The organism is Polaribacter sp. (genome assembly GCF_039939415.1).
Taxonomy (GTDB): domain Bacteria; phylum Bacteroidota; class Bacteroidia; order Flavobacteriales; family Flavobacteriaceae; genus Polaribacter.
Window position 1 is genome coordinate 57,672 of record NZ_JBDVJE010000011.1, and the last position, 57,671, is coordinate 115,342.

Here is a 57,671-nt window from a genome sequence, read left to right on the forward strand (position 1 = left end):
AAGTACATCAATTGCGTTTGGTTTTAGAAAGAATTACAGGTAAAGATTTAAACTGGTTTTTTAATCAATGGTATTTTAATGCTGGTCATCCTAAAATTGAAGTTACTTATGATTATAATACCATTCAAAAAACAGTAACAGTTAATTTATTACAATTAAATGATAACGAGTTTAAGTTTCCTTTTGCAATAGATATTTTCGAAAACGGAAATAAAACAAGACACCATGTATTTGTAAATGGTAAAGACGCATCTTTTAAGATTCCGTATACAAAACAACCAACATTAATTCAGGTTAATGCAGATGGAGTATTATTATGTGAAATAGTAGAAAATAAAGTGTTAAGTGATTATATTTTTCAATTAAAAAATGCAGACAATTTTGCACATAGAAGAGAAGCCTTAATAGAAGTAGCAAAAAAACAAGAAGAAAAAACAGCTTTTAATGCTATTGCAAATGCAATGAGCGATGCTTCTTATAAGATTAGAATTTTAGCTTTAGAAAAGATAGATTTAATAAATAAATTTTCTAAAAAAGCAGCCATTCAAAAAATAATGAAAATTGCCAATAATGATGACAAAACATTAGTGCAAGCAGTAGCAATTGAAACTTTAGGGAAATTAACAGACCCAGAATTAAAAGGAATTTTTGAAAAAGCTTTAGAAAGTAAATCAAATGCTGTTTTAGGTAAAGCTTTAGTAGCTATGTATTATGTAGATAAGCAATTAGCAGTAGAAAAATCTAGTCAATTACCAGATGAGGTTAGAAAAATATTAGCAACACCTTTAACTAGAATTTTTATTGAAGAAAAAAACGAAAAAGAATTGCCTTTTATAGCTAAAAGTGTGTTGTCTGGAATGTATTTAAATGGAGATGATGCTATAAAAGCGTTATATCAAAAAGCATTTACTCAAATTTCAGAAAGTAATAATACAGATGCAATTCAAAACTTAGTAGATGATATGGTTGTAAAAGGCAACCAATTTAAACAATACAATTTTGATAAAGTAATTATCAATTTAATGCGAAGAATGGTACAAGATCAAAAAACAAAAAACACTCCTAATAGAGTAAAAAACACAGCGATTATAAAAGAAGCAATGGCAAAATTATTGTAAGTTTAAAAGCTATTTAAAAGAATTTATGCTTTATATTATTGTAATTCTTCTTCTTCTTGTTGTTTTATATGTAGGTCTAAAATCAAAGAAAAATGCTAAAATAGTTCCTTTAGAAAATGTGGTTATTCCAGTATATTGGCATCAACTATTGTTAGATAATATTCTTTTTTATAGGAAGTTAACAAATAAAGAACAGCAATTGTTTTGTTCTAAAGTATTTTATTTCTTAAAAACAAAAAATATTGAAGCAGTTCATTTTAAGTTAGAAGAATTAGATAAGTTATTGGTAGCTGCAAGTGCTGTAATTCCTGTTTTTAGATTTCCTAGATGGAATTATTCTAATCTAACAACTGTTTTAATTTATCCAGATTATTTTGATGATGATTTGAAATTTGACTCTAAAGTAAAAGGGAGAACTATTGGGGGTTTGGTTGGTACAGGTAGATTCGAAAATCAAATGATTTTATCTAGAAAAGCATTACATCATGGTTTTAATAATAAAACTGATAAAGGAAATACTGCTATTCATGAATTTATTCATCTTATAGATAAAGCAGATGGTGTAATAGATGGTATACCAGCTGTTTTGTTAGATAAACAATATATAATTCCGTATTTACAATTAGTTCATAAAAAGATGGAAGCTATTAATAACGATACTTCAGATATAAGAAATTACGGAGGCACATCACAAATTGAATTTTTAGCGGTAGCAGGAGAATACTTTTTTGAAAGACCAAAGCTGTTAAAAAGAAAACATCCAGAATTGTATAAAATGCTAGATGCTTGTTTTATGAGGATTTAATTTTATAAATTTTTTAAAACTTCAATAATTTCTTCAGGTTCAGAGCGAGTTCTATAATCTATATTTACATAGTTCCATTTAACCAAACCATCTTGTCCTAATATAAAAGTAGCAGGAATAGGTAAAATGGTTCCATTTCCATTATTTATTTCTTCTAAATTAAGATCACGATCAACACGCATATGTTCTACTAGAAACTCAGGTGTTTTCCAAGCAACACCAAATTGTGTAGCTACTTTAGCATCTTGATCTGATAAAACAATAAAATCCATTTTGTTAATTTCACTTTCGGTCAACGAGCCATCAGGTACTTGTGGACTAATAGCAACTAATGTAGCTCCTAAAGCTTCTATTTCGGGTAATCTAGCTTGTAAAGCTCTTAATTGTAAATTGCAATACGGACACCAATCTCCACGATAAAATGTAATTACAATTGAGCCTTTTTCTAATAATGTATCTAAAGACAATAACTTTCCTTCAGGGTTTGGTAACGCAAAACTTGGCGCTTTCTGACCAACTTTAAGCGCATTTTCTCCTTCTTTAAAAGCTTTTGCTTTCTCTATAATTTCATCAACGCCTTTCATAAAGTCAGGATTTCCTTTTCGTCCTGCTGCAATTTTAGCATCTGTTTGTTCTCTTAAGTTTTTCATTGTTTTCTTATAATTTGTTTTTCAGAGAAATCAAATTTAAATATTTATAAACTAGCTATGTGTGAAATTAAACTTAAAGTTTTTATTTGAAATGAATCATCAATTTATTGCTTTCAATTATGTAAGATTTAAAAAATAGAAAACATATAAAATAGAGTAAAAATATACAGCAATTAAAGCAATATTAATAGAAAGTTTTCATGTTCTATTAATTTTTAGAGTGTTTATATTTATAATGATTAAATTTTTATAACTCAAAAAAAGGTTTTCTTTTATTAGAAAAGCTAGATAAAAATTACGTTTTTTAGTATTCCTAATTATTATTCCCAAATCACATAGTATCTTTGCGCTGCATGTCTGTAAACACACTTTTAATAACGCCACCTTTTACGCAATTAAACACTGCATATCCTGCAACTGCATATATAAAAGGTTTTTTAGAATCTAAAAACGTAAAAACAACGCAATTAGATTTAAGTATAGAGCTTTTTACAGCGGTTTTTACTTCAGAATTTATAGATGCTATTTTTAAGCAAGCAGAAATGCTTGGTAATAAAGAATTTCCATTAGTTTTAGAGCAAAAACAAGATTATATAGATAAAGTAGAAACTGTAATGGATTTTTTGCGTGTGCAAGAAGTTACAGCTGCATACCAAATTGTGCATCAAGAGTTTTTACCTTATGGACACAGGCGTATAAAATTAGATAAAGATTTAAGTGCAGAATTTGGAAAATTAGGAATCTTAGACAAAGCAAAACACATTGCAACCTTGTTTGTAGAAGAATTAGGCGATTTTATCAACGCAAATGTAGATGAGTTTTTCTCTTTTACACGTTATGCAGAACAAATTGGTAGAGCAGCTTCTAGTTTTGATGAGTTGGATGAGTGTTTACAGTTCGAAACAACTTTGATAGAAGATGAAATGCTGTATTTGTTAAACGAACAATTACAACAAGATACTTATGATTTAATTTGTTTCACAATTCCATTTCCAGGAAACTTGTTTTCAACATTAAGATGTGCGCAGTTTATCAAACAAGAATACCCAACCATTAAAATTGGTTTTGGCGGTGGTTATTGCAATACAGAATTAAGACGCTTATCAGATCCAAGAATTTTCGATTTTGTAGATTTTATCACTTTAGATGATGGTGAAGGTCCGTTATTAAAAATTACAGATTTTTTAAGCGGAAAAATAGGAGAGGAGCAATTAGAGAGAACCTATATCTGTAAAAATGATAATGTTGTTTATGTAAATAAAAAGCCAAACACCATTTATCATCATACAAGTTTACCAGCACCAAGTTATGTTGGTTTGCCTACAAAAAAATATTTGTCATTTCTAGATGTGATGAATCCAATGCACAGAATGTGGTCTGATGGAAAATGGAATAAACTCACAATTTCTAAAGGTTGTTATTGGAAAAAATGTTCCTTTTGTGATGTTACATTAGATTATATCAGCAATTACGAAAATACAACTGCAGATAATTTAGTTGATAAAATTGAAAAAATAATATCAGAAACCGGCATTACAGGTTTTCATTTTGTAGATGAAGCTGCTCCACCAAAAATGCTAAGAGCTTTAGCAAATAAGTTGCTAGAACGTAAAGTGTTTATTACTTGGTGGACAAACATTCGTTTCGAAAAAACATTTACAACAGAATTGTGTACTTTATTATCTAAATCTGGTTGTATTGCTGTAACTGGAGGTTTAGAAGTTGCTTCAGACAGGTTGTTGGATAAAATGAAAAAAGGAGTAGATATTGGTCAGGTTGCAAGAGTTACCAAAGCTTTTTCCAATCAAAATATTATGACGCACGCGTATTTAATGTTTGGTTTTCCTACAGAAACAGCACAAGAAACCATAGATTCTTTAGAAGTTGTACGTCAGTTGTTTCAGAACAATTGTATTCAGTCTGCTTTTTGGCATCAATTTGCATGTACAAGTCACAGTCCTGTAGGTAAAAATCCAGAAGAATTCGATATTAAAATTATTGGACCAGAATTTAAGGGTTTTGCTGAGAATGATTTGTATCATGAAGATCCCACAGGTGCAGAACATCATTTGTATAGTCAAGGTTTAAATATTGCATTAAACAATTATTTAAATCACAAAGGTTTTGAGATTCCTTTAGAAAAATATTTCGATTTTAAAGTACCAAAAATTACGTTAGAAAGTAATTTGATAGCAAATTATTTAAAATAGAAAAATTATTATCAGAAGCTATTTCCAGCTTTCACTACTCGCTTTTTTTAGTTTGTTCTCGATACAAATTTTTCATACTTCAAAATTCACTCGAACTAACACTAAAAAAGAGCTCAAACAATAGCCTGTCTTGAGCTTGACGAAAGGTTCAATCTGGGCTAAACTTGTTTGCTGGCTTTTATATTAATAAAATTTAGATGTTTAATCTAAAGGGTTTTTCCAATTAAATTCTTTAAAAAGTGCAATCCAATCTTTTGGGTATGTAGCTTTTAAAACCAATTCTTCATTGGTAAATGGGTGTTTAAATTCAAGTTTCCCTGCATGTAAAAACATATTTTTCCAACCAAAATTTTCATTAAACATGATATCATGATTTTTATCACCATATTTAGTATCACCAATTAAAGGATGACTTATTTTATTGGTATGCACTCTTAACTGATGCATTCTACCTGTTTTTGGAGATAGTTCAACTAAACTATACCTTGAAGAATCATAGGGTTTTACAGGGATATCAAGTGTAATTTGTTCTAAAGTTTTTAAATGAGTTAGTGCTTCTTTATGCACATTTGCATCTCGTCCTTTTACAGGAGAATCTATAATTTTGGTTTCAGGAGAAAATCCACGTACAACACCATAATATGTTTTTTGAATTTTGTTGTTTATAAATAAATCTTGAAACTTAGAAACATGTTGAGTTTCTTTTGCAAGTAAAATAATACCAGATGTTTTTCTATCTAATCTATGAATTGGGTATACCTTTAAACCTTTTTCTTCTTCAATTAATTGCAAAAGAGAAACCTCTTCTACAACATTTCTAGAATGACGTGCATGATGTACCAACATATTATTTGGTTTATGTACACAGATTAAGTAATCATCTTCAAAAACGATTTGTAAATTCATTATGTTTAAAAGTTTAAGATTATGTTTTCTATTTTTTGGTGGTTTTTAAATATCCTAATAAAAGTAAAGCAATAGTTCCGCATATAAAAAAACCGATAAACAGAGGTAGAGCAGTAGTGGTTAAAAAACCACCAATATAAGTGGCAATAGGTACTGCCATTATTGTAGAGATAAAACCATTAATTGCTGCACCAATTCCTGCAATATGTCCTATTGGCTCCATTGCTAATGCTCTTGTGTTTCCAAAAAGAAAACCAATTGCGAAGAATTGTAGCCCAAAAAAAGTAAGTAATAGGTAAATACTTGGATTGTTCTCTCCGTAAAATAATGAAATATAAATAATAGGAATTAAAGTAAATAGAATCGTAAAAATTGTTACCAATTTATACATTCCTAATTTTACTACAAGTTTTCCATTTAAAAAAGTAGCAAAACCTACGCTAATTGCTAAACCAGCAAATATATATGGAAACTCTTCTTTAAGTTGATATTGCTCTTCAAATATTTGTTGGCTAGCACTTAAGTATACCATAAAAGAACCCGTAATAAAACCAGAAAACAGCGTAAAAATAACAGCATATTTATGCTTTAAAAATTCTCTAGTTCCATGTATAAAAAGAGTGAATTTAAACTTTTTTCGGTTTTCTAATTTTAATGTTTCTGGTTGTCTTTTCCAAACCCAAAGCATTGTAAACACACCAAATATTAATTGACTGTAAAAAATAGATTTCCAACCATATGCATCTAGCATAAGTTTGCCAATTGCAGGTGCAACAACAGGAACTAAAATAAAAATGACAACAATAAAAGACATTACTCTTGCCATGTAATTTCCGCTAAAACGATCTCTAACCATTGCAATACTTATGGTTCTTGGAGCAGAAAGCCCCATTCCTTGTAATATTCTACCAAGAATCATCATTTCTAAACTAGTAGAAAAAACACATATTAAGCTTGCAAAAACAAAAACAATAAAACCTACATAGATAACAGGTTTTCTACCTAAACTATCAGATATTGGACCAGAAATAAGTTGTCCAAAACCTAATCCTAAGAAAATCATAGTAATTAGTAATTGATTATCTTTTGGATCTGATATATGAATAGTTTTACTAATATCTGCAATTGCAGGTAATAAGGCATCTATGGCTAATGCAACTAATGACATTAAAGATGCCATTACAATTATAAATTCTGATTCTGATTTTTGTCTAATATTCACAAGGTATAATACTATTATTAGGTTGCAGTTGTTTGTCTAATATCTTAATTAAAATAAAAAAGGTTGCTAAAATAGCAACCTTTTATGTTATTTTATATTTTATTATTTTACTCTCTTCCAATTTCATTAATTGTTGAATCATTTCCAATTCCTTTAGGGTTTTCTCCCCATTTATTAGGTCTGTTTTCTCCTTCCATACAGAACCAAATAAGTAACCAGATCCAACCAACAATTATAAAGAAAATTAATAAAATCCACCAACCACTTTTACCATAATCATGTAATCTTCTTGCGTACAAAGCCAATGTTGGTATAAATACTAATAATGAGTAGATAGTACTTAAAATTCCATTTTCTTCTGTAGCTCCATAATTCAATCCTAAAACATTATCTAAAAGACCAAGTACAAAAGCAATTATAAAATTAATAAGCATAAACATCCAAAACTCTTGTCTCCTTGCTCTTCCTGTGAAGTCAAAATAATGTTCTTTTAATACTTTTAAATACCAATTCATATTTTTAATTTTTAATTTAACACCAAATATAAAGAAAACCTTAAAAAAGACCTCTAGATTTTAGTTCTAAATATTTATTAATTGTATCTCCAGTTAAGTTTTCTGGTTTTGTTAAAACAGATTGAATTCCGTATTTTTTTAATTCTTTTACAATGCTTTTCTTCTCGTACATAAATTTTTCTGCAATAATACTATCGTAAACTCCTAACACATCTTCTTTTTTAGAAGTTGTTAGTGCTTCTAGTTCTGTATTTTCGAAGAAAACAATTAATACCAAATGATTTTTAGCCAAAGCTCTTAAGTAGGGTAGTTGTCTATTTAAACCATCCATAGTTTCAAAGTTTGTATACAAAATCAATAAACTTCTATGGGTTATTTTTCTTTTAACAACTGCATATAATGTACTAAAATCAGATTCTGAAAAATTTGTTTTTATATTATGTAAAGCTTCCGAAATTAAACTCATTTGAGAGTTTCTTTTTTCCGCAACAACCCAATCTTCTAGTTTGGTAGAAAATGTTAGCATTCCTGCTTTATCTTGTTTTCTTAAGATAACATTGCTAATAGCTAAAGTAGCATTGACAGCGTAATCTAATAAACTTAAATTGTTAAAATGCATTTGCATTGCACGTCCTTTGTCAATTATAGAATACACTGGTTGCGATTTTTCTTCTACATATTGATTGATCATTAACTGATTTCTCTTAGCAGTTGCTTTCCAGTTTAAAGAACGAATATCATCACCAGAAACATATTCTTTAATTTGTTCAAATTCAAGAGAATGCCCAATTCTTCGTACTTTTTTTGTACCATAAGAAACAGCATCATTATTAAAGGCTCTAAAGTCGAAATCTCTTAATTTTAAAAAGGAAGGATAACATTTAACTTCTTTTTCATTTCCTAAAACATATTTTTTTGTTGCTAATTGTAATGGAGAACTTGCGTAAATATTAATGTTCCCAAATAAGTAAACACCTCTTTCTGTTGGAGTTAAATCGTAATGAATTGTTTTTTCTTCTTTGTTAGAAAGTATTAGGTTAAAAATAAAATCTCTCTTTTGAAATTGATATGGAATTTCTTCAATAATTGATACATGTGCATTAAAATTATATAAATTTTTTAATTGTATGGAAATTTTATTGATGTCTCCATTAGATAAACGTTCTGGTAAATAGCGATTTACAGTGATTGCATTTTTTGTTTTGTATAAAATAAAAATATCTATTAATGCTAAAACAACTAATATAAAAAGTAACACTTTAGAAATCTCAAAAAAGATTGGTATGAAAAAACCGAACACAAATAGCAATGCAATTCCTCCTAAAAAGTAGAAAAATCGGTTGTTTAAAAATAAAGTGTTGTAAAAGTGTTTCAATTGCATTGGTTTTTGGTTTGTAGTTTTTGGTTGTTGGTTAAACTAAAAACCAATAACCATCAACTAAGAACTACCTAGGTATTTCTACTGCTTCAATAATTTGTTCAATAATTTGTTTACTCGTTAAACCTTCCATTTCTCTTTCTGGGGTTACAATTACTCTGTGTTCTAAAACAGGAATTGTAGCTCTTTTAATGTCTTCTGGAGTAACAAAGTCTCTGCCTTCAATGGCTGCAAATGCTCTAGAAGCACCCAAAATTGCAATACTTGCTCTTGGTGAAGCTCCTAAATATAAAAAAGAATTAGAACGTGTATTTACTACAATATTGGCGATATATTTTAATAGATTTTCTTCAATTTTTATTTGATTCACAAGGTTCCTGAACTCAATAATTTTCTTACCAGTAATTACGGTTTCAACTTTACTTGCTTTAGAAGTATTTTCTAAAGCCTGCTCTTTCATGATGATTTCTAATTCTTCATCTGCATTTGGGTACTCTACGTTAATCTTAAACAGAAAACGATCTAATTGTGCTTCTGGTAATCTGTAAGTTCCTTCTTGTTCTATAGGGTTTTGAGTTGCTAAAACTACAAAAGGTTCGTCCATTTTATAGGTTTTACCATCTATAGTAATTTGTTTTTCTTCCATTACTTCAAACAATGCAGCTTGCGTTTTTGCAGGAGCTCTATTGATTTCATCAATTAAAATCATACTTGAAAAAATAGGTCCTTTTTTAAATTCAAATTCAGATGTTTTTACATTAAAAACCGAAGTTCCTAGTATATCTGAAGGCATTAAATCTGGTGTAAATTGAATTCTACTAAAACCAACATCTATCGTTTGTGCTAATAATTTTGCTGTAATTGTTTTGGCAACTCCAGGAACTCCTTCTATTAAAGCATGACCATCTGAAAGAAGAGAAATAATTAGTAAATCCATCATTTCTTTCTGACCAACAATTACTTTTTGTAATTCCTTTTTTATCTTAAAAATGTTCTCTTGCAACTCTGATAAATTGATTCTATTTTCGAACGCTAAGTTTTCTTTATTTCCTTCGTTGTTTGGTGTTTCCATGTCTTAATTATTTAAGAATTTTTCAATCATTTTATGTAATACAACTAATTCTTCTTCAGAGCATTCTGCTCTTTTATTTAAAGTAATTATTGTATTGATTAAATATTTTGTTCTTTGGATTTCATTTCCAGATTTAGCAGCTAATTTTTCAATAAAATCAGCATTTAAATTGGTGGTGTTTAATAAGTATTTAGAACGTACTTTTTCTAAGAAATAGGCAATCTTTTTATCAACTAAATTCTTATGATCTTGCTCTTTTAAATACAAGTTTGCAATGGTTTGTGTAAAAGCTATTGTAGAGTTTTTTAAAGGTTCAATTATAGGAATTGGACGTTGTTTTCTTCTTGCATTAAATAGCATAAACAATAATAAACCTATTAAAGAAACAAACAAAAACCAGGTTAGGGTTTGATGTTCTAAAAAGAATTTAAAGATGTTATTATTATCTTCTGGTTTCTCTGAATATTTACTCGATTTAATGTGTGGATCCCAAAGAACATCATTGCTAGGAAGAAATGAAAATACATTTTCTACATACGCTTCATTATCATTTAATAAATAATAATTGGTAAAAGCAATAGGTTGTATATGTAAATAAAATGCGCCTTTACCATGTTGAATTTTAATAAAATTAGGCACTTTTTCTCCATCAACTTCAATGGTTCCAATAACACTTGTGTTTTTTTCATCAAACTCTAAAAAGTAATTTCTACGGATATTTCTATCAAAAGTAAAAGACGTTTTAGAAAACTGATTATTATTTAACTGAAAAGTACTTTTTAGTTTTCTTAATTTATTGATTGAATTTGCATTTTTATCTAAATTATTGGTTGTAAAATTTAGAGATGATTGCAAGGTGTCTTTAAAATGATTGAAAGCTAAAAAGGCATTGTTCCCTTTAGAAACAAAGGACATTAATTCTGAAACACCTTCATTACTAAGTTTAAAACCACTGTGTTTTATACAAATATAATTCTGATGTTTTGTACTATCTAAATCAGAATCAAAAAGTAAAAAATCATAAATATTTTCTTTTAATAAAGTAACTTCATTGTCTCTAAATAATTCTGATGCTTCATTGTAAACAATGTAATTTCCAAACGGACTTTTCTCTTTCTCTTTAAAGTTCTCATTCCAATCTGTTTTATTACAGCTTATTAAAACAAATAAGAGTAGAAGAGGAGTGTAGTTTTTTAACAGTTTACATATCATTTTTTTAAAGAGTTTTTAAAAGATTGATATTTTTTTTCTGCCAATTTAAAATTAGTTTCATCTATAGGAAAATCTCCATACCATACATAAGAATATACGTAAGACAGATAAGAGAAATTAGCTCTCGTTTTTTCGTTTTCTATTTCAAAAAGATATTCAGAGTTGGTTTTATCCTTATGATAATCAATTAGTTTACTATTGGATAATGTTTTTAAAACAGATAAGTAATAATAACGAATAGCTAATCTGTATTCTTTATTATTGATAGCTTGTAGCAATAATCCATCAATATCTGTTTCATGGATGTCTTCATCTTCATAAATGAGTTTTTCTGCTATTTTTTTCTTACTCGATTTTTTAAATTTCCAGAAATTGTTTTCTGTCCCTAAAAAAGTCTTTAGAATGATAAAAATGATAATTCCACCCAATAAAAACGGAAATATTTTACTAATAAAGAATAGAATTGCCTGTGCAAAAGCAGGATTTACAGGGTTAGACGCTTTTTCTTCTTTAATTTCTTCTTCTGTATAAATAAAATCTTTATCTGTATATTTCTTTTTTAAATCTTCTTTAAATGATCTTTGTTCAATAACATCTACGTTTTCATTATAATGAATTGTGTTTTCTTCTATTACAAGATGTTTTTCTTGCATAAACTGACCAAAACCAATGGTAGTAGAAAAAAGTATAAAAAGAAACACTACTTTTTTCATGAAGGTAAATTGTATTTATTAGCAACCTTAAATGGTAAAATGAGATAATAATAACTAATAGAAACCAAGCTAAAACCAATAATAGTAAAACTAAGTATAGAGGGCATACTATTAGAATATCTTGTAATATATCCTTCTAAAAAGGCAGCAATCAATGTAAATGGTATGGTACTAATAAAGATGTAAAAAGCAGCTTTCATTCCTCTTTTAAATGATTCTAAGCGCTTAAAAGCACCAGGAAATAAAATACTTGCTCCAATAATATAACCAGCAGCAGCCTGAATAATGATGCCAAAAATTTCATACGTTCCATGAATCCAAATTCCTCTTAAACTATCAAATAAACTATTGTTTTGATAAAAAAAGGCTTGAAAAACGGCAACCATTATTGCATTATAAGCAATATAAAAACCGGTTCCAATACCTAAAAACAATCCAGAAAGAAACATGTTTAAACCCACTCTTTGGTTGTTATCGTAAATACCAATAAATGTCCCCCAATTGCTTCCTCCTTTATAAATAGCCATGGCATCTCCACTTTCTATATTTTCTAAAGTTTCATTTACATAATTGTTTCCTAAAATTTGACGTGCAAAATTAGCATCGTTAAACGTGGATAGTAATCCTATTAGAAAAAACGCAAAAAATACGATAAAGGATAAATAAATATATTTTCTGTATTGGTATGCAAGTAGTGGTACTTTATCAAAAAAGAAATATAAAAACACATTTCTATTACGTCTTTTAGAATGATAAACCTTGTCGAAGCTAGATTTTGCAAGCTTATTTAAAAATTGAGTAACCTTACTTTTTGGGTAATAAGTTTGCGCATAAACAAGATCATTCATAATCTTTATGTGCAAGTTGGCTATGTCGTCAGGACTTTTTTTCTCTTTATTTGAATTTATTTGTTCAAATTCAAGCCATTTTTCTTTATTTTGCTTTATAAAAGCGACTTCTCTCATTCAGAGCGAATTTACATATTGCATGAAAAGACTCCAAATAAAAACAGCACAAAATGTAAACATCAATTTTACTCTAGCAAATGTTGGGCAAAGGCTCTTGGCTTTTGGTATAGACAACCTTTTAAAGTTTGCGTATTTGTATTTTGCATTTACTTTTTTAGATTTTAAAATGTTCGAATCTACTCTTGGTGGAGATTCTTGGTCTATACGTGCTATTGATGTTATGATTTTTTTACCAATTACATTTTATTCTTTGTACACAGAGTTGTTGTTAGGTGGGCAAACAGTAGGTAAGAAGCTTCTACAATTAAAGGTTATTAATATTGAAGGTTTTAAACCATCTACAACAGATTTTGTAATTCGTTGGTTTTTACGAGTGGTCGATTTTAATTTATTTATGTTGTTGTTTGTATATATTTCTTCTTTAGGATTAGATAACGAAATTGTTTTGTTGTGGATTTTATTTTTATTTGGAAAAATGATTGGTTTTTTTATGATTCTTTTTACTAAAAATAATCAGCGTTTTGGAGACTTTATAGCCAATACTGTGGTTATTTATTTAAAGGATGATGTAAAGTTTTCGGAAACTATTTTAGAAAATATTTCTAATAAATATGTGCCTACCTATCCAAATGTTATAAAATTGTCTGATAACGATGCTAGAATTATAAAAAACACATATCAAACTGCTATAAAATTTAATGATTATAAAACCTTAATTAAACTACGTTCTAAAATACAAGAAGTAACACAAATTAAGTCTGTTCATAAAAGTGATAAAGAGTTTATTGATATTGTTTTAAAAGATTACAACTTTTATACACAGAACATGTAAAAACTTTGTTAAATTACCTCTATTATATTTATAATTAACTAAAAAACTAACAAAAATCATATTTTTCATAATTTATAGTCTTTAAATTTATAGGGAAATCTTATAAATCTACGAGTATGAAAGTATATGATGATAAACACATTAAAAATGTGGTTTTTGTTGGTGCCCATAATAGTGGAAAAACCACATTAGCAGAAACGATGTTATATGAGGCAGGTATAATTAAAAGGAGGGGGGCTATAGCAACTAAAAACACAGTTTCTGATTATCATGAAATAGAACATGAAAGACAAGCTTCTGTTTTTGCTACACCTTTGCATACTGAGTGGAGAAATTACAAAATAAATATTATTGACACACCTGGTTTAGATGATTTTATTGGAGAAATTATCTCATCAATAAGAGTTTCAGATACTATTGCCACTGTAATTAATGCAAAACATGGTGTAGAAATTGGTACTGAAATTATTTGGAATTATATAGACAAATATCACAAGCCAACACTTTTTGTTGTGAATCAAATAGATCATAAAGATGCTAATTTTGAAAACAGTTTTAACAGCATAAAAGAATTAGTTGGTAACAGTGCAATAAAAATTCAATACCCTTTAATGTTTGATAACAGCCAATGTATTATTGATGTTCTAAAAATGATAATGTACAAATTTAGTTCTGAAGGAGGAAAGCCTGAAAAATTGGAAATTCCACAAGATCAAATTGAGTTGGCAAATCAACTACATAATGAACTTGTGGAAAAAGCCGCAGAAAACGATGAAGAGTTAATGGAACTTTTCTTTGATAAAGGAACATTAAATGAAGATGAAATGAGAACAGGAATTAAAGCAGGAATGTTAAATCATGATGTTTTTCCTGTTTTTTGTGTTTCTGCACTTAATGATATGGGAACAGGACGTTTGATGGGTTTTATAGATAATGTTGCACCTGCAGCTGCAGATTTAAAACTAGAACAAAGTGTTGAAGGAAATGAAATTGTTCGAAATAAAGAAGCAGATGCTGTATTGTTTGTTTTTAAATCTATTTATCAACCTAATTTAGGACAAATTACGTTTTTTAAAGTAAAATCTGGAGAGGTAAATGTAAATGACAAATTAGTTAATTGCAGCAATGGAAAAACAGAAACCATTAATCAATTGTACATTATGGATGGTAAAAATAAAGAAGCTGTTACTAAATTATCTACAGGAGATCTTGGTGCAACTACCAAATTGAAATTTACAGAAACCAATGATACTTTAGCTTCTAAAGAAATGGGGTATACAATAAAACCAATTCAATATCCAGATGCAAGAGTTACCAAAGCTGTATTTGTAGAAAATATAAAAGAAGAAGAAAAATTAAGTGAAGCATTAAAACGTTTACAAATTCAAGATCCAACAATTGTGGTTTCTTATTCTAATGAAACAAAAGAAACGTTATTAGGTTGCCAAGGAGAATTGCATTTAGCAACTATACATTGGAATTTAGAAAATATTTACGGAGTAAAAGCAGGCTTTAAAAAACCTAAAATTCAATATAGAGAAACCATACAACGTTCTGCTTCTGCAAATTACAGACATAAAAAACAATCTGGAGGTTCTGGTCAGTTTGCGCAAGTACATCTTAAAATAGAACCTTGGTATAGAGATATGGCAGAACCAGAAGGTTTTAATATTAGGGGCAAAGAAGAAATAGATTTAGATTGGGGAGGAAAATTAGTATTCTATAATTGTATAGTAGGAGGAGCAATAGACACACGTTATTTACCATCTGTTGTAAAAGGAATTTTAGAAGTTATGGAATCTGGCCCGTTAACCAATTCTTTTGCTATAGATATAAGAGTTATGTTATATGATGGTAAAATGCATTCTGTAGATTCTAATGATATCTCTTTTAAAATAGCAACTGCACATGCTTTTAAAGAAGCATTTTTAAACGCAAATCCAAAATTATTAGAACCAACTAGAGAAATTTCTGTAAAAGTACCTGAACAAATGGTGGGTAATGTTATAACAGAAGTGCAAGCTCGTAGATCTATGATTTTAGGGATAGAAACACAAGATAATTATCAGGTATTAAAATGTATTACACCTGCAGCAGAATTATTTGGTTTTTCTACAGTATTAAGGTCTATAACACAAGGAAAAGCAACATTTAGTTCAAAATTTTCTACCTACCAAACTGTACCTAACAATGTTCAGAAAGAATTAGTATTATAAATAAATGTTTAATTTAAAAAAAAGAATATGCAAACCAAAGTATCACATTTAAGCGATTTAAAGTTTAATTTAGAAACATGGAAAAGAGAATTACGTTTTCATTTTGATGAAATGGATACGTTTGAAGATAAACTAGAAGAAATTGCAGCAAGAGAGTATAATAAAGATGCATCTATGCAACTAGAACAATTTCAAAATAGAATTCTTATAGAAAAGGATGCTATTTCTAAGTTGAAACATCGTTGTAAAAATAAAATTTCAAATCTTAATAAAGTAACATTTGAAACGCAGTTAGATATGAAATATCATAGCGAACATAGTCCTTTAATGGAAGATATGCGCACTTATATAAAAATGCATTATGAATTGAAAGAGGAAATGATGACTTTCTTTTTAAATTGGTTAGAGTAAGCAATTATTTACAAAAACTACATTCATTCAAAAGAGTGTAGTTTTTTGCAAATTCTATTTAACATAATATAAATTATAGTACAAATATACAGTAATTTCTGTACAGCCGTATTTCAGGCTATTTACACATAATTGTAGATATAGTGCCTTTAGGTCTATATTGTTAACAATTATGTTAAAAGAAATTACGGCTAATTAACTTGTTGTAGGATTATTTGATAGCTATAACTCTCTATTTGTTAAATATCCCATAAAGTCTTGAACATACAATAAACATTGTTATTGGGGTATTTTAAAATTCGTCAACAAGAATCAATAACAATTTCGTAGAATCTCGTATTTAGAAATCCTATAAAAACAACCCCAAATAGTGTCTAACTTTTTAAGGCACTCTAATTTCTTCTGTAGTTCAAAATTTAAAAATTAAGCGTTTTCTTTTTTAATTAAGTTTAAAGCTGAACCTTCATTATACCATTCTATTTGACCTTGATTATATGTATGGTTTGTAATAATGATATCTTTACTTCCATCTTTATGAACTGCTTCAATTTTTAAGGTTTTTCCAGGAGCAAATTCATTTAAATCTAAGAAATTGAAAGTATCATCTTCTTCAATTAAATCGTAATCTGTCTCATTTGCAAAGGTTAAACCTAACATTCCTTGTTTTTTTAAATTTGTTTCATGAATTCTTGCAAAAGATTTAACTAAAACTGCAACGACACCTAAATGTCTTGGTTGCATTGCAGCGTGTTCTCTAGAAGAGCCCTCTCCATAATTATGATCACCTACTACAATTGTTTTAATTCCAGCTTTTTTATATTCTCTTTGTGTTGCAGGAACATCGCCATACTCTCCTGTTAATTGATTTTTAACAAAATTTGTTTTTTTATTAAAAGCATTCACAGCACCTATTAAGGTGTTGTTAGCAATATTATCTAAATGTCCTCTATATCTCAACCAAGGCCCAGCCATAGAAATATGATCTGTAGTACATTTTCCAAATGCTTTAATTAATAATTTTGCTCCTATAATTGAGTTTCCTAAAGGTTTAAATGGTTCTAATAATTGTAATCTTTTAGAATCTTTTTTAACAGCAATCTGTACATTACTTCCATCTTTTTCTGGTGCTAAATAACCATCATCCTTTACTTCAAAACCTTTTGGTGGCAATTCCCAACCTGTTGGTTCATCCAACATTACTTCATCACCATTTTTATTAATTAAAGAATCCTTAATTGGATTAAAATCTAAACGTCCAGCTATAGTTACTGCTGCCACCATTTCTGGTGAAGCAACAAAAGCATGTGTGTTAGGATTTCCATCCGCTCGTTTTGCAAAATTTCTATTAAAGGAGTGTATTATAGAGTTTTTGGGTGCATTTGCAGGATCACTATAACGTGCCCATTGACCAATACATGGTCCACACGCATTTGTAAAAATTGTTGCATCTAAATTTTCAAAAATCCCTATAATGCCATCTCTATCTGCTGTATATCTTACTTTTTCTGAACCAGGGTTAATTCCAAACTCTGCTTTTATACCTAAATTTTTATCGATAGCTTGTTGCGCAATTGATGAAGCTCTAGATAAATCTTCATAAGAAGAGTTTGTACAAGAACCAATTAATCCCCATTCAACTTTTAATGGCCAACCATTATCATTCGCTGCTTTTGTCATATCAGCTCCAGCTTTTGTAGATAAATCTGGAGTAAAAGGCCCGTTTAATAAAGGGCTTAATTCTGATAAATCAATTTCAATTACTTGATCAAAATATTGTTCTGGGTTTTCATACACTTCAGGATCACCTGTTAAATAATCTTTTACTTCATTTGCAGCATCTGCAACATCACTTCTATCTGTAGCACGTAAATAACGTTCCATAGACTCATCATAACCAAAAGTTGATGTGGTAGCACCTATTTCTGCTCCCATGTTACAAATTGTACCTTTACCGGTACAAGACATAGAGATAGCTCCTTCTCCAAAATATTCTACAATTGCACCTGTTCCTCCTTTTGCAGAAACAATACCAGCAACTTTTAAAATAACATCTTTTGGAGCTGTCCAACCAGAAAGTTTTCCTGTTAACTTAACACCTATTAATTTGGGAAATTTTAATTCCCAAGGCATACCTGCCATTACATCTACAGCATCTGCACCACCAACACCAATAGCAACCATACCTAATCCTCCTGCATTTACTGTATGAGAATCTGTACCAATCATCATTCCACCAGGAAAAGCATAATTTTCTAAAACTACTTGATGAATAATTCCTGCTCCTGGTTTCCAAAAACCTAATCCGTATTTATTTGAAACAGATTCTAAGAAGTTAAACACCTCATTACTTGTATTTAAAGCAGATTGTAAATCTATACTTGCTCCATTTTTAGCTTGTATTAAATGATCACAATGAGTTGTAGTAGGTACTGCAACTTTAGTTTTGCCTGCTTGCATAAATTGCAACAATGCCATTTGTGCAGTTGCATCTTGTAAAGCAATTCTATCTGGTGCAAAATCAACATAATCTTTTCCTCTCACAAAAGCTTTAGAAGGAATTTTATTCCATAAATGAGAATACAAAATTTTCTCAGCTAATGTTAATGGTTTATTAGTAATATTACGAGCTGCATCCACATGTTTAATAACATTAGAATACACTTTTTTTATCATATCAATATCAAAAGCCATATTATTATATTTTAAGGATTCATTAATAATCTCAATATACAAAATATATAAATAGTCTGAAAATGGTTTTTTATGATGATATTATAAGAATAATTTATAGAACAAATATTATATAATATAAAAAAAACTCTAACCATTAGATTAGAGTTTTAAAATTATAAAAATGTATGATTTTTTTTAACTAACCAATTGTTTTTGTGATGGTTTAAATTTAGTTAAAACAATACCTTCAACTGCAGCTTGATATTCTTCTATTGTAGGAGTTCTCCCTAAAATAGTTGATAAAACAACTACTGGTGTAGATGATAATAATGATTCTCCTTTTTTCTCACCTGTGTCCTTTACAACTCTTCCTTGAAATAAACGTGTAGAAGTAGCCATTACAGTATCTCCTGGTTCTGCTTTTTCTTGGTTACCCATACATAAATTACAACCTGGACGCTCTAAATATAACATATTCTCATATTTAGTACGAGCTGATCCTTTAGGATCACTATCATCAAACTCAAATCCTGAATATTTTTGTAATACATCCCAGTCTCCTTCTGCTTTTAACTCGTCTACAATGTTATATGTTGGTGGAGCAACTACTAAAGGTGCTTTAAACTCAACCTTACCTTGTTGTGCTTCAATGTTCTTTAACATTTGAGCTAAAATTTGCATATCTCCTTTATGAATCATACATGATCCAATAAACCCTAAATCTACTTGTTTAGTTCCACCGTAATATGATAATGGACGAATGTTATCATGGGTATAACGCTTAGATACATCTTCATTATTTACATCTGGATCAGCAATCATTGGTTCTACAATCTTATCTAAATCAATAACAACTTCTGCATAGTATTTAGCATCTGAGTCTGGCTTTAATGCAGATTTAGTTCCTGTTTTAATTTCTATTATTCTATCATTTGCCTTATCAACTAATCCTTTTAAATCTTGTTTAGGATTATCCATTCCTTTATCAATCATAATTTGAATACGATCTCTAGAAATTTCTAATGATTCGATTAAAGTATCATCTTCTGAAATACAGATAGATGCTTTTGCTTTCATCTCAGCAGTCCAATCTGTAAATGTAAATGCTTGATCTGAAGTTAAGGTACCAATATGTACTTCAATAATTTTTCCTTGGAAAACATTTTCTCCTTCAAACTGATTTAACATCTGCTCTTGAGTAGCATGCACCACATCACGGAAATCCATATAAGATTTCATTTCTCCTTTAAAAGTAACCTTTACCGATTCTGGAATTGGCATGGTAGCTTCACCTGTAGCTAATGCTAAAGCAACTGTTCCTGAATCCGCTCCAAAAGCTACACCTTTTGCCATACGTGTATGTGAATCTCCACCTATAATTACATCCCAATCATCAACTGCAATATCATTTAATACTTTATGAATTACATCTGTCATTGCATGATATTGACCTTTAGGATCACGAGCAGTAACTAATCCGAAATCATTCATAAACTTCATTAATCTTGGAATGTTAGCTTTAGATTTATCATCCCACACAGATGCTGTATGACATCCTGATTGGTAACCACAATCTACAATTGGAGAAATCACTGTAGCCGCCATCATTTCTAACTCTTGAGAAGTCATTAAACCTGTAGTATCTTGAGAACCTACAATATTTACTTCTACTCTAACATTAGAACCAGCATGTAAAGTTTTACCAGGTGTAGTTCCTACTGCATTTCTGTTAAAAATTTTCTCAACAGCAGTTAAACCTTGTCCTTCTATAGAAACTTCTTTAGAAGCAGCATATACTTGAGGAACATCGATACCTAAAATTTTACAAGCAAATGTTTGTAATTTTTTACCAAAAACAACAGCGTAAGAACCTCCTGCTTTAATAAATTCCATTTTTGGAGGTGTTAAAGCTGTAGAAATATCTTTTAACGCTGTAGTCCCGTTATATAATTTTTTCTCTTTTGTATTAATTGTAAGCACAGTACCTGTAGCTACAGAGTACTCTTCTTTTAAGATAGCTTCTCCATCTTCATCAACGATAGTATTTCCGTCAGCATCTTTTTGCTTTACCCAGTTTTTTAAATCGATACCAATACCACCAGTTACTCCAACCGTAGTTAAGAAAATTGGTGCGATACCATTAGTACCAGCAATAACTGGAGCTATATTAATAAATGGTACATAAGGACTTGAAGAAATACCTGTCCATAATGCAACGTTATTTACACCAGACATTCTTGATGATCCAACTCCCATAGTTCCTTTATCAGCAATTAACATCACACGTTTATCAGGGTGTTCTGCCTTTAACGCTAATAATTCTTTTTGCATTTGTTTATTATGTTCGAACATACATTGACCATGTAACTCACGATCTGATCTTGAATGTGCATCTGCTCCAGGAGATAATAAATCTGTAGAAATGTCTCCAATACCTGCAACAAAAGTTACAATTTCTATTTCTTCTTCAACGTCTGGTAATTTTGTGAAAAATTCTGCTTGAGCATAACTTTCAATTAATTCTTTAGATATTGGACATCCTTTTTTATATGCATCTTCTAATCTTTCTATATCTGCCTCATATAAGAATACTTGAGTTTTTAACACTTCTGCAGCTTGCTTAGCAATTTCAATGTCTTTACCTAGTAAAATTAAATCGAGTAATGCTTCAATAGAAGGTCCTCCTTTCATATGAGATAATTGCTCAAAAGCAAAAGCTGGACTAATTTCTTTTAATGTAAATTCTCCTAAAATTATTTCTTTTAAAAACTTAGCCTTAACACCTGCAGCACTAGTAGTACCTGGTAAAATATTATAAATAAAGAAATTAAGAGATGCATCTCTATATTCATTATTTACATCTTTAATTTGTTCGATTAAAGCACTTGTTAATTCAGCACCATCGATTGGTTGTGGATGAAGTCCTTGACCTTTTCGATCTTCTATCTGCTTAAGGTAATCTTTATAAATACTCATGAAAGAAATGTTTAATTACAGTAATAATTTTTAATTATTATAAATGTAAAAATCTATACTGTATATAGTTTTTGTTAATTTTAGTGAAGCAAAACTACATTTTTTATCTTAATCTTAAAAGATAAATAATAGATTGCTCTAATTAATGAATAAAAAAAAGTTATTTAAAAAAACATTGTCTTTTAATCAAGGAAATGAGTATTTTTTATAGTAATAATGAAAAATTCATAAAAAAATAGAAAATGCAGATTAATAAGCCGAATTCTGTTCCTAATAAAGGTTCTTATCATTTATCTAGTTCTAAAATTACTCTTAGAATCTATCTGCCTACCCTTTAGAATTGAGCGAGTAGCTCTCAAGTTCTAATATACATGGCATTGCACCTCATAGAGTTTACCTGGTTTCACTACAGCCTAACTGTACTTGCTTTCTGTTGCACTTGTCCTCAACTCTCGTTGGACGGATGTTATCCGCTATGATACTCTTTGGTGTCCGGACTTTCCTACTTATAAAAATAAGTCGATAAGATAAATCTGCGTTTTCTATATTATACTTTTTATATCTTAAATCATAAAAAAAACCCACTCATAAATGAGTGGGAAAAATTGCTATGAAAAAGAAAAAGTGTTACTGATAAATCAGCAACGTTGCAAATATATATTAAAAAGCCTTATAAAAAAATAATTCTATAAAAAAATGATATTTTTTTAAAAAATATTAATATATCTTTAAGAGAACATGTCTTTTACCTTTTCAAAAAATGATTTATCTGATGTATTAGGACTAGGTTTAAAGTTATCGTTGTTAGACATTTTTTCAAAGAATTGTTTTTGTTCTTTATTTATTTCTTGAGGTGTCCAAACATTTATATGAATTAAGAAATCTCCTGTACCATAGCGTTCTATACTTGGCAAACCTTTTCCTTTTAGTCTTAAAATTTTACCAGATTGGGTGCCAGAATCTATTTTTATTTTTACTTTTCCTGTAACTGTTTCGACTTCTTTACTAGTTCCTAAAACTGCTTCAGAAAAATTAATATACAAATCATAATGAATATTAGTTCCTTCTCTTTTTAAAGTATCGTGTTGTATTTCTTCAATTAAAACTAATAAATCTCCAGCTATAGAATTCTTACCTGGAGCTTCATTTCCTTTTCCTCCTACTTTTAATTGAACTCCTTCTGTTACACCTGCAGGAATATTTATAGAAACAGTTTCTTCTTTAGTTATTAACCCTTGAGCATCTGCGCCATTTGGTTTACTACTAATAATTTCTCCTGCACCAGAACACGTTCCGCAAGTAGTAGCTGTTTGCATTCTACCAAGAATTGTGTTGGTTACTCGCATTTGTTGACCAGAGCCATTACATGTTGGACATGTTTTATACGTTACACCATCTGCTTGAACTTTTCTTCTAACTTTTACTTTTTTCTCAACACCTTTGGCAATTTCTTCTAAAGTAAGTTTTACACGAATTCGCATATTACTTCCTTTAACTCTAGCTTGACGTTGGCCTCCACCACCGCCAAATCCGCCAAAACCGCCACCGAAACCACCTCCTCCAAAGATGTCTCCAAACTGGCTGAATATGTCATCCATATTCATACCACCTCCACCAAAACCACCTCCACCTTGAGGTCCATCAAAAGCAGCATGACCATATTGATCATAACGTGCTTTTTTATTTTCATCACTTAAAACTTCATAAGCTTCTGCAGCTTTTTTAAAGTTTTCTTCTGCAGTTTTATCATTAGGATTTTTATCTGGGTGGTATTTAATAGCCATTTTTCTATATGCCTTCTTAATTTCTGATTGAGAAGCCGATTTAGAAATACCTAAAATTTCGTAAAAGTCTTGTTTTGCCATCTTTTATTTCAATTATCAATTATCATTAATTAATGGTAATTGTAGATTGTTGATTGTTATTATTTATTGTCCTATTACCACTTTTGGGTAACGAATTATTTTATCTCCTAATTTGTATCCTTTTTCTACACAATCTATAATTTTACCTTTTAAATCATCTGTTGGTGCAGGAATTTGTGTTATTGCTTCATGAATTTCAGCGTCAAAAGTATCTCCTTGTTTTGTTTCTATTTTAGACAATCCTTTTTGCTCTAAGGTGTTATAAAATTTGTTATAAATTAATAGTACTCCTTTTCTTAATTCTTCTGCTTCTTTGTCTTCTTCTATATGTGACAAAGCACGTTCAAAATCATCAATCACTGGCAGTAAAGATGTCATTACTTCTTGTCCTGCTGTTTTAAATAACTCTACTCTTTCTCTTGATGTTCTTTTTTTATAGTTTTCGAATTCTGCAAAAAGACGTAAAAACTTATCTTTTTCTGCTTGAATTAATTCTTCTGCTGTTGGTTCTTCTTTTGCAACCTCTGCTTCAACTTCCTGATTTTCTTCAACTTGAACAGTTTCTTGTTCGTTTATAATTTCTTCGTCTTTTATATTTTCTTTCTTACTCATTATCTTGTAATCGTTAAATTGTCTACAATTTATTGTCAAAAATGTTGCCAATAAAAAAATAGTGTCAGATTGACACTATTTTTTAAAATTTATATTTTAGCTAGTAAATAGGTTTAGCCCCGATTGAAACGGCATCCTTTTTTGAGGTACGAAAAAAAGATATAGTGAAAAGCGGGAAATAGCTTCTTAAAAATTGTTTTTTAATTTTCTATTCTTTCAATTTTTGCTCCAATAGATTTTAAACGAGCTTCTATGTTTTCGTAACCTCTATCTATTTGTTCAATATTATTAATAATACTTGTTCCATTTGCGGAAAGTGCTGCAATTAATAAAGAAATACCTGCTCTAATATCTGGAGAGGTCATTTTTGTTGCTTTTAATTGAGATTTAAAATCGTGCCCAATTACGGTTGCTCTGTGTGGATCGCACAAGATAACTTTAGCTCCCATATCTATTAATTTATCTACAAAAAACAGGCGACTTTCGAACATTTTTTGATGTATTAAAACGGTTCCTTTTGCTTGGGTAGCAATTACCAAAACGATACTTAGTAAATCTGGAGTAAACCCAGGCCAAGGTGCGTCTGCAACTGTTAAAACAGAACCATCTATGTAATTTTGAATTTCGTAAGATTCTTGTTCTGGAATGTAAATATCATCTCCTTTTTTTTCTAAAGTAATTCCTAATTTTCTAAATACATTTGGTATTTGTCCAAGGTTTTCCCAAGAGACATTTTTAATTGTTAATTCTGAACGTGTCATAACAGCAACTCCAATCCATGATCCAATTTCAATCATATCTGGTAAAACTGTGTGTTGACAACCTCCAAGAGAATCTACTCCTTCTATAATTAATAAGTTAGAACCAACTCCTGAAATTTTTGCTCCCATAGAATTCAACATTTTTGATAATTGTTGAATATAAGGTTCGCAAGCTGCATTGTAAATTTTTGTTGTTCCTGTTGCTAAAACAGCAGCCATAATAATATTTGCAGTTCCTGTAACAGAAGCTTCATCTAACAACATGTCTACTCCTTGTAATTTTTCTGCTTCTACTCCGTAAAAATGTTCTTCTTTATTATAACGAAATTTTGCACCAAGTCTAATAAATCCTTCAAAGTGAGTATCTAAACGTCTTCGACCTATTTTATCTCCTCCTGGACGTGGAATATATCCTCTACCAAAACGTGCTAACAATGGACCAACTATCATAATTGAGCCACGTAATGAGCTACCATCTCTTTTAAAATCTGCTGATTCTAAATATTCTAAATTGACGTTATCTGCTTGAAAAGCGTAAGAATTACTAGCTAGTTTTTCAACTTTTACTCCTAATTCTCCAAGAATAAAAATTAATTTATTTACATCAATAATATCTGGAACATTATTAACTACTACTCTTTCTGGAGTTAATAGAACTGCACAAAGTATTTGCAATACTTCATTTTTTGCTCCTTGTGGAGTAATGGTTCCATTTAATTTATGTCCTCCTTCAATTTTAAATGATGCCATATACTAATATCTTTTTCTGTTTTTAGTTTTATTTTGATGATTATGGTGTGGCTTTTTGTGATTTTTAGAATGATTCTGACCTTGGGAATTTCTTTTTCTAAGTAAGTTTTTACTTTCAGAAAGTTTTTCTTCAGAATTTCTTAAATCTAATTTTCCATCAGATAAATCAAATAAATGATTAAAAATGACAACATCATCTACAGTATCTTTATTCCAGTTTAAATAACATTTTTTCATGTGATTTGCGATGGTAAATACTAAAGCTTCTTTCTTATCTCCTTCTTCCCATGATAAGGCAATATCTATCATTGTTTGTATATTGTTACCATAATAACGATATCTTGAGGCTGATTTTGGGTAAGCTAAACCTTCTGGTTTTTCTTGTAATTCTTCTTTAGAAGGTTGTGGATAAGGAGATTCTACTTCTAATTTAAAATCTGCCATTATATAAAGTTGATCCCAAAGTTTGTGCTTAAAATCGGGGACATCTCTTAAATGGGGTTGTAAATTACCCATAACATCTACAATGGCTTTTGCCATTTTATCTCTTTCTTCTTTAGTTTCTAATGCTACACAATGATCTACTAATTTCTGTATATGTCTGCCGTATTCTGGTATAATCATTAACGGTCTTTCTGAATTGTATTCTAAATCGAATGTCATCTATTTATTTTTGTGAAGTTTCTTGAATTTTAAAAGACAAGAATTAACTATTTTTTTGTTGAAGTTATTAAACGTTGCAAAATAACGATTTATTTTTTGTTTTTAAAAAATTCTTATCCAATGACTTTTAATTTAGCAAATTGTAACAATAATTTCTTTTTACCAACAGTACCAAATTTAATTTCTGCTTTTTTATTAGGTCCATTTCCTTCTAAAGCAATTACTTCTCCACTACCAAATCTGTTATGTTCTACGATATTACCTACTATAATATTGCCATCAAATAAATTTGCTTTTGAGCTTGCTTGAGATACTTTTTTTAAGTTTTTAGGAATGATAATTTCTTTTTTCTTAATTAAATCTCGCTCCATTTTTTTACGCTGAATCGGTTTTTGAAAACGAATTCCTTTTGGAGCATCATCAAAAATACTTTTGTCTATAAAGTTATTTACAGCTCTTTCTGGTGCTTTTGGAGTTATATAATATAAATATTTATCGTCTATTTCTTCTAAAAACCTACTTGGTTCTGCATCAACTAATTTACCCCATCTATAACGTGTTTGTGCATATGTTAAATAAGCTACTTTTTCTGCTCTAGTTAAAGCCACATAAAACAATCTGCGTTCTTCTTCTAGCTCACTTCTTGTGTTCATACTCATGGCAGAAGGAAATAAATTTTCTTCTAAACCAACAACATAAACATACAAATATTCTAAACCTTTAGATTGATGAATTGTCATTAAAGAAACACTTGGTTTTTCGTCATCTTTTTTGGCATCAAAATCTGTAGCTAAAGCAACGTCTTCTAAAAATGTAGTTAAAGAAGCATCTGCTCCTTCTTCAATTTTATCGGTAATAAAATCTTTAATTCCATTTAATAATTCTTGAACGTTTTCTACTTTACTAACAGCTTCTGGTGTACCATCTTTTTCTAAATCTTTTATTAAAAGAGTCTTTTTTACAACTGTTTCTGCAATTTCAAATGCATTTTTTGTTTGCGATTCTATTTGCAAACTTTGCATCATATTCATAAAATTCTGAAGCTTATTTTTTGTCCCAGAATTAATTTTTAAATCAATTTTATCAATATATTTTAAAATATCGAACATTGATTTTTTATAATGATTTGCTGCTATTGTTAATTTATCTATAGTTGTTGCACCAATTCCGCGAGCAGGATAATTGATAATTCTTTTTAACGCTTCTTCATCATTTGGATTGATAAGAATACGTAAATAAGACAAAACATCTTTAATTTCTTTTCTTTGATAAAAAGAGATTCCACCATAAATTTTATAATCTATTCCTTTTTTTCGTAAAGCATCTTCAATGGCTCTTGACTGCGAATTTGTTCTGTATAATACACAAAAATCATCTGGTGTTAATTGATGATTCATTTGGTTTTCCCAAATAGATTGAGCTACAAAACGACCTTCTTCTCCATCAGAAATAGTACGCATTACATTTATAGCTTCTCCAGGATCATTAGACGTCCAAACTTCTTTATCTAATTTTGTTTTATTTTTTTCGATTACCGAATTTGCTGCATTTACAATATTACTTGTTGATCGATAATTTTGTTCTAATTTAAAGGTTTTTACATCTGGATAATCCTTCTGAAAATTTAATATATTTTGAATATTTGCTCCCCTAAAACTATAAATACTCTGAGAATCATCACCAACCACACAAATGTTTTGAAAACGATCTGCTAACGCTTTTACTATTAAATACTGTGAGTGATTTGTATCTTGATACTCATCAACCATAATATACCTAAAACGGTCTTGATATTTTGCCAAAGATTCTGGAAAACGAACTAATAATTCATTTGTTCTTAGCAATAAATCATCAAAATCCATTGCGCCAGACTTAAAACATCTATCTACATATTCTTTGTAAATATTACCTACTTCTGGTCTACTTGCATGTAAATCTGCCTCTTGTAAATCAGAATTATTAAAATAAGCTCTAACTGTTATTAAACTGTTTTTAAAAGAAGAAATTCTACCTAAAATCTGTTTTGCTTTATACTGTTCTTTATTTAGATTTTTTTCTTTTATGATTGCAGATATTAAACGAACTGAGTCTTGCGTATCATAAATAGTAAAGTTCGTTGGAAAACCCAATTTATCTGCTTCTGAACGCAAAATTCTAGCAAAAACTGAATGAAAAGTTCCCATCCAAAGATTTTTAGCTTCACTAGTACCTACAACACCTGCAATTCTTTCTTTCATTTCTCTTGCTGCTTTGTTAGTAAAAGTTAGCGATAGAATATTAAAAGCATCTACACCTTGTTGCATTAAATGTGCAATTCTATATGTTAGCACGCGTGTTTTTCCTGATCCTGCACCTGCAATAATAATCATTGGTCCATCTTTTTGTACAACAGCTTGCTTTTGTGCTTCGTTTAAAGAGTTTAAGTAAGTATTCAATAGTTTATTTTGAAAATATTTAAAAATGTGAATTTAGCCAAACTATTCGTTTTTATAAAAGAAGATGAACAGTTTTTATTCACAAGTTATACATCAATATTTTATTTAATTATCTGCCTATAAACAGATAAACAAACATATCTGCTTATAGGCAGATAATTTAAAATATCTGCTTACAGACAGATAATTTTGTTTTTATAATGAATAAACTATATATTAGCAGAAAAATTACAATTATAATGACCAGTATTTTAACAGGCGATATTATCAACTCTAGAAAAAATGATGATCATTTTTGGATGGAGAGTTTAAAAGAAATTTTAAATTCTTTTGGTAAAACTCCTAAAACTTGGCAAATCTACAGAGGTGATAGTTTTCAACTAGAAATTGAAAATTATGAAAATGCTTTTTATGCTGCTCTAAAAATAAAATCTCATTTAAAATCTACAGAAAATATTGATGTTAGAATTGGGATAGGAATTGGTAAAAAAGAGTTTAGTTATGATAAGGTTACTGAATCTAATGGAGAAGCATTTATAAACTCTGGCTTTGCTTTTGACAATTATTTAAAAAAACAAAATATAGCCATAAAAACACCTTGGCAAGAAATTGATGAAGAATTAAATATTGCATTTGATTTGGCCTTATTAACAATGGATTCTTGGACAAAAAATTCTGCAGAAGTTTTTAAACTCTCTTTAGCTTCTGAGAACATTACACAAAAAGAAATTGCTGCTATTTTAGGTATTACACAAGGAAGAGTGAGTGAAAGACAAAAACGATCTGGTTTTGACCCCATTATGAAGCTAGAAAAGCGTTTTAGAAAATTAATTCAACAAAAAACAAACGTATAATTATGTTATTATTCTTAAAAATTTTGTTGGCACATATTTTAGGTGATTTTGTTTTTCAGTCAGAAAAATGGGTAAAAAACAAAGAAAAAAAGAAAATAAAATCTTTAAAATTATACTTTCATATTGGTGTTCACGCAATACTATTACTATTTGTACTTCAATTTAATATAACAGAATACTGGTTAGGATTTTTACTAATTATAACCTCACATTATATAATTGATATATTAAAACTCTATCTTCAAGAGAAGAAAACGAAGCGAATTTGGTTTTTTATAGATCAATTATTGCATATTTTAAGTTTATTTTTAATAACATCAATTTATAAAAATATAACTATTTCATTTGATGAAATTATCACTGAAAACAACTTACTTCTTATAATATTTTTGCTCTTAATTGTTTTTGTTTCATCAATAATTATCAAAATAATAATTACACAATGGAATCCTGAAAGTAAAAAAGAAAATGATGATTCTTTAGCAAAAGCAGGACGCTATATAGGAATTTTAGAACGCCTATTTGTATTTACTTTTGTAATTACAAATCATTGGGAAGCTATTGGTTTTTTATTAGCCGCAAAATCTGTTTTTAGGTTTGGAGATTTAACTTCATCAAAAGACAGAAAATTAACTGAATATATTTTAATTGGTACTTTATTAAGTTTTGGATTGGCAATCTTTTTAGGAGTTCTATATTTGTATGTATTAAATTTACTCTAATTTATGGAAGAATTATTAGAAAGTATTGCTTATATTTTACCTGCAGCAGTAACAGGTTTTGTTGCCTATTATATGTTTAACGGATTTATAAAACAGCAAAATTCTGAAAAGAAACTGATACTTTTATCAGAAAGAAAAAAGAATTCTTTGCCTATTAAATTACAAGCTTATGAACGCTTAATGTTGTTTTGTGAAAGAATAAACCCAGTTAAATTATTGGTAAGAGTAAAACCTGTTTCAGAAAACACCAATGATTATTTACAACTTTTAATTGCAAGTATAGAGCAAGAATTTGAACATAATCTGGTACAACAAATTTATATTTCTAACGACTCTTGGACGGCAATTTTAGCAACTAAAAATACAATTATTAACAAATTAAAAGAAGTAGCAGAAACCGCTAAATCTGCAAATGATTTAAGAGAAAATGTTATTTTAGAATACTCTAAAACACTGCCACCAACAGATACTGCAATAGCCTTTATTAAAAATGAAGTAAAAAAATTATTATAAAAAAAGGCTCCTAAATTGGAGCCTTTTAATTTTTAATTATAAGAATTAATTCATTTTAAAACTGAAGCCTTACTCCTACTTTAAAGTTTCTTCCACGTGTAGAAAACCCTAAAATATCATCATAATCTTCATTTAAAAGATTTGTAACTGATCCAAAAAATGTAACTGTTTCATATAATAATTTATAATTTGCAGTAAAGTCTAAAACTTGGTAACTTGCTAAAATTACATCTTCTCCTGCAGTTCCAAAAGAACCCCACCTATCAAAAATTGTTCTTTCACCAACATTTCTATATGTTAAATTAAAAAACGAATTCTCTAAAGCAGTAATATCTATACCTGCAACAATTTTATTTGCTGGTATATAATCATTAAAATCTTCTGTTTGATCTTTATCTACATATGTATAAGAAGCATTTAATGTTAAAAATCTTAAGGGTGTAATTTTAGTGTTTACTTCTATTCCATTGGCATCAGAAGAACCATTTCCGTACTTAAAAGTAGTGTTATCATAAATAATTGCATCTTCTTCTTTTCTATTAAAATAAACAGCATCTAAATGCAACCAATCTTGATAATCAGCTTCAAAACCAGCTTCAAATGTTTTATTAGATTCTGGTTTTAAATCAATATTTCCTGCAAAACCATCATATAATTGATACAAACTTGGTGCAATAAAAGAAGTACTATATGAAGTTAATAACTTTACAGAAGCATTTTCTTCTTTTAAAACTGCATATGCTAAGTTTCCATCATAAACAACATGATTTCCATATACATTATGAATATTTAAACGTCCTCCAACATTTGCACTCAAACCATAATCAGAAATATAAACAACACTTGCATAAGGATCAATTGTATTAAAATTAGCAACCTCTTTATCAATTGTTGCAAAAGGAGTTTCTGTTTGATTAGAATGTTCTTGATAATTTACACCCGTAATCAACTGAAATTTAGTGGAAAAATTATATTTATTAACTAAATCTAAATTTAAGCTTCTACCATTAAATTTATAGTTATCTAAGGTTCCTCCCCAAGAATTATATTGATTTATATTTCTTTTAACCTCATTTACAGAAGCCAACAAATACATTTGTCCTTTGTTGTATTTATAACTTGGTTTAATTCCGATTCTAAATTGATGTTGATCACCTGTATTTACATCACTATCTGTGTAGGCACCAGTATCAAAACCATAATTAAATTCATCATAATTTAAAAACGTTTCTACAGAGATGTTATCATTAAAATTATATCCTAATTTTACCAATGCATTTTTACTGTAATAAGAATCTGTTTCAAAAATTGAAGAAGATGTACTCTTTGCAGAAGACATACCATCTATACCAGTAATACTAAAAGAACCTAAAAATTTTACAGAACCTAATGTACCATTTAAATTTAAATTCTGATTTTTATCAGACAAACCACTTCCTGTAACATTTGCTGTATTATTTGTACCAAAACTCGTTTCAAAAGATCCAGATAATTTATCTGTTGCAGATTTCTTTAAAATTATATTAATTACTGCAGAGGCTGCTCCTGAACCATATAAAGTTGATGATCCTCCCTTTAAAATTTCTATAGATTCTATTTGACTTACTGCTAATAAACGTAAATCGAATTCTTGATTAATTGCAGACTGATCTGTAACTGGCACTCCATCAATTAAAACCAAAACCTGTCTACTTCTACCTCCTCTAATATTAATACTTTTAGGCTCACTAGCATTTGCGTTTACACCTCTAACATCAATACCAGCAACAGTATTTAATATTTCAATTACATTTTTCCCTGCATTTTGTTGCAATTCTTTTTGAGTAATTTTGTGAATTACTTTACCTGTATTTTCTTTTTTTAACTTAAATTTTGTTGCTGTTATAACAACTTCGTTAAGGGTTTCTACTCTTTCTTTTTGCGTTTCTTTCTTTTGTGCAAAAAGATTTGTGCTGACAAAACTACATGCCAAAACACCAACAATTACTAATTGTTTTTTCATTTTTAATAAATTTGATTTACAATAAATCAGGTAAATTTTGTGTACAAATAAAGATTAGTACATAAACTTTTATCCCGAAAGTTTTTAACTCGTGATTTTTGGCAGGTTTCCTGACTTGCGTCTTATAACAAACCTTCCCATTCTTTATTCTAAAAATATTTTCAGAAATTAAAACAGTGGTTAAAGAATTAGTTACAAGCTTAGTAGCTTACAGTTGCGGGAACAGTTCTGGAATTTAACCAGATTCCCTTTTAATTTGAAGTAAAATGACTTCTACATCAAAACCAAAATCTATGCAAATATATATGCATTCTTATTAACAATCTAATAAAAACGTTTACATTTTTAATATCTTTAAACTCTAAATATTTTTACTTTTATGAGAATAGAAAATGACTTAAAATTAGGTTTTAAAGATGTAATGATTCGCCCTAAACGTTCTACTTTAAAATCAAGATCTCAAGTAACTCTGGAAAGAGAATTTACTTTTTTACATAGTGATGTAGTTTGGAAAGGAATACCAATAATGGCTGCAAATATGGATACAGTTGGTACTTTTGAAATGGCAAAAGCGTTAGCAAAATACAATTTATTTACAGCTATTCATAAACATTACACTATTAAAGAATGGAGAGATTTTGCATCTAATGCAGATGATCAAATTTTAAGGAATATTGCAGTAAGTACAGGAACTGGAAAAGAAGATTCTATTAAAGTAAAACAAATTTTAGAAGAATTTCCTCAAATAAATTTTATTTGTATTGATGTAGCTAATGGTTACTCTGAACATTTTGTAAATTTTGTTCAGAAAATGCGTAAAAATCATCCTAATAAAGTAATCATTGCAGGTAATGTTGTTACTGGAGAAATGGTTGAAGAACTTTTATTAGCTGGAGCAGATATTATTAAAGTTGGTATAGGTCCTGGTTCCGTTTGTACTACAAGAGTTAAAACAGGTGTTGGTTATCCGCAACTTTCTGCAATTATAGAATGTGCAGATGCTGCTCATGGAATGGGAGGTCAAATTATTTCTGATGGTGGATGTAAAATTCCAGGAGATTTATCTAAAGCTTTTGGTGGTAGTGCAGATTTTGTAATGTTAGGTGGCATGCTTGCAGGACATGAAGAAAGTGGTGGAGAATTGATAGAAAAAAACGAAAAAAAATTCAAAGCTTTTTACGGAATGAGTTCAGAAACAGCTATGAATAAACATGCTGGTGGAGTTGCAAACTATAGAGCTTCTGAAGGAAAAACTGTTGAAGTTCCATTTAAAGGAAATGTAGAAGAAACTATTATTGATATTTTAGGTGGAATTAGATCTACCTGCACTTATGTAGGTGCAAGTAGATTAAAAGAATTAACCAAAAGAACTACATTTATTAGAGTACAAGAACAAGAAAATCAAGTATACTCATAATGAAGAAATTTCTATTAATTCCTGTTTTATTATTCTTATTGATAACTATTTCTTGTAAAAAAGAAACTGTAAAAATTAATAAAAAAACAAAAATCGAAAGTACTATTAAATATGCTAAAGGTTTTGATATTGTTGAAGGCAATGGAATAAAAAAACTAATTATAAAATCTGCATATCAGAATTCTAAAAAAGTTTTTGAATATAGTATTAAGAGAAAAACAAACTCTAATATTAAGAATTTTGAAAAATCGATAATTTCTACTCCTATTGATAGAATTGTAGTTACATCAACAACACATATTCCAATGGTTGAGTTATTAAACGAAGAAAGTTCGATTGTTGGTTTTCCGTATTCTAAATATGTGTCTTCAGAAAAAACAAGACAATTAATTGATGAAGGAAAAATTAAAGAAATTGGAAGAGAAAGCTCTTTAAATACAGAAATACTCTTGGATTTACAACCAGAATTAGTGGTTGGTTATAGTGTAACCTCTGCTGATAAAAGTTTAACAACAGTTAAAAAAGCAGGTATAAATGTTATTTATAATGGAGATTGGCTCGAGGAAACTCCGTTAGGAAGAGCAGAATGGATTAAATTTTTTGGAGTTTTATTTGATAAAGAAAAAAAAGCTGATAGTATTTTTAGTATAATTGAAGCTAATTATTTAAATGCAAAAAACATTGCTTTAAAAGCAAACAAAAAACCTTCTATTCTATCTGGTGCTATTATGAGCAAAGACATTTGGAACTTACCTGCTGGAGAAAGTTTTGTTGCTCAGTTTTTAGTTGATGCAAATTTGAATTATTTATGGCAAGAAACAAAAGGAAAAGGAAGTTTGTCTCTAAGTTTTGAAAGTGTTTTTGACAAAGCTAAAAATGCTGATTATTGGATTGCACCAGGTTACTTTTCATCAAAAAAACAATTACTTCAAAGTAATCAAATTTATACTCAGTTTGATGCATTTAAAAATGATAAAATTTATACTCCTTCAACAAAAAAAGGAAAAACTGGTGGAGTAATTTATTATGAGTTAGCACCCACAAGACCTGATTTGGTTTTAAAAGATATTATAAAAATTACAAATCCAGAATTATTACTTAATTATCAGTTTACCTTTTTTGAAAAAATGAAATAATTTTTTTTAATAAAAATATTTTCGTTTTAACTTCAAGGTTTTTCTATATGGCTCAACCCAAAGATATCTAGTATAACAATCTAAACATTTATATAATTTTGAGTGTAAAAAAAATTTATGAAAAAAATTTCGAGGAATCCTCCTTCTGTTTTCAGAGTTACAAGATGGACATTTTTTCATTTAATCATTTAATAAAAAAAACCCCAACTTTTAAGCTGGAGTTTTTAAGGTTATTGGGGAAATAATAAGTAATAAAAACCCCTAAGCTTATTACTTATTCTCTAAAAATGTATTAATTACTAAGACAATTATAAATAAAATTTAAACATAACAAATAGTTAATCTAAAAAAAACTAATATTTGTGAAGTAACCGTTGTTTTTTGTGAAGTAAAGCTTTAAAATTTTATTCCTACGAAAAAATCTTATTTTTATTCTATAATTACTAATATTGTGTATGCTTCATTTAATATTTAAAATTAAAATTATATTTATCGTATTTACTTTTTTAGGTTTACAAATTCCTTCAAATACAATACAAAAAAAAATAAAATCGTTTACAGAAAAAGATTTTAACTCTTTAAACAAAAAATTTAATGAGAGAGTTATACTTTTTAACCAAAAAAAAATACGATTAAAAAAAACTTTTATAGACTCTTTATTTATAGGAGAAGAATGGGCCTTAAAAAATGGGACACCTAATCAAAAATTATTAGCAAAATTTCAAATTTTCACCTATTACAATCAATTAATTAACAATGATAAAATTATTGAACTAGGTACAGATTTACTTCAAAAAGAAGAGTTTTTTTCTTTTCATCAATCCTATATTACAGCATTAGGTTTAATTGAAGCATATCATAGAAAAGGGTTTTACAATAAAGAATTAGAAATATTTCCTTTATTTATAAAGTTAAATAACATTCATAATTCTAATAAAAATAAACCTTACTATGAATACGAAAGAGTGGCAAGAATTTATTATAAGATAAAGGATTATAAAAAAGCAAGAGAAAATTACAAACTTAAATTAGATGTTTTACTAAAAGAGGAAAGTTTTTTTAGTGCAAGTAGTACCTATAATAATATTGGTCTTACTTATGAAAGGCAATACGATTACAAAAATGCTATTAAAAATTATAACAAATCTCTAGAACTTGTAAACAAGGTGATCAAAAAAAATTTAGAAGATAATTTAATTTCTAACTTAGAATATAAAATTCACTTTAAAAATGTAATTGCCTCTAACATCGCTAGTCTAAACATAAAATCTTTAAATTTTAAAGGTGCAGAAGAAATATTTTTAAACGAATTAAAATCTAGTAAAAAAGTAATTGAACCTAGAATTACAGTACAAGCTTATTTAAATTTAAGTGAATATTATCTTTTAAATAAAAAAGATAAACTTTGCGAAAAATATTTAGACAGCTCTTTAAACTTCTTAAAATCATTTAAAACACCAATTGCTACATCAAGAGCTTATGCTATAAAAGGAAAATATTTATTGTATAAAAATAAGTTTAAAAAATCACATTATTATTTTGTAAAAAGTGCAAGAATAAAAGATTCTATAAATCAATCTGTACAAAAAAAAGGCATTAAAGAAGCTTCTTTAGAATTTAATTTAAATGAAACACAAAAAGAACTTCAATTTTCTAAAAAAATAATATCGCACAATCAAAAAATTAATTTTTATCATTGGTTAATAATTATAATAACATCTTTAACAGGGGTTTTATTCTTTTTCTTATTCTTAAAAATAAAAAGAAAAAATAAGTACATAACCATAAATAAAAAAAAACTTACAAAAGCTTTAAAAGTTAACCAAACTTTACTCAAAGAAATTCATCATAGAATAAAAAATAATTTACAAGTTATTTCTGGTATTTTAGAACTTAAATCTCAAAATTTTAAAAGTGATGTAAATAAAGAGGTTTTTTTAGAAACTCAAAAATATATTGAGTCTATGGCATTTATTCATGAACATTTATATACACAAGATTCAAATTCTGTAATAGAAATGACAGCTTATTTAAAAAAATTAAGTAATGCAATCATAAAAAATTATAACAATCAATTAAATATAGATGTAACTGTAAAAATAAACAATGTAGTTATGACAACCGAAAAAGCAACACCTCTTGGTTTAATTGTTTGTGAATTAATTACAAACTCTGCAAAACATGCTTTTAAAAATAATGGTAAAATTAAAATTGTATTAGAAAAAAAAGGAAACATTTACTATTTTCATTACAAAGATAACGGTAAAGGGTTTAACTTAAAATCTACTACTAAAAAAGAGCAAATAGGTTTAAATTTAATTGAAATGTTAATAGAAGAGCTCAATTGTAAAAGTTATTCTTATTTAGACAATGGCTTTAATCTTAAATTTAATTTTAGTTAATTAATTATTATGAAATCTTATTCAATATACATTGTCGAAGATATGGGGGTTACTCGAGCCACACTTTTAAGTATTTTAACTCGTAATAACCATATTGTACTTGGCAGTTCTGCTACAGCAGAAAAAGCTTGGTTAGAAATAAGTCAATTAAAGCCTGATTTAGTTTTACTAGACATCAATTTAAAAGGTGTAAAATCTGGTATTTGGCTTGCTAATAAAATTAAAACAGTTCTAAATATTCCTTTTATATTTATAACAGCTTATGGTTGTAATGATATTATCAATAAAATAGCACAAATAAAACCAGCAGGTTATATAATGAAGCCATTTAATAATGCTACTTTACTTGCCAATATACAATTATCTGTTTCTAATTTTAATGTGAAAAAAAAATTAGAAATTGAGGATAATAAAGAAAATATTCCCTTTCTGATTAAAACAAAAAATGGAATTGAAAAAATATTACTTAATGATATTTTATATGCTCAGTCTGAAGGAAATATGGTGTATATATATTTTAAAAACAAGCAATTTACTTGCCGTTATAAATTAGATGATTTATTAAATGAATTTAATAATCATCAAATAAAAAAAACGCATAGAAGATTTGCTATTAATATTAACAAAATTACTAGAATTAACAAAAAAACAGCTTTTATTAAAGATTTAGAAATACCAATTTCTAAAACTTATCTTTCTGATATTGAAAACTTATTTCAATCTATAATAAAAAAAACTAATTAATTTTTAAATATTAAAAATATGTTATTGTTGAAATTAGTTACTAATTGAATATTTAAAAGCAGCAGTTGCATGAATCATCGTTGTATCAAAAACAAGAACAGCAACATCTTTTTGTTTAATTAATAAAGGTATTTCTGTACATCCTAAAATAACTCCTTCTGCCCCACTCTCTAATAATTTATTAATAATTTTTAGGTATTTATCTTTTGATGATTCTAAAATTTCTCCAGCAGCTAATTCATCATAAATAACTCTATGAATTTCGTTTCTATCTTCTAATTCTGGAATAACTGCTTCAATACCAAAAGATTTTAAAATATCAATAAAAAAATCTTTTTCCATAGTATATTTTGTACCCAACAAAATAACTTTTTTCAGTTTCTTTTCGAGAATTCTTTTTGACGTTGCTTCTGCAATATGAATAACAGGTATATTTATAGCATTTCTAACAGCATCAATACATAAATGCATTGTATTTGCACAAATTAAAATACAGGTTGCACCTGCATTTTCTAAATCTTTTGCTGCATTTGCCATTTCTATGTCTAACAAATCCCATCTATTTTCTTTTTGTAGTTTAGAAATCTGGCCAAAATCAAAAGAATTAATTATAACTTTTGCAGAATGAGACTTTCCTAAATTATTAGAATTTAATTCATTTAGAATTCTATAATACAATATGGTAGATTCTGGTGTGATACCTCCAATTAATCCTATTTTTTTCATTGCAATTAATTTTAAAATAAACTCTGTTGATTTTCATCATCAGTCTTTTCTTTCTTCTTTTGAATTGCTTTCTTTAGAAGCGCTTTCTTTTTGTCTTCTTTATCTTGAACCTCTAAAGTTGAAGATACCTCTATAGTTGGCACATCAATAGGTAACTTTTCTTCTACAACTTCTTCATCTACAACCTCTACTTCTTCTACTTTTTCTTCTGGTTCTTCTTCAAAAGGTAGTGACTCTAATAAATTAACATTCTTAATTTTATCTGTAGTTAATTGATTTCCTTGAGCCTTAATACCTTTAACAGCAATAAACTCTTCAAAATTAATTGCTTCATTATCTAAACTACGTTTAGAATATTGAACTTCTGCAATTGGTCTGTAATCAGTTGCAATGATTTCTAATTTAGATTTTGCATGTTCAGAAATAAAAACTTCTTCTTTTTCTGGAGTTTCAATTAGAAAACGTTTTACATAATAACGCTCTTTTTCCCCATCAAAATAAATGGCAGATAATGGCTTATTGGGTTTCCATTTTTCTAAAACAATCATATCATCTTCAAAATGCATTGCCAAATCTGGTTTTACAGCTTTTGCTTTTCCACTTTGTGTAACAATTAATAATTTATCTTCTGCTCTAAATTCTCCCAACAAGTCTCCTCTTTCATCCACATTTAAACGCTGAACAGCATCATCAAACCAAATTTTACGCGGTTTTAAAGTAGAAACACCAGCGGACTTAAATTCAATTTTTCTAATTGGAAATTTAGAAATTGTATTACCTCTTACTGCTCTACCTTTTACAGCTAAATCTGCAAAATCTATATCCCACTTTAGTTTTTTAACACTACCAACAGAACGTAGATTAATGGTAACAACTTCTGCTTCTCCATTAGGGTTTGCTGTAAAATATAAAACTTTAGAACCTTTACTTCCATTGGTTAAATCATATTCTTTATCTCTAGTAACTGCTGTAACATTAAATCGTTTCATGTAAGAAGGTCCTTTAGCTCCATCTTTATACATAAAATTATAAACTGTTCTTTTGTCTTTCTTTTTAAATATTGCAACATGCAATATATCCTTACCAACAAATGTTTTAGCATCTATTTTAGTTACCATCATTTTACCATCTTTTCTAAAGACAATAATATCATCTATATCAGAACAATCTGTAACAAATTCATCTCTTTTTAATGATGTTCCAATAAAACCTTCTTCCCTATTTACATAAAGCTTTGCGTTATTCATGGCTACTTTAGACGCAACTATATCATCAAAAATTCTAATTTCTGTTTTGCGTTCTTTTCCTTTTCCGTAAGTATCTTTTAAACGTTTAAAATAATCAATTGCAAACTCTATAAGATTTGCTAAATGATCTTTCACAACAGCAATTTTATCTTCTAAGCCTTCTATAAATTGCTTTGCTTTATCAATGTCAAATTTCGATATTTTCTTAATTCTAATTTCTGTTAAACGTGTAATATCATCTACAGTAATTGCTCGTTTTAAGTGCTTAATATGTGGTTGTAAACCTTTATCTATAGCAGCAATTACTCCTTCCCAAGTTTCTTCTTCTTCAATATCACGATAAATTCTATTTTCTATAAAAATTCTTTCTAAAGATGAAAAATGCCATTGTTCTTCTAATTCATTTAATTGAATTTCTAATTCTTGTTTTAATAAATCTACTGTTAAATCTGTAGAGTGTTTCAACATTTGAGAAACACCAACAAAAACAGGTTTATTATCTTCAATTGTACAAGCTAATGGAGAAATTGAAGTTTCACAATTTGTAAAAGCATACAATGCATCAATCGATTTATCTGGAGAAACATTTGGAGGTAAGTGCACTAAAATCTCTACTTCTGCAGCTGTATTATCTTCAATCTTTTTTATCTTAATTTTACCTTTATCATTCGCTTTTAATATACTATCAATTAAAGACGAAGTTGTTGTAGAAAATGGGATTTCATTAATTACTAAAGTCTTTTTATCAAGTTGAGATATTTTAGCCCTAACCCTTACTTTCCCTCCTCTTTTCCCATCATTATAATTGGTAAAATCTGCAATTCCGCCAGTTAAAAAATCAGGAACAATTTTAAAACTTCTACCTTTTAAATATTTGATAGAAGCGTCAATCAATTCATTAAAATTGTGTGGTAATATTTTTGTTGATAAACCCACCGCAATTCCTTCTGCTCCTTGAGCCAATAATAATGGGAATTTTACAGGTAAATCTATGGGTTCTTTTCTACGTCCATCATAAGAAAGTTTCCATTCTGTTGTTTTTGGATTAAAAACAACATCTAAAGCAAATTTTGATAAACGTGCTTCAATATATCTTGATGCTGCAGCTCTATCTCCGGTTAAAATATTACCCCAGTTTCCTTGCATATCAATTAGCAGTTCTTTCTGACCAATTTGCACCATAGCATCTGCAATAGAAGCATCTCCATGAGGATGATACTGCATTGTATGACCAACAATGTTTGCTACTTTATTGTAACGTCCATCATCTAAATCTTTCATAGAATGCATTATTCTACGCTGTACAGGTTTTAAACCGTCTTCTAACGAAGGCACTGCTCTTTCTAAAATTACGTACGAAGCATAATCTAAAAACCACTCTTTATACATTCCTGTAACCTTGGTTATGATTTCCGTTTGAAGGTTTTCTCCCTCAATATTTAGTTCTTCTTCGTGTTCGTTTTCGTTTATTTCTTCACTCATCTAAAAAACGTTTATTCGTTTAAGAGTTTAATTTTTTATTCTTTTGGCGTTTTAACAGGCTTTACGTTATATCTTTTTTTTAGCTTCGTTAGATGCGCTTCATAAAAATTACTTTTTATGAAACCCAATCTCAAAAAAGGATGCCACTTCAATCCCTAACGCAATCTTGTTTGCCAACGATTCTTTTTAATCTAAATCTTTTTTGTCTTTATTATTAATCTGTAATGAAATAATAATCATTATTCCTGCTAACACTCCAAAGAAAGCTCCAGAGTTCTTTTTACTTGATATATCACTCCAATCAATCTGAAATAACCAAAACATACTAAAAGCTACAAATAAAATAGAAAATATATTCTTAATTAATTTTGTGTTATACTTCTTCTTCAACATAATCTAATTCTACTTTTAAGTTTTCTATGATAAACTTCTGTCTGTCTGGTGTGTTTTTTCCCATATAAAACTGCAACATTTGTTCTATAGACATTTCTTTATCTAACATTACAGGATCTAAACGAATATCATCTCCAATAAAATGAACAAATTCATTTGGAGAAATCTCACCCAAACCTTTAAATCGGGTTATTTCTGATTTTCCTCTTAGTTTTTCAATTGCCTCTCGTTTTTCTTCATCAGAATAACAATAGAATGTTTGTTTTTTATTTCGAACTCTAAAAAGTGGTGTTTCTAAAATATATAAATGTCCCTCTTTTATCAATTCAGGAAAAAACTGCAAAAAGAATGTTATGAGTAATAAACGAATATGCATCCCATCAACATCAGCATCTGTTGCAATTACAATATTATTATAACGCAAATCTTCTAAACCATCTTCTATATTTAAAGCCGCTTGTAAAAGGTTAAACTCTTCATTTTCGTACACAATTTTCTTGCTTAATCCATAAGAATTTAAAGGTTTTCCTTTTAAACTAAAAACTGCTTGCGTATTTACATTTCTAGATTTTGTGATTGAACCAGAAGCAGAATCTCCCTCTGTAATAAACAAGGTAGTTTCTAAATAATTTTCCTTTTTAATATCTCCTAAATGAATTCTACAATCACGTAATTTTTTATTGTGCAAACTTGCTTTTTTGGCTCTGTCTCTTGCTAATTTTCGAATTCCAGAGAGTTCTTTTCGCTCTTTTTCTGCCTGAACAATTTTCTTTAAAAGCTTGTCTGCAACTTCTGTATTTCTATGTAAAAAATTGTCTAATTTTGTTTTTACAAAATCATTGATATAAGTTCTTACTGTTGGTAACCCTCCACCCATTTCTGTAGAACCTAATTTTGTTTTTGTTTGACTTTCAAAAACAGGCTCCATTACTTTTATAGCTATAGCAGAAATAATAGATTTACGAACATCTGATGCTTCAAAGTTTTTACCAAAAAAATCTCTAATTGTTTTTACAATAGCTTCTCTAAATGCAGCTTGATGCGTTCCTCCTTGTGTGGTATGTTGTCCATTTACAAACGAATGATATTCTTCTGAATATTGTGTTTTACTGTGTGTAATAGCAACCTCAATATCATCACCCTTTAAATGAATTATTGGATACAACATATCTTCTTTGTTGTTGTTATCTTCCAATAAATCTTTTAATCCATTTTCCGAGAAAAACTTTTCACCATTAAAAATAATGGTTAATCCAGGATTCAAATACACATAATTCTTTAACATTTTTGCCACATATTCATTTCTGAATTTGTATTTCTTAAAAATGCTTTCATCTGGAATAAAAGAAACTTTAGTTCCTTTTCTTCTTGAAGATTCTTCTAAAAATTCTTGATTTTCTAAATTACCTTGGCTAAATTCTGCGGAAGCTGATTTTCCATCACGAGAAGATTCAACTCTAAAAAACGATGAAAGTGCGTTTACTGCTTTTGTACCAACTCCATTTAAACCTACAGATTTCTTAAATGCTTTAGAGTCGTATTTACCACCTGTATTCATTTTAGAAACTACGTCAACTACCTTACCTAAAGGAATTCCACGACCGTAATCTCTAACAGTAACTTTTGTTCCTTGTATAGAAATTTCGATGGTTTTACCTGCTCCCATCACATACTCATCTATAGAGTTATCTAAAACTTCTTTTACTAAAATGTAAATTCCATCATCTGCAGAAGAACCATCTCCTAATTTTCCAATATACATTCCTGGACGCATTCTAATATGCTCTTTCCAATCTAATGAACGAATATTATCTTCTGTATATTTTGTTTCTTTACTCATGAAATCTCTTACTGTTAGTAGGTTTGAAGCCTTGCTAAAATAACATTTAACAGCATAAAATAAAATACATCTGTTAATTAGTTATCAACAGGATTTCAACCAAAAAAAGATGTTAAAAATTCATTAAAAATCACAAAATAAAACAATACGTTGTATTTTTAAACAAAGAACTTTTTAAGTCAACAATTTTACTACATTTGAAGTCTGAATTAAAATAAGACAAGGTGGAAAATACACAATTAGTAGAATTAGCAAATAAATACGGAAGTCCTTTATACGTATATGATACAGATAAAATAGAATCTCAATATAATAGGTTAACAAATGCTTTTAGTAGCGTTAAAAATTTAAAGTTAAATTATGCTGTAAAAGCACTTTCTAATATAAATATTTTAAAATTCTTTAAAAATTTAGGTTCTGGTTTAGATACTGTTTCTTTTCAAGAAGTGCAATTGTGTTTAACAACTGGTATTGAACCACATGACATTATTTTTACACCAAATGGAGTTTCTTTACATGAAATTGAAGAAGTAGCTAAATTAGGTGTTCAAATTAATATAGATAACCTTTCTATTTTAGAACAGTTTGGACAAAAACACCCAGACACTCCTGTATGTGTGCGTATTAACCCACATATTATGGCAGGTGGAAATTCTAAAATTTCTGTAGGTCATATCGATTCTAAATTCGGAATCTCAATACACCAAGTACCTCACATTAAGCGTGTTGTAGAAAACACAGGAATGAATATTAACGGAATTCACATGCATACAGGTTCTGATATTTTAGATATTGATACCTTTTTACGTGCTTCTGATATTTTATTTGATGTGGCTAGACAATTTGATAATATTGATTTCATAGACTTTGGGAGTGGATTTAAAGTACCTTATAAAGAAGGAGATATTTCTACAGATATTGAGCAATTAGGTATTCAATTATCAAAAAGATTCAATGAGTTTTGTGTAGAATATGGAAAGGATATTACTTTAATGTTTGAACCAGGAAAATTTTTAGTTTCTGAAGCGGGTTCTTTCTTAGCAAAAGTTAATGTTGTAAAACAAACAACTTCTACCGTATTTGCTCATGTAGATTCTGGTTTCAATCATTTAGTTAGGCCTATGATGTACGATTCTTATCATCATATTACAAATGCTTCTAATCCTAATGGTCGAGATAGATATTACTCTGTTGTAGGATATATTTGTGAAACAGATACGTTTGCATCTAACAGAAGAATTGCAGAAATTTCTGAAGAAGATATTTTATGTTTCCACAATGCGGGTGCTTATTGCTTCTCAATGGCTTCTAATTACAATTCTCGTTATTTACCTGCAGAGGTTATGCTTCATAAAGGAAAAGATTATATTATTAGAAAAAGACAAACTATTGAAGACATTTTAAATAACCAAGAAATTGTTGATTTTCCTGAAATTAAAATGGATTCAAAAGAAAAAGTAGAAGCTTAAAATTAGCTTTTTTACAAATTATAAATCCATCAGAAAATATATTTTTTGGTGGATTTTTTTATTAAATTTACGTAACAAAAATTAAAACAACTATAGAATGAAAATTTTAGGAATAGGTAGTAATTACGTTACTGATTTAAAAGACATTGAAGAAAAAAAGAAAGGTAAGAAAGAAGAATTTTTTGCTTCTTAACTCAATATAAAAAAAGGGTGTGATATGAATCACATCCCTTTTCACATTTATGAATCAAATGTTTTAAGCATTTCTTTTTGCCCATAATTCTCCTTCTCCTTGATAACCGTTTTGAAGCCACATTTTATCAAAAGCGTGACTTAATGTTTTACCTACTTCTTTTCCTAAACAATCAAAAGAGACATTTCCTTTTCCATGATCTTTCATGATCCATTCTTCTCCTTCTCCTTGTATACCATCTTGTAACCATAATTTATCGAAAGCATGACTCAAATATTTTCCTTTTTCTCCTCCTGTACATGCTAATGCAACACGACCTCCTTTAAGTTGTTCAAGTACAAAAACTTCTCCTTCTCCTTGAACCCCATTTTGTAGCCAAACTTTATCTAATGCGTGGCTAAGATATTTACCTGTTTCTTTTCCTAATGCTTCTAATGTAATACGTGACATAATTTTTTAAGTTTTTTAATTAATATTAAGTTTGTTTTGATATTTTTTTAGAAAAGTTTTGTTTTTTTTCTAAAACCCTGAAATATGTAGAAGATATTGATCAAGTATTTTTCTACTTATTCCTCTTACAAATATCATATAACATATTTATAATCAATAGAGTAAAATTACGTGATTTAAAAAACAAGAAAATATAACGTAGCTTAAAAACTTTAAGCTCTAATAGATTTTACTTTATTGAATGTTTTAAAAACTCTAATATTAACATCACTTTTAAAAAAATAATTATCAATATTTAATATGCTAAAAAAAGTTTTTTTTGATGCATTTTTTTTACTTTTACTTACACAACAAAAAAAGTATTTAAAATGAAAATTTTAGGAATAGGTAGTAACTACGTTACTGATTTAAAAGATATTGAAGAAAAAAAGAAAGGTAAGAAATTTATATTTTCTAAGCCAGAATCTAGTTTAGCTGTTAATTGTGATGTAGCATATCCTAGTAGCATTACCAACGAATTAATTTACGAAGTAGAATTGGTTGTTAAAATTGGTAAAGAAGGTAAAAACATCTCTAAAGAAGATGCAAATTCTTATATTTCTGAAATTGCTGTTGGTATTGATTATACTGCAAAAGATATTTTAGCAAATGCCAGAGAAACAAAACACCCTTGGGAATTTGCAAAAGGTTTTGATGGTGCTGCACCAATTTCTAGCTTTAAACCTGTTTCTGATTATAATTTAGGTGATATTGATTTTGATTTAAAAATTAACGGAGAAGAAAAACAAAAAAGTAATACAGCTTATATGATTCACGATTTTGCTGATATTATTGTGTTTATTTCTGAATATATGACCTTACAACCTGGCGATTTAATTTTTACAGGAACACCTGCTCTTGGTAAAGGGGAAATTTTTAAAGGAGATCAATTACAATGTTCTGTAAACGGAGAATTATTATTAGACTTTAAAATGATATAATTGTCTGTTCGAGCGCAGTCGAGAACTATTAATTTTAAATTTTAGTTAAGGTTTCGACTGCGCTCAACCTGACAAAACCTTATAATACTTTTTGATGAAAATAAGACTTTCTAAAACGGAAGATGTTCCGCAGATTGAAACAATTATTAACGATGCCAAAGCTTATTTAGCATCACAAAATATTGATCAATGGCAAAACGGTTATCCAAATGCAACACAAGTAGCGCAAGATATTTTAAACAACGAAAGTTATGTAGTTGTAAATGATGACGATGTTGTGATGGCAACATCAATGTTTACTTTAAGAAAAGAACCAACTTATAAAGAAGTTATTGACGGAAGTTGGTTGATTGATGAAAATGAAGTTTACGGAGTAATCCATAGAATGGCTATTAAAAAAGAGTTTAGAAAATTAGGTTTGGCAACTTTTCTTTTTGATGAATTTCATCAACAATTAAAAGATAAAAACATTCAAAGTTTAAAGATTGATACGCATGAAGATAATTTAGGAATGCAGTCTTTAATCAAAAAATTAGGTTACAAATACTGTGGAATTATTTACACAGATTACAATGCAAAACGCTTGGCTTTTGAGAAAGTAATTTCCTAATATCAGTTCGAGCACAGTCGAGAACTTTTTAACCTTCCGACTGCGCTCAAGGAGACAAAAATCTACTATATTTACAACCTCATAAATTCATTTTTATGAGGTTTCTTTTTTCTGATAAAATTCGACTAATAAAATGCAATTACAGCAATATATAATTCAACAAACACAACTCTCATCAAAATCTATAGAAAACACCATTTCTCTATTAAATGAAGATGCTACAATTCCTTTTATATCTAGGTATAGAAAAGAAATGACAGGCAATTTAGATGAAATTCAAATTGGTGAAATTGTAAAATTTAAAGAAACTTTTGAAGCTTTAGAAAAACGTAAAAAAAGTATTTTAAAAGCCTTAGAAGAACAACACGTTTTATCGCCTGAATTAGAAAATAAAATCAACAATTCTAACGATTTAATTGCTTTAGAAGACTTGTATTTACCGTTTAAAAAGAAGCGAAAAACCAAAGCAGAAACTGCACGTTTACAAGGTTTAGAACCTTTGGCAAAAATGATGATGAGTCAGCGTGTAAATGATTTAGAATATACTGCTTCTAAATATACATCCAACCAAGTTGAAACTGTTAAAAATGCTTTAGAAGGTGCTCGTTTTATAATTGCAGAATGGATTAACGAACGCACAGATATTAGAAATAATATTCGTTATCAATTAGAGCGTTTTGCACAAATCTCATCCAAAGTAATTAAAACTAAAAAAGATGATGAAAAAGCACAAAAATTTAAAGATTATTTTGACTGGAGCGAGTCTTTAAACAGAATTCCATCGCATCGATTTTTAGCCATTTTACGTGCAGAAAAAGAAGGTTTTATTCGTGTTAAAATAGAAATTGACACCGAAAGAGCGCTTCAAAAAATGGAAGACAGAATTATTCGCAGTCAGAATGAATGCTCAGAACAAATTCAATTAGCTATTAAAGATGCTTTTAAACGTTTGCTTTTTCCTTCATTATCTAACGAAACATTATCCACAGCTAAAGAAAAAGCAGATGAAGCCGCCATTCTTGTTTTTTCTAAAAATCTAAAACAATTACTTTTAGGAGCTCCTTTAGGTGAAAAAAGAGTTCTTGCCATTGACCCTGGATTTCGATCGGGTTGTAAAATTGTTTGTTTAAATGAGCAAGGTGATTTAGAACATAATGAAACTATATTTCCACACGCACCACAAAATCAATCTTTTGATGCAATTAAGAAAATAAGCTCGTTAGCAGAAGCGCATAAAATTGAAGCCATTGCTATTGGTAACGGAACTGCTTCTAGAGAAACGGAGCAACTGATAAAAAAGATTCAGTTTAAAAATCAAGTGGATGTTTTTGTGGTTAGTGAAGCCGGAGCTTCTATTTATTCGGCTTCTAAAATTGCTAGAGACGAATTCCCAAACTACGATGTTACCGTTCGTGGAGCTGTTTCTATCGGACGAAGGTTACAAGATCCTTTGGCTGAATTGGTTAAAATTGATGCAAAATCAATTGGAGTTGGCCAATATCAGCATGATGTAGATCAAACTAAATTGAAAAAATCTTTAGACAACACAGTAGAAAGTTGTGTAAATACTATTGGCGTAAATATAAATACTGCAAGCGAATCTTTGTTGAGTTATGTTTCTGGTATCGGACCAAAATTGGCAGAAAACATTGTGAATTACAGAAATGAAAACGGTTCTTTTTCTTCTAGAACTGCTATTAAAAAAGTGCCTCGTTTAGGCGGAAAAGCTTACGAACAAGCTGCTGGTTTTTTACGAATTAAAAATGCAAAAAATCCGTTGGATGATTCTGCAGTGCATCCAGAAAGTTATGCAATTGTAGATAAAATGGCAAAAGACATTAATAAAAAAGTCGCCGATTTAATTGGTAATTCAACATTGATTCAGAAAATTAATCTACAAAATTATTGTACAGAAACCATTGGTTTGCCTACATTAAAAGACATTGTTAAAGAGTTAGAAAAACCTGGTGTAGATCCAAGAGAAAAGGCAAGAGTATTTTCTTTTGACAAAAATATTAAAACCATTTCCGATTTAAGAGTTGGTCAATTATTACCCGGAATTGTAAATAATATTACCAATTTTGGTTGTTTTGTAGATATCGGAATCAAAGAAAGTGGATTAATTCATGTTTCTAATTTGTCGGATACTTTTGTAAAAGACGTCAATACTATTGTCGCTTTACAGCAACAAATTGTGGCAAAAGTATTAGAAGTTGATGTGGTTAGAAAACGAATTCAGTTGGCTTTAGTAAAGTAAAATAATAATTTCTTATATTTATAAAATGAGTAATAAAACAGAAAAAAATGATCTTTGGGACGACTTAACAGACGCTCAAAAGAATGAAATACAGCAAGAAGTTAATGAGTCTAGCAAAAAGAAAAAAACAACTTGGGAAGATGTTAAAAATCAACTTTCTAAATTGAAATAATCTTTTAAGTTTTATAAATTCATATTCAAAAAAAACGAATTGAATTAGCTTTGATGAAGTGAAATAATAATTTCTTACCTTTATAAAAAGAAAAATAAAATGGATATTCAAACAACAAAAATAGCATTGATAAAAGAAATTTTAGACATTGAATCTCCAGAACTTATTGAGAAAATAGCTACTTTTTTAAAAAAAGAGAAAAATGATTTTTGGGATGAACTAACTCTTTCTCAACAAGAAGAAATAAAAAAAGCAGATCTAGATGTTGTTAATGAAGACACTACAGATTATGAAACTTTTATGTCTTCTCATAGATCATGAAAAGAGAGGTAATCATTACTAAAACAGCTCAAAAGAAATTAAATACACTTTTTAACTATTTAATTGAAAATTGGAGTTCAAAAGTAAAATCTGATTTTATTAATAAATTAGATAAAAATATAGACCTCATAAAGCAACATCCAGAAAGCTTCCTTTCTTCAAAAAAGAGAATTGGTTTGCACAAATGTGTTATTACAAAACAAGTAACATTATTCTATAGATTTAATGCTAAAAATATTATTGTAACCACCATTTTTGATACTAGACAAAACCCTGATAAGTTAAATAAAGATTTATAAAACTTCTCAAATAATTTCTTACTTTCGACCTCGCAAAAATAATCAATGAAAGTCTGTATTGCCGAAAAACCATCAGTAGCAAGAGAAATTGCTAACATACTAGGAGCCAAAACAAAACGTGATGGTTTCTACGAAGGAAATGGTTATGCGGTAACTTACACATTCGGACATTTATGCACACTTTTAGAACCTAAAGATTACAAACCTCACTGGAAAAGTTGGGATTTGAATAATTTACCCATGTTACCAGAACGTTTTGATACCAAAGTAACAGGTGATGCAGGAATTAAAAAGCAGTTTAACATTGTAAAAAGTCTTTTTGAAAAAGCAGATGTTATCATCAATTGTGGGGATGCGGGTACAGAAGGAGAATTGATTCAGCGTTGGGTAATTAATCAATGTAATTACAAAGGAAAAGTAGAACGTTTATGGATTTCGTCACTTACAGAAGAAGCTATTAAAGAAGGGTTCAACAATTTAAAACCGGCAGAAGATTACGATAATTTATATTACGCCGGTTATTCTCGTGCTATCGGAGATTGGTTATTAGGTTTAAACGCAACTCGTTTATACACTGTAAAATTTGGCGGATTTAAACAAGTTTTATCAGTTGGTAGAGTGCAAACTCCTACCCTAGCCATGTTAGTAAATCGTTATTTTGAAATCGAAAATTTTAAACCGCAACCTTATTGGGAATTACAAACTACGTATAGAAATACACTTTTTAATTATGAAGATGGTCGTTTTCTTAAAAAAGAAGACGGACAAGTTTTAGCCGATAAAGTTGCTCAATCAGAATTTGAGATTGTTTCTGTTACCAAAAAGAAAGGGAAAGAATATGCGCCAAAACTATTCGATTTAACTGGTTTACAAGTATATTGTAATAATAAATTTGGTTTTTCTGCGGATGAAACTTTAAAAATCGTGCAGAAATTGTACGAGATGAAAGTAGTTACCTACCCAAGAGTTGACACTACTTTTTTACCAAATGATTTGTATCCAAAGATTGGAGGAATTTTATCAAAATTAACCAATTATAGCGAGTTAACCCAACCGCTTTTAGGTCAGAAAATAAAGAAAACAAAACGTGTTTTTGATGATAAAAAAGTAACCGATCACCATGCAATTATTCCAACCGGAATTCAAGGAAATTTGCAATACAATCAGCAACAAGTTTATGATATTATTACGCGTAGATTTATTGCCGTTTTTTATCCGGATGCAGATGTTTCTAACACTTCTGTAATTGGTAAAGCTGCGGATGTGCCTTTTAAAACAACCGGAAAAGAAATTATAAACAAAGGTTGGCGAGTAGTTTTTGAAACCAACGAGAGTAAGATTAAAAAAGAAATGAATGAGAAATTGACCTTACCTTCTTTTGTAAAAGGTGAAAAAGGACCTCATGAACCTTCATTTTTAGAAAAGGAAACAAAACCGCCAAGAAATTATACAGAAGCGAGTTTATTACGTGCCATGGAAACTGCCGGAAAACAGGTAGATGATGATGAAATGCGCGAATTAATGAAGGAAAACGGAATTGGAAGACCGTCTACAAGAGCAAGTATTATAGAAACTTTATTCCGTAGAAAATATATTGAGCGTAAGAAAAAATTGGTTTTACCAACCCAAACCGGAATCGATTTAATTAATATTATTGATAATGAATTATTAAAATCTGCTGAGTTAACAGGTAGATGGGAAAAACGTTTAAAAGAAATTGAACGTGGAGAATTCAATGCCGGAACTTTTATCAATAACATGAAAAAGATGGTAGATCAATTAGTGTATGAAGTACGTTCTAACACTTCTAAAAAACGAATTTCTTCGAATACAACTGTCAGTTCGAGCGCAGTCGAGAACTCTTCAAAATCAAAACCAAAAAAAGCTCCAACAAAAAAACAAGTTGCAGGAAAAACGTGTCCGAAATGTAAAAAAGGACAAATTCTAAAAGGATCTTCTGCATACGGTTGTTCTGAATATAAAAACAATTGTGATTTAAAAATTCCGTTTTTAGTTTACGGAAAGAAAATTTCTGAAAATCAACTTATTCGATTAATAGACAAAGGTTGTACTACCAATTTAAAAGGATTTACAACAGATACAGGAAAAGTTGAAGGATTGATTCGTTTTGATGATGATTTTACTCTAAAACTAGAACCTAAAAAAACAGTCATTGCGAGTGAAACAAAGCAATCTGTTAATAATAGTGAGGCTACTTCGTCGAAAACTCCTGGTAATGACAGTAATAAAATAATTTGTCCAAAATGTAAAAAAGGCACTGTTTTAAAAGGAAAAACAGCTTACGGTTGTTCTGAATATAAATCGGGTTGCGATTTTGTTTTTACCTTTGAAAACATCAAAAAAATAGCCAATGGAAAACCATTGACTAAAGATTTGGTTTTAAAAATTATCAGTCAATAATTTTTAAAACAGCAATAAAAAACACATTTTATTCTGCGTACATTTTATCAATAAGTGCTTTGTATTTTTTCTGAATAACTTTTCGCTTTAATTTTAAAGTTGCTGTAATTTCTCCAGCTTCAATACTAAATTCTTTAGGCAGTAAAGTAAATTTCTTAATCTGCTCGAACTTAGAAAACTCTTTTTGCAGTTCTTCAAAACGTTTTTCAAGCATTTTTTTAATTTGATTGTTAGCAATCAAATCTTCAATATCCTTAAAACTAATTTTATGTTCTTCTGCATATTTTTTAATATTATCAAAACTTGGTACAGCTAAAGCAGTCACATATTTTTGTTGATCTCCAATAACAGCAATTTGCTCTATAAAAGAATCACTAACCAAAGCAGTTTCTAGCTTTTGAGGAGCAATATATTTTCCTCCAGAAGTTTTCATCAAATCTTTAATTCTATCCGTAATTACTAAATTACCAGATGCATCTATTTTTCCTGCATCACCAGTTTTAAACCATCCTTTCTCAAATACCTCTGCAGTTGCTTCTGGCTTTTTGTAATACCCTTTCATTACTCCAGACCCTTTTACCAAAACCTCATTATTATCACCAATTTTAATTTCTGATCCCGTAATTGTTTTACCTGCAGAATTAAATTCAAAATGATGATCACCAAACAACGTAACTGTTGCGGTAGTTTCTGTTAAACCATAACCACATTTTACATTTAATGCAAACGAATGAAAAAAGGACACCAAATCTGGACCTAATGGCGCACCTCCACATGGCATAAATTTTATATTTCCACCAAAGACACCACGTAATTTACTCAACACCAATTTATCTGCTATTTTATATTTTAAACTTAGCATTAACGGCACTTTTTTATCAAGTCGTTTGTGTTTGTTATGGTAATTATTTCCAATCCCTAAAGCCCAACTTGCCATTTTCATTTTTGCAGGAGAAGCTTCTTTTCTTTTTTCTTGAATAGCCGTAAAAATTTTCTCAAAAATTCTTGGTACAGTACACATTAAAGAAGGTTTTACTTCTTTTAATACATCTGCAATTTTCTTAGGATCTTGGTTAAAATATACCTGAATACCTTGCTGTAAACAGAAAAACACCCAACTACGCTCGTAAATATGACTTAATGGTAAAAAACTTAAAGAAGTATCATTCTCATTAACATCTAATTCCGCTTCGTGTGCTTTTAAAGATGATGCAAAATTGTTATGATCTAGCATTACTCCTTTTGGTTCTCCTGTTGTACCAGAAGTATAAATAATACTTGCCAAATCGTCTAATTCAGATTCAAAATGACGTTTTTCTAATTCGGTTTCAATACTTTTCAGGAATTCTGCATTGATAAAATCTGTAAAGTAAACAGCATTTTTATGATTATCTAAATCTACGGTTTTAGTTAATGCAACAATTAATTTTAAATATTGATTGTTTTCTGATATTTGTGCAGCTTTATCAAATTCCTCTTGATCACCTACAAACAATACACTAATCATTGCATCGTTTACAATATATTCTGCTTCTTTTTTAGAATTGGTTGCATAAATAGGAATTGTTACAGCTCTTGTTCCCATAATTCCAAGGTCTGCAATAATCCATTCTGTCATGTTTTGAGCAAAAACACCAATATTATCTTGCTCTTTTATTCCAAAATTAATTAAAGCCTTAGAAACTTGCTGAACCTGAAAATAAAAACAATCCCAAGAAATACCTTTCCAATTTTTAGAAACTTCATCTTTATAAAAAATGGCTTTCTTAGTTGTAAATCTTTTGGTGTTCTCTTTAATTACTTTCAGTAAATGTTTGTAATTCATATAATAATCTTTCGCCTTTTTTTTAAACAATTAGATTTAAAAACGGCTAAAATTACTAATAATTTAAAGAGTAGACAGTAAAAAGAAAATTTGCTTTTCTTTTTATTAAAACTTTATGATTTAAAATTAATTTTAAATGTTGAAAAATAATTTACAAAAACTACTTATATCTAGGTAATTTTCAATAAAATAAACAAAAAAGTACTTATTTCTTAAAAATTTAAACCTATTTTAGCAAAAAACCAAGCTAATTATTTAATGAATTTCACGAACCCACTTGTATATGGTGTTCCTTGTTTTTTGGGTCTAATTTTATTAGAACTCGCCTATAGCAAGCATCACAAAAAAAAAGAAAATCATAAACTTTATAACTGGAAAGATTTAGCAGCAAGCCTTACTATGGGTATTGGTTCCGCTGTTTTAGCTCCTTTAACAAAAACAATTGCCGCAATTGTACTTTTTAATTTTGTCTATGAAATTTTTAATCCATTAGTAGATGGTGTTCGTACAAATATTATGGGCTATGAGTCTTTTGGTTATGCTTGGTATGTTTGGATTATATGCCAGTTATTAGATGATTTTAGCTATTATTGGTTTCATAGACAAAACCATAATGTTCGTTTTTTATGGGCTGCTCATATAGTACATCATTCTTCTGATAATTTTAATTTAGGAACTGCTGTTAGAAATGGCTGGTTTACCATTCTTTACAAACCTTTTTTTTACATGTGGATTACCGCTATTGGCTTTCCTCCAGCAATGTTAGTAGTTTGTTTAGGTATTGAAGCTTTATGGCAATTTCAATTACACACCGTTTATATTGGTAAATTAGGTTTCTTTGATAAAATATTTAACACACACACCATGCACCAAGTGCATCATGCTCAGAATTTTGAGTATATGGACAAAAATCATGGTGGATTTTTAAATATTTTTGACAGAATGTTTGGTACTTTTAAAGAATATGATGAAACTATTGATATAGAATACGGAGTTACAACTCCGCCAAATTCTTACAATCCATTTGTAATTTTAACACACGAATACAAAGATATTTGGAATGATATGAAAAAATCTAAAAACTGGTATCATAAATTTATGTATGCGTTTGCTGCACCAGGTTGGAGTCATGATGGAAGTTCTTTAACCATAAAACAGCAACGTAAATTATTAAAAGAAAATAAACTATAAAAAAATCTGTCAGCTTAAAAAATTGACAGATTTTTTAGTTTATAAATTATTGAATTGTTTTTACCGATTTACAATAAGTTTACAAACAAGTTTAGCCCTGATTGAACGGTTTGTTTGAGCTCTTTTTGAAGCATGAAAAAAAGCGAGTAGTGAAAGCAGGAAATAGCTTCAAAAAAAAAGTTAATCAATCATGTTTTTTAAATAAAACTGCTCTACTTTTTCTCTTGCCCAAGGTGTAGTTCTTAAAAATTTTAAACTAGATTTATAAGTAGGATTATTTAAAAAAGCTTTAATACCAAGAGAGTATCCTAATTCTTCCCAACCATATTCTAAGAATAATTCTTCTAAAATAGTTGCTAATTTGATTCCATGTAATGGATTATTTGGTTGCTCTTTGCTCATTTTTTAAAAGAATTTATAACAATATCAAAAGTACAGCTATTATTTTTTCTAATTCGTAAATATTAACATTAATTAGCATTTGTTTATTGCGAATTTTTCAATAATTTAGCCCGAAAATAATAGAAATCTATACATGAAAAACATTGCGTTAAACGATACTCACATTGCTTTAGGAGCTAAAATGGTTCCTTTTGCTGGTTATAACATGCCTGTACAATATGAAGGAGTTACAGCAGAACACCTAACTGTTAGAGAAGCTGTAGGTGTTTTTGATGTGAGCCATATGGGTGAGTTTTTGGTTGAAGGTGAAAATGCTTTAGCACTAATACAAAAAGTAACTTCTAACGATGCTTCTAAACTAGAAATTGGTGATGCTCAATACAGTTGTTTCCCAAATGAAGAAAACGGAATTATAGATGATTTAATTTGTTACCGAATTAAAGAAAACACCTATTTATTGGTAGTGAATGCATCTAATATTGAAAAAGATTGGAACTGGATTTCTAAATTTAATGAAGATTTTAATGCAGATTTAAGAGATTTATCAGAAGGATATTCTTTATTAGCAATTCAAGGTCCAAAAGCTGTGGAAGCTATGCAATCTTTATCTTCTTTAGATTTAGCAGATATTCCTTTCTAC

The 57,671-nt window shown here is 28.9% G+C and carries 47 protein-coding genes, 1 other RNA gene and 1 riboswitch (2 of these 49 cut by a window edge); of the genes, 23 read left to right on the plus strand and 25 right to left on the minus strand.

Annotated elements, in window-relative coordinates; all coding sequences use genetic code 11:
• Both ABJG40_RS01745 and ABJG40_RS01750 read left to right on the plus strand, forming a co-directional pair.
• Nucleotides 1-1,118: the final stretch of a M1 family aminopeptidase gene (locus tag ABJG40_RS01745; protein WP_348022859.1), read on the plus strand. 1,324 nt of this gene lie to the left of the window's left edge; 1,118 of the gene's 2,442 nt are visible here — the last part of the coding sequence; the start codon falls outside the window, past its left edge; it ends in the stop codon at nucleotides 1,116-1,118.
• Between the two features lie 25 nt (nucleotides 1,119-1,143).
• The gene (locus ABJG40_RS01750; protein WP_348022860.1) at nucleotides 1,144-1,923 is read left to right on the plus strand and encodes a M90 family metallopeptidase; all 780 of its coding nucleotides are present in this window, start codon (nucleotides 1,144-1,146) and stop codon (nucleotides 1,921-1,923) included.
• A 2-nt stretch (nucleotides 1,924-1,925) separates the two neighbouring features.
• Here ABJG40_RS01750 and ABJG40_RS01755 read toward each other — a convergent pair whose 3' ends face one another.
• Nucleotides 1,926-2,573 carry a peroxiredoxin-like family protein gene (locus ABJG40_RS01755; RefSeq protein WP_348022861.1) on the minus strand — a complete coding sequence of 216 codons (648 nt, stop codon included), beginning with the start codon at nucleotides 2,571-2,573 and terminating at the stop codon, nucleotides 1,926-1,928.
• A gap of 353 nt (nucleotides 2,574-2,926) precedes the next feature.
• On the opposite strand from ABJG40_RS01755, the gene ABJG40_RS01760 reads away from it, so the two are divergent.
• Nucleotides 2,927-4,783, plus strand: coding sequence for a radical SAM protein (locus ABJG40_RS01760; protein WP_348022862.1), 1,857 nt, complete (start codon nucleotides 2,927-2,929; stop codon nucleotides 4,781-4,783).
• Between the two features lie 201 nt (nucleotides 4,784-4,984).
• On the opposite strand, the gene ABJG40_RS01765 is transcribed toward ABJG40_RS01760, so the two are convergent.
• From ABJG40_RS01765 to ABJG40_RS01800, 8 genes are all read right to left on the minus strand, one after another.
• Nucleotides 4,985-5,689 (minus strand): pseudouridine synthase, encoded by a 705-nt coding sequence (locus ABJG40_RS01765; protein ID WP_348022863.1) that lies wholly within the window; start codon nucleotides 5,687-5,689, stop codon nucleotides 4,985-4,987.
• A gap of 28 nt (nucleotides 5,690-5,717) precedes the next feature.
• Nucleotides 5,718-6,911: a multidrug effflux MFS transporter gene (locus ABJG40_RS01770; protein ID WP_348022864.1), complete on the minus strand. Its 1,194-nt coding sequence runs from the start codon at nucleotides 6,909-6,911 to the stop codon at nucleotides 5,718-5,720.
• 107 nt (nucleotides 6,912-7,018) lie between these two features.
• Nucleotides 7,019-7,426 carry a DUF805 domain-containing protein gene (locus ABJG40_RS01775; RefSeq protein ID WP_348022865.1) on the minus strand — a complete coding sequence of 136 codons (408 nt, stop codon included), beginning with the start codon at nucleotides 7,424-7,426 and terminating at the stop codon, nucleotides 7,019-7,021.
• Between the two features lie 40 nt (nucleotides 7,427-7,466).
• On the minus strand, nucleotides 7,467-8,807 hold the full coding sequence (locus ABJG40_RS01780) for a DUF58 domain-containing protein (RefSeq protein ID WP_348022866.1): 1,341 nt from the start codon (nucleotides 8,805-8,807) through the stop codon (nucleotides 7,467-7,469).
• A 64-nt stretch (nucleotides 8,808-8,871) separates the two neighbouring features.
• The gene (locus tag ABJG40_RS01785) at nucleotides 8,872-9,876 is read right to left on the minus strand and encodes a MoxR family ATPase (protein WP_348022867.1); all 1,005 of its coding nucleotides are present in this window, start codon (nucleotides 9,874-9,876) and stop codon (nucleotides 8,872-8,874) included.
• Nucleotides 9,877-9,879: 3 nt separating this feature from the next.
• Complete coding sequence (locus ABJG40_RS01790; protein WP_348022868.1) at nucleotides 9,880-11,088, minus strand: DUF4350 domain-containing protein; 1,209 nt, start codon at nucleotides 11,086-11,088, stop codon at nucleotides 9,880-9,882.
• The gene (locus ABJG40_RS01795) at nucleotides 11,085-11,801 is read right to left on the minus strand and encodes a hypothetical protein (protein WP_348022869.1); all 717 of its coding nucleotides are present in this window, start codon (nucleotides 11,799-11,801) and stop codon (nucleotides 11,085-11,087) included. Before ABJG40_RS01795 ends, ABJG40_RS01790 begins: the two co-directional genes overlap by 4 nt.
• Complete coding sequence (locus ABJG40_RS01800; protein WP_348022870.1) at nucleotides 11,798-12,766, minus strand: stage II sporulation protein M; 969 nt, start codon at nucleotides 12,764-12,766, stop codon at nucleotides 11,798-11,800. The genes ABJG40_RS01795 and ABJG40_RS01800 overlap by 4 nt, the downstream gene beginning before the upstream one ends.
• Nucleotides 12,767-12,788: 22 nt before the next feature.
• Between ABJG40_RS01800 and ABJG40_RS01805 the strand changes: the two genes are divergently transcribed.
• The 3 genes from ABJG40_RS01805 (at nucleotide 12,789) to ABJG40_RS01815 (ending at nucleotide 16,228) form a co-directional block, all read left to right on the plus strand.
• Nucleotides 12,789-13,601: an RDD family protein gene (locus ABJG40_RS01805; protein ID WP_348022871.1), complete on the plus strand. Its 813-nt coding sequence runs from the start codon at nucleotides 12,789-12,791 to the stop codon at nucleotides 13,599-13,601.
• 116 nt (nucleotides 13,602-13,717) lie between these two features.
• Nucleotides 13,718-15,817: an elongation factor G gene (locus ABJG40_RS01810; RefSeq protein WP_348022872.1), complete on the plus strand. Its 2,100-nt coding sequence runs from the start codon at nucleotides 13,718-13,720 to the stop codon at nucleotides 15,815-15,817.
• Nucleotides 15,818-15,844: 27 nt separating this feature from the next.
• Nucleotides 15,845-16,228, plus strand: a complete 384-nt coding sequence (locus ABJG40_RS01815; protein WP_348022873.1) for a hypothetical protein — start codon at nucleotides 15,845-15,847, stop codon at nucleotides 16,226-16,228.
• Between the two features lie 423 nt (nucleotides 16,229-16,651).
• Here ABJG40_RS01815 and ABJG40_RS01820 read toward each other — a convergent pair whose 3' ends face one another.
• The 8 genes from ABJG40_RS01820 to ABJG40_RS01855 form a co-directional block, all read right to left on the minus strand.
• Complete coding sequence (locus ABJG40_RS01820) at nucleotides 16,652-18,919, minus strand: aconitate hydratase (RefSeq protein ID WP_348022874.1); 2,268 nt, start codon at nucleotides 18,917-18,919, stop codon at nucleotides 16,652-16,654.
• A gap of 177 nt (nucleotides 18,920-19,096) precedes the next feature.
• Nucleotides 19,097-21,877 (minus strand): bifunctional aconitate hydratase 2/2-methylisocitrate dehydratase, encoded by a 2,781-nt coding sequence (locus ABJG40_RS01825; RefSeq protein ID WP_348022875.1) that lies wholly within the window; start codon nucleotides 21,875-21,877, stop codon nucleotides 19,097-19,099.
• Between the two features lie 237 nt (nucleotides 21,878-22,114).
• Nucleotides 22,115-22,417: RNase P RNA component class A (gene rnpB / locus ABJG40_RS01830), an RNA gene on the minus strand.
• 188 nt (nucleotides 22,418-22,605) lie between these two features.
• Nucleotides 22,606-23,742, minus strand: coding sequence for a molecular chaperone DnaJ (dnaJ, locus tag ABJG40_RS01835; protein WP_348022876.1), 1,137 nt, complete (start codon nucleotides 23,740-23,742; stop codon nucleotides 22,606-22,608).
• A gap of 63 nt (nucleotides 23,743-23,805) precedes the next feature.
• Nucleotides 23,806-24,354 carry a nucleotide exchange factor GrpE gene (locus tag ABJG40_RS01840; protein ID WP_348022877.1) on the minus strand — a complete coding sequence of 183 codons (549 nt, stop codon included), beginning with the start codon at nucleotides 24,352-24,354 and terminating at the stop codon, nucleotides 23,806-23,808.
• A 200-nt stretch (nucleotides 24,355-24,554) separates the two neighbouring features.
• On the minus strand, nucleotides 24,555-25,865 hold the full coding sequence (gene murA, locus ABJG40_RS01845) for a UDP-N-acetylglucosamine 1-carboxyvinyltransferase (RefSeq protein ID WP_348022878.1): 1,311 nt from the start codon (nucleotides 25,863-25,865) through the stop codon (nucleotides 24,555-24,557).
• A gap of 3 nt (nucleotides 25,866-25,868) precedes the next feature.
• Nucleotides 25,869-26,528, minus strand: coding sequence for a DUF4290 domain-containing protein (locus tag ABJG40_RS01850; RefSeq protein WP_348022879.1), 660 nt, complete (start codon nucleotides 26,526-26,528; stop codon nucleotides 25,869-25,871).
• A 113-nt stretch (nucleotides 26,529-26,641) separates the two neighbouring features.
• The gene (locus tag ABJG40_RS01855; RefSeq protein ID WP_348022880.1) at nucleotides 26,642-28,963 is read right to left on the minus strand and encodes a UvrD-helicase domain-containing protein; all 2,322 of its coding nucleotides are present in this window, start codon (nucleotides 28,961-28,963) and stop codon (nucleotides 26,642-26,644) included.
• A gap of 200 nt (nucleotides 28,964-29,163) precedes the next feature.
• On the opposite strand from ABJG40_RS01855, the gene ABJG40_RS01860 reads away from it, so the two are divergent.
• Genes ABJG40_RS01860 through ABJG40_RS01870 form a run of 3 tightly spaced genes read left to right on the plus strand, consistent with a single transcriptional unit; the run spans nucleotide 29,164 to nucleotide 31,052 of the window.
• Nucleotides 29,164-29,817 (plus strand): SatD family protein, encoded by a 654-nt coding sequence (locus ABJG40_RS01860; protein ID WP_348022881.1) that lies wholly within the window; start codon nucleotides 29,164-29,166, stop codon nucleotides 29,815-29,817.
• A gap of 2 nt (nucleotides 29,818-29,819) precedes the next feature.
• Nucleotides 29,820-30,539: a DUF3307 domain-containing protein gene (locus tag ABJG40_RS01865; protein WP_348022882.1), complete on the plus strand. Its 720-nt coding sequence runs from the start codon at nucleotides 29,820-29,822 to the stop codon at nucleotides 30,537-30,539.
• A gap of 3 nt (nucleotides 30,540-30,542) precedes the next feature.
• A complete protein-coding gene (locus tag ABJG40_RS01870) occupies nucleotides 30,543-31,052 on the plus strand; it encodes a hypothetical protein (protein ID WP_348022883.1) in 510 nt (169 codons plus the stop codon).
• A 55-nt stretch (nucleotides 31,053-31,107) separates the two neighbouring features.
• Here ABJG40_RS01870 and ABJG40_RS01875 read toward each other — a convergent pair whose 3' ends face one another.
• Entirely contained in the window at nucleotides 31,108-33,054 is a 1,947-nt protein-coding gene (locus tag ABJG40_RS01875) for a TonB-dependent receptor (protein WP_348022884.1), read from the minus strand.
• An 82-nt stretch (nucleotides 33,055-33,136) separates the two neighbouring features.
• Nucleotides 33,137-33,358: riboswitch (cobalamin riboswitch) on the minus strand.
• A gap of 75 nt (nucleotides 33,359-33,433) precedes the next feature.
• On the opposite strand from ABJG40_RS01875, the gene ABJG40_RS01880 reads away from it, so the two are divergent.
• The 4 genes from ABJG40_RS01880 to ABJG40_RS01895 all read left to right on the plus strand — a co-directional run bounded on the left by ABJG40_RS01880 (nucleotide 33,434) and on the right by ABJG40_RS01895 (nucleotide 38,753).
• A complete protein-coding gene (locus ABJG40_RS01880; protein WP_348022885.1) occupies nucleotides 33,434-34,471 on the plus strand; it encodes a GMP reductase in 1,038 nt (345 codons plus the stop codon).
• The gene (locus tag ABJG40_RS01885) at nucleotides 34,471-35,607 is read left to right on the plus strand and encodes an ABC transporter substrate-binding protein (protein ID WP_348022886.1); all 1,137 of its coding nucleotides are present in this window, start codon (nucleotides 34,471-34,473) and stop codon (nucleotides 35,605-35,607) included. The genes ABJG40_RS01880 and ABJG40_RS01885 overlap by 1 nt, the downstream gene beginning before the upstream one ends.
• Nucleotides 35,608-36,062: 455 nt before the next feature.
• Nucleotides 36,063-38,009, plus strand: a complete 1,947-nt coding sequence (locus ABJG40_RS01890; RefSeq protein ID WP_348022887.1) for a histidine kinase dimerization/phosphoacceptor domain -containing protein — start codon at nucleotides 36,063-36,065, stop codon at nucleotides 38,007-38,009.
• 9 nt (nucleotides 38,010-38,018) lie between these two features.
• The gene (locus ABJG40_RS01895; protein ID WP_348022888.1) at nucleotides 38,019-38,753 is read left to right on the plus strand and encodes a response regulator transcription factor; all 735 of its coding nucleotides are present in this window, start codon (nucleotides 38,019-38,021) and stop codon (nucleotides 38,751-38,753) included.
• A gap of 33 nt (nucleotides 38,754-38,786) precedes the next feature.
• Here the strand turns inward: ABJG40_RS01895 and ABJG40_RS01900 are convergent, their stop codons facing one another.
• The 4 genes from ABJG40_RS01900 to ABJG40_RS01915 all read right to left on the minus strand — a co-directional run bounded on the left by ABJG40_RS01900 (nucleotide 38,787) and on the right by ABJG40_RS01915 (nucleotide 44,441).
• A complete protein-coding gene (locus tag ABJG40_RS01900; protein ID WP_348022889.1) occupies nucleotides 38,787-39,479 on the minus strand; it encodes an aspartate/glutamate racemase family protein in 693 nt (230 codons plus the stop codon).
• Between the two features lie 11 nt (nucleotides 39,480-39,490).
• Nucleotides 39,491-42,208: a DNA gyrase/topoisomerase IV subunit A gene (locus ABJG40_RS01905; protein WP_348022890.1), complete on the minus strand. Its 2,718-nt coding sequence runs from the start codon at nucleotides 42,206-42,208 to the stop codon at nucleotides 39,491-39,493.
• Nucleotides 42,209-42,394: 186 nt separating this feature from the next.
• Nucleotides 42,395-42,601 (minus strand): hypothetical protein, encoded by a 207-nt coding sequence (locus ABJG40_RS01910; RefSeq protein ID WP_348022891.1) that lies wholly within the window; start codon nucleotides 42,599-42,601, stop codon nucleotides 42,395-42,397.
• Entirely contained in the window at nucleotides 42,582-44,441 is a 1,860-nt protein-coding gene (locus ABJG40_RS01915) for a DNA topoisomerase IV subunit B (RefSeq protein WP_348022892.1), read from the minus strand. Before ABJG40_RS01915 ends, ABJG40_RS01910 begins: the two co-directional genes overlap by 20 nt.
• Nucleotides 44,442-44,665: 224 nt before the next feature.
• Between ABJG40_RS01915 and lysA the strand changes: the two genes are divergently transcribed.
• Entirely contained in the window at nucleotides 44,666-45,910 is a 1,245-nt protein-coding gene (gene lysA, locus ABJG40_RS01920) for a diaminopimelate decarboxylase (RefSeq protein WP_348022893.1), read from the plus strand.
• 256 nt (nucleotides 45,911-46,166) lie between these two features.
• Here the strand turns inward: lysA and ABJG40_RS01925 are convergent, their stop codons facing one another.
• Nucleotides 46,167-46,553 carry a hypothetical protein gene (locus tag ABJG40_RS01925; protein WP_348022894.1) on the minus strand — a complete coding sequence of 129 codons (387 nt, stop codon included), beginning with the start codon at nucleotides 46,551-46,553 and terminating at the stop codon, nucleotides 46,167-46,169.
• 368 nt (nucleotides 46,554-46,921) lie between these two features.
• Between ABJG40_RS01925 and ABJG40_RS01930 the strand changes: the two genes are divergently transcribed.
• The 7 genes from ABJG40_RS01930 to ABJG40_RS01960 all read left to right on the plus strand — a co-directional run bounded on the left by ABJG40_RS01930 (nucleotide 46,922) and on the right by ABJG40_RS01960 (nucleotide 53,613).
• On the plus strand, nucleotides 46,922-47,533 hold the full coding sequence (locus tag ABJG40_RS01930) for a fumarylacetoacetate hydrolase family protein (protein WP_348022895.1): 612 nt from the start codon (nucleotides 46,922-46,924) through the stop codon (nucleotides 47,531-47,533).
• Nucleotides 47,534-47,627: 94 nt separating this feature from the next.
• On the plus strand, nucleotides 47,628-48,143 hold the full coding sequence (locus ABJG40_RS01935; RefSeq protein ID WP_348022896.1) for a GNAT family N-acetyltransferase: 516 nt from the start codon (nucleotides 47,628-47,630) through the stop codon (nucleotides 48,141-48,143).
• A 133-nt stretch (nucleotides 48,144-48,276) separates the two neighbouring features.
• Nucleotides 48,277-50,400 carry a Tex family protein gene (locus tag ABJG40_RS01940; protein WP_348022897.1) on the plus strand — a complete coding sequence of 708 codons (2,124 nt, stop codon included), beginning with the start codon at nucleotides 48,277-48,279 and terminating at the stop codon, nucleotides 50,398-50,400.
• 25 nt (nucleotides 50,401-50,425) lie between these two features.
• Nucleotides 50,426-50,572 carry a hypothetical protein gene (locus ABJG40_RS01945; RefSeq protein ID WP_348022898.1) on the plus strand — a complete coding sequence of 49 codons (147 nt, stop codon included), beginning with the start codon at nucleotides 50,426-50,428 and terminating at the stop codon, nucleotides 50,570-50,572.
• 99 nt (nucleotides 50,573-50,671) lie between these two features.
• The gene (locus tag ABJG40_RS01950) at nucleotides 50,672-50,893 is read left to right on the plus strand and encodes a hypothetical protein (protein ID WP_348022899.1); all 222 of its coding nucleotides are present in this window, start codon (nucleotides 50,672-50,674) and stop codon (nucleotides 50,891-50,893) included.
• Nucleotides 50,890-51,192 carry a type II toxin-antitoxin system RelE/ParE family toxin gene (locus tag ABJG40_RS01955; RefSeq protein WP_348022900.1) on the plus strand — a complete coding sequence of 101 codons (303 nt, stop codon included), beginning with the start codon at nucleotides 50,890-50,892 and terminating at the stop codon, nucleotides 51,190-51,192. The genes ABJG40_RS01950 and ABJG40_RS01955 overlap by 4 nt, the downstream gene beginning before the upstream one ends.
• A 45-nt stretch (nucleotides 51,193-51,237) precedes the next feature.
• Nucleotides 51,238-53,613 carry a DNA topoisomerase 3 gene (locus tag ABJG40_RS01960; protein WP_348022901.1) on the plus strand — a complete coding sequence of 792 codons (2,376 nt, stop codon included), beginning with the start codon at nucleotides 51,238-51,240 and terminating at the stop codon, nucleotides 53,611-53,613.
• Between the two features lie 28 nt (nucleotides 53,614-53,641).
• Here the strand turns inward: ABJG40_RS01960 and ABJG40_RS01965 are convergent, their stop codons facing one another.
• On the minus strand, nucleotides 53,642-55,438 hold the full coding sequence (locus tag ABJG40_RS01965; protein WP_348022902.1) for a long-chain fatty acid--CoA ligase: 1,797 nt from the start codon (nucleotides 55,436-55,438) through the stop codon (nucleotides 53,642-53,644).
• Nucleotides 55,439-55,696: 258 nt separating this feature from the next.
• Between ABJG40_RS01965 and ABJG40_RS01970 the strand changes: the two genes are divergently transcribed.
• A complete protein-coding gene (locus ABJG40_RS01970; RefSeq protein WP_348022903.1) occupies nucleotides 55,697-56,629 on the plus strand; it encodes a sterol desaturase family protein in 933 nt (310 codons plus the stop codon).
• A gap of 180 nt (nucleotides 56,630-56,809) precedes the next feature.
• Here ABJG40_RS01970 and ABJG40_RS01975 read toward each other — a convergent pair whose 3' ends face one another.
• Nucleotides 56,810-57,031 carry a VF530 family protein gene (locus ABJG40_RS01975; protein WP_348022904.1) on the minus strand — a complete coding sequence of 74 codons (222 nt, stop codon included), beginning with the start codon at nucleotides 57,029-57,031 and terminating at the stop codon, nucleotides 56,810-56,812.
• A gap of 133 nt (nucleotides 57,032-57,164) precedes the next feature.
• Here ABJG40_RS01975 and gcvT point away from each other — a divergent pair, with 133 nt between their 5' ends.
• A protein-coding gene (gcvT, locus tag ABJG40_RS01980; protein WP_348022905.1) for a glycine cleavage system aminomethyltransferase GcvT crosses the window boundary here: on the plus strand, nucleotides 57,165-57,671 show its 5' portion. It continues 579 nt past the right edge of the window; the window shows 507 of its 1,086 coding nt (coding positions 1-507); its start codon is at nucleotides 57,165-57,167; the stop codon falls past the right edge of the window.

Coding starts and splice junctions, on each gene's coding strand:
- ABJG40_RS01960 (WP_348022901.1), top strand. CDS start 51,238: ATGAAAGTCTGTATTGCCGAAAAACCATCAGTAGCAAGAGAAATTGCT.
- ABJG40_RS01755 (WP_348022861.1), bottom strand. CDS start 2,573: ATGAAAAACTTAAGAGAACAAACAGATGCTAAAATTGCAGCAGGACGA.
- ABJG40_RS01765 (WP_348022863.1), bottom strand. CDS start 5,689: ATGAATTTACAAATCGTTTTTGAAGATGATTACTTAATCTGTGTACAT.
- ABJG40_RS01860 (WP_348022881.1), top strand. CDS start 29,164: ATGAATAAACTATATATTAGCAGAAAAATTACAATTATAATGACCAGT.
- ABJG40_RS01810 (WP_348022872.1), top strand. CDS start 13,718: ATGAAAGTATATGATGATAAACACATTAAAAATGTGGTTTTTGTTGGT.
- ABJG40_RS01820 (WP_348022874.1), bottom strand. CDS start 18,919: ATGGCTTTTGATATTGATATGATAAAAAAAGTGTATTCTAATGTTATT.
- ABJG40_RS01965 (WP_348022902.1), bottom strand. CDS start 55,438: ATGAATTACAAACATTTACTGAAAGTAATTAAAGAGAACACCAAAAGA.
- ABJG40_RS01760 (WP_348022862.1), top strand. CDS start 2,927: ATGTCTGTAAACACACTTTTAATAACGCCACCTTTTACGCAATTAAAC.
- ABJG40_RS01925 (WP_348022894.1), bottom strand. CDS start 46,553: ATGTCACGTATTACATTAGAAGCATTAGGAAAAGAAACAGGTAAATAT.
- ABJG40_RS01815 (WP_348022873.1), top strand. CDS start 15,845: ATGCAAACCAAAGTATCACATTTAAGCGATTTAAAGTTTAATTTAGAA.
- ABJG40_RS01950 (WP_348022899.1), top strand. CDS start 50,672: ATGGATATTCAAACAACAAAAATAGCATTGATAAAAGAAATTTTAGAC.
- ABJG40_RS01940 (WP_348022897.1), top strand. CDS start 48,277: ATGCAATTACAGCAATATATAATTCAACAAACACAACTCTCATCAAAA.
- ABJG40_RS01870 (WP_348022883.1), top strand. CDS start 30,543: ATGGAAGAATTATTAGAAAGTATTGCTTATATTTTACCTGCAGCAGTA.
- ABJG40_RS01895 (WP_348022888.1), top strand. CDS start 38,019: ATGAAATCTTATTCAATATACATTGTCGAAGATATGGGGGTTACTCGA.
- ABJG40_RS01840 (WP_348022877.1), bottom strand. CDS start 24,354: ATGAGTAAGAAAGAAAATATAAAAGACGAAGAAATTATAAACGAACAA.
- ABJG40_RS01750 (WP_348022860.1), top strand. CDS start 1,144: ATGCTTTATATTATTGTAATTCTTCTTCTTCTTGTTGTTTTATATGTA.
- ABJG40_RS01890 (WP_348022887.1), top strand. CDS start 36,063: ATGCTTCATTTAATATTTAAAATTAAAATTATATTTATCGTATTTACT.
- ABJG40_RS01865 (WP_348022882.1), top strand. CDS start 29,820: ATGTTATTATTCTTAAAAATTTTGTTGGCACATATTTTAGGTGATTTT.
- ABJG40_RS01800 (WP_348022870.1), bottom strand. CDS start 12,766: ATGAGAGAAGTCGCTTTTATAAAGCAAAATAAAGAAAAATGGCTTGAA.
- ABJG40_RS01875 (WP_348022884.1), bottom strand. CDS start 33,054: ATGAAAAAACAATTAGTAATTGTTGGTGTTTTGGCATGTAGTTTTGTC.
- murA (WP_348022878.1), bottom strand. CDS start 25,865: ATGGCATCATTTAAAATTGAAGGAGGACATAAATTAAATGGAACCATT.
- ABJG40_RS01785 (WP_348022867.1), bottom strand. CDS start 9,876: ATGGAAACACCAAACAACGAAGGAAATAAAGAAAACTTAGCGTTCGAA.
- ABJG40_RS01885 (WP_348022886.1), top strand. CDS start 34,471: ATGAAGAAATTTCTATTAATTCCTGTTTTATTATTCTTATTGATAACT.
- ABJG40_RS01955 (WP_348022900.1), top strand. CDS start 50,890: ATGAAAAGAGAGGTAATCATTACTAAAACAGCTCAAAAGAAATTAAAT.
- ABJG40_RS01945 (WP_348022898.1), top strand. CDS start 50,426: ATGAGTAATAAAACAGAAAAAAATGATCTTTGGGACGACTTAACAGAC.
- ABJG40_RS01975 (WP_348022904.1), bottom strand. CDS start 57,031: ATGAGCAAAGAGCAACCAAATAATCCATTACATGGAATCAAATTAGCA.
- ABJG40_RS01795 (WP_348022869.1), bottom strand. CDS start 11,801: ATGAAAAAAGTAGTGTTTCTTTTTATACTTTTTTCTACTACCATTGGT.
- ABJG40_RS01780 (WP_348022866.1), bottom strand. CDS start 8,807: ATGCAATTGAAACACTTTTACAACACTTTATTTTTAAACAACCGATTT.
- ABJG40_RS01935 (WP_348022896.1), top strand. CDS start 47,628: ATGAAAATAAGACTTTCTAAAACGGAAGATGTTCCGCAGATTGAAACA.
- ABJG40_RS01905 (WP_348022890.1), bottom strand. CDS start 42,208: ATGAGTGAAGAAATAAACGAAAACGAACACGAAGAAGAACTAAATATT.
- ABJG40_RS01910 (WP_348022891.1), bottom strand. CDS start 42,601: ATGTTGAAGAAGAAGTATAACACAAAATTAATTAAGAATATATTTTCT.
- ABJG40_RS01790 (WP_348022868.1), bottom strand. CDS start 11,088: ATGATATGTAAACTGTTAAAAAACTACACTCCTCTTCTACTCTTATTT.
- ABJG40_RS01930 (WP_348022895.1), top strand. CDS start 46,922: ATGAAAATTTTAGGAATAGGTAGTAACTACGTTACTGATTTAAAAGAT.
- ABJG40_RS01775 (WP_348022865.1), bottom strand. CDS start 7,426: ATGAATTGGTATTTAAAAGTATTAAAAGAACATTATTTTGACTTCACA.
- ABJG40_RS01970 (WP_348022903.1), top strand. CDS start 55,697: ATGAATTTCACGAACCCACTTGTATATGGTGTTCCTTGTTTTTTGGGT.
- ABJG40_RS01915 (WP_348022892.1), bottom strand. CDS start 44,441: ATGAGTAAAGAAACAAAATATACAGAAGATAATATTCGTTCATTAGAT.
- ABJG40_RS01850 (WP_348022879.1), bottom strand. CDS start 26,528: ATGACATTCGATTTAGAATACAATTCAGAAAGACCGTTAATGATTATA.
- ABJG40_RS01805 (WP_348022871.1), top strand. CDS start 12,789: ATGAAAAGACTCCAAATAAAAACAGCACAAAATGTAAACATCAATTTT.
- ABJG40_RS01825 (WP_348022875.1), bottom strand. CDS start 21,877: ATGAGTATTTATAAAGATTACCTTAAGCAGATAGAAGATCGAAAAGGT.
- ABJG40_RS01880 (WP_348022885.1), top strand. CDS start 33,434: ATGAGAATAGAAAATGACTTAAAATTAGGTTTTAAAGATGTAATGATT.
- dnaJ (WP_348022876.1), bottom strand. CDS start 23,742: ATGGCAAAACAAGACTTTTACGAAATTTTAGGTATTTCTAAATCGGCT.
- ABJG40_RS01900 (WP_348022889.1), bottom strand. CDS start 39,479: ATGAAAAAAATAGGATTAATTGGAGGTATCACACCAGAATCTACCATA.